Below are 57,671 nucleotides of genomic sequence, written 5' to 3' on the forward strand. Positions count from 1 at the left end.
AGCGCGGTCTCCAGGCCCTCGCCGGTCTGGTCGACGTAGAAGTCGGCGCGGAACTTGCGCTGCACGGGCGTCTCGTTCTCGCCGTCGATGTAGTAGTTCTGCAGGCGCGTCATCGGGAGCGAGCCGGCGAACGTCCACTCCTCGAAGTGCTCGGTCAGTGCCTCCTCGGTCTCGTCCTGCGCTTCGGCGGTGAACTCGTCCCGCACGAAGTCCCACTGCTCGGAGTACTCCCAGCCTTCGGCCGGGATCTCGGGCTCCTGCGCGGCGGCCGCGCCCGCGGGGAGGACGGCCGCGGCGGCCGCGGCCGCGACGACGGCGGAGCGCTTGAATGAGGACATGATGGTCACCTCTCGGTAGATCCAGTCGCTTGCACCCAGTTATATGCCCCGACTTGCCCGAAGGGCTCCGGCTCACCACGATCTGTGGATTTCCTTCCCTTTTCGACGGTGCAGGCAACCGGGGCGGTCCTCATCGCGTCCTAGTCGAGGGCCGCCAGTCGGCGGGCCACCGGCCGAGGCGGTCGACCATGGACATCAGGGCGGGCAGCATCATGACGCGCACGATGACCGCGTCGAGCAGGACGCCGAGGGCCAGGGCGAATCCGAGCTGCTTCATCTCGATGCGGTCGATGAAGACGAAGGCCACGAACACCGACATCATGATCACGGCCGCGCTGGTGACCACGCTCGCCGACGACAGGATGCCCTGCTGGACGGCCTCCCGGGGCGCGAGGCCGCGTTTCGCCGCCTCCCTGATGCGGCTCATCACGAACAGCTGGTAGTCGAGGGACAGGCCGAACAGGATCGCGAAGACCAGCAGCGGGGTGCGCGAGCCGATGAACCCCGGCGAGTCGAAGTCGAGGAGGCCCTCGGCCCAGGTGCCCTGGAACACCAGCACCATGGCGCCCCATGCGGCCAGCGTCGACAGGAGGTTCAGGACCATGCTCAGCGCCGCGAACACCAGGGACCGGAACGCGATGAGCATGATGACCAGGGTCGCCAGCAGCACGAAGCCGACGACGAGGAACAGGCGTGAGGACTGGTGGGCGGAGTAGTCCGCGGCGTAGGCGGGCTCGCCGGAGACGGCGTAGTCGGCCCCTTCGATCTCGCCGATGGTCGCCGGCACCAGGTCGTCGCGAAGCAGGTCCAGCGACCGCTCGGCGCGGGGGTCGCTCGTGGGATAGGGCACCGGCAGGTCCAGTGCGATGGCGGAACCGTCCTGCGACACGCGGATACGCGGCTGGTCGGTCGCGACGAACAGGGCGCTCTCCTGAGCGGCCGCCTCCAGGCGTGCCACAGCGGCGGCCAGCGCCTCGGCGTCGGCCGCGTCCACCGTCGCGATCACCGAGTGGCTGACCCCGGCTTCGGGGAAGGCGGCGACGAGGTCGTCGTAGGCCCCGATGGTCTGGAGCGACTTGGGGAACGTCTCCTTGCCTTCGACGCTCGTCGTCATGGCCAGCGCGGGCACGGCCAGGCCGCCCATGACGACCAGGCCGACGACGGCGGTGACGGCCGGGCGGCGCAGCGAGGGCCGCAGGAGGACCGTCCACAGTCGGCTCTGCCCGGGGTTCGCTCGGCGTCGCAGGAGCTTCCCGCCGTCGATGCGGCGGCCGGTCTTCACCAGGAGGGCGGGGAGGACGGTCAGCGAGCTGGCCATGGCGATCGCGACCACGATGATGCAGGCCGTGGCGATCGAGGAGAAGATGACGTCGCCGACGAGGTAGAGGCCCGCGAGCGAGACGATCACCGCGATCCCGGAGGTCACGATGGTGCGTCCGGCGGTCGCGGCGGCCAGTTCGACGGCGGCGGCGAGGCGGTCGTCCCCTCCGGAGCGGAGGCGTTCTTCGCGGACCCGTTTGAGGTAGAACAGCGAGTAGTCGACGCCGACGGCCATGCCGATCATCGCGAGCACGCTGGCGACGGCGCCGCCGGCGTCGGGGAAGAAGTGGGAGCTGAGCGCGTAGACGCCGAGGGCGGCGACGATGGAGCTGATCGCCAGCAGCAGGGGCACGCCCGCCAGGAGGAGCGAGCCGAACACGACGAAGAGGATCGCCAGGGTGATGGGGAGGGTGAACCGCTCCACGCCGGCCAGTTCGGCGCCCAGCTGGTCGTTGAGCTCGACGGACATCGACTTGCCGCCGGTCTCGGCGATGTGGAGGCCGGGGTGCGCCTCCTGCACCGCCGCGGTGGTCCGCAGGAGCGGTTCGACGTGGTCGACGGCCTCGTGGGAGGGCATGGACATCGTCATGGAGACCATCACGGCGTCGCCGTGGTCGGCGGTCACCGGTGCGCTGACCGCGGCGACTTCGGGGAGGGCGCTCATGCGCTCGGTCAGGTCGGCGGCGGCGGCTTCGGCGGCGGCGGGGTCGAGAGCGCCCGTCGGCGAGGTGATGAGGACGTGCTCGACGGCGGGGGCCGCGATGCCGTTGTCGACGGCCATGGCCTCGGCTTCGCCGGCCTCGCCGATCCAGAAGTCGGAGAAGGCGACCTGCTCGGTGCCGGCCGCAGTGCCGGCGCCGAAGCACACGGCCACGAACAGCGTCCAGCCGATGATGGCCTTCCAGGGGTGGGCCGCGCTCCAGGCGGCGATCCGGACGGTGAACGGTCGTCGGCTCGCGCCGGCGCGGGCGGGCGCGGGCGGGGCGGTCTGCGAAGTCATCGGGGCTCGCTTCCTCGTCGGGGAGTATGCACGAGTCGACGCTAAGCAGATAATCCACGCAAGTCGCTATGGGAGTCCTTACCGCCCTTGGTAGGGCGTACCGGAACAGCGCAGGTCAACGGTCCCGGGCGAGGGGCGGCGCGCCGGGCCGCGGGAGGGCGCCCGGTCGGCGATGCGCATCGCCGACCGGGCTCGTCGAGCAGCGGGCTAGAGGGTCCAGTGCTGGTTGGTGCCGCCGTAGCAGTCGTACTGCTGGAGGCGGGCGCTGTTCGCGGTGCTGCTGCCGGTCACGTCGAGGCACTTGCCGGAATGGCGCGCGACGAGCTCGACGTGGCCGCCGCCGGCCTCGCGCACCTGCCATTGCTGGTTGGTGCCGCTGCCGCAGGTCCACTGGATCGCCTTGGCGTTGTTGGCCGTCGAGGCGCCGTTGACGTCGAGGCACTTGCCGGAGGCCTGGGAGACGATCTGGACGTAGCCGCTGCCGACCGGGCGCAGTTCCCACTGCTGGTTGACGCGGCCGTGGCAGTCGTACTGGATGATCTCGGCCCCGTTGGCGGTCGAGCCGCTCACGACGTCGACGCATTTGCCGGAGACGCGGCTGACGATGTCGGTGACCTCGCTGCCGCCGCCGACGTCGTCGCCCCAGCCGTGCCGGATCCGGTCGGCGCCGGAGGGGTTGCGGATGGTCAGGTCGAGATTCGTGCCGCTGCCGCCGACCGCGAACATCGAGTACCAGTCGTAGCCCGAGTTGCCGGTGATCTTGCCGCCCAGCGCGGGCCAGTAGGTCGAGCCCATGTTCAGCTGGCGGGCGGTGTCGGTGACGGCGCGGATGTGGCGGACGAAGTTGTCGGTGCTGGCGGCGTCGGCGTAGTTGAGGCCGTTGTCCATGGGTGCGCCGAACTCGGTGAGCACCGCGCGGGAGGCGCACGAGCCGAGGCCGTCGCGGAAGCTCTGCACCCAGCCGGCGTAGTCCTTCGTGCCGTAGAAGAACGCGTAGTGGTGGTAGGACAGGAGCGTGCCGTCGAGACGGGAGTCGGCGCAGACGGGCTTGACGTCCTGGCTGTAGCCGGTGCCGCCGATGAGGATGCGGCCCTTGGGGACCGAGGGTCGGGAGCTGATCCACGAGGCGGCGACGTTCGTCCATTCGGAGGCGCTGTAGCCGTGGGGCTCGTTCATCGGCTCGAAGTAGACCAGGCTGTTGGACCCGTACTGGGAGGTCACGGTGTTCCACATGGCGTTGAACGCGGACATGTTCGTGATCCGGCCGCCGGAGGCGGCGCCGTCCTCCCAGTAGGCGAGGATGACCTTGAAGCCGCGGGCGGTGGCGGCGTCGATGGCGCCGCGGTAGGCGTTCCACCAGGTGGTGCCGACGGTGTGGGTGTTCACGGGCAGCCGGACGGTGTTGGCGCCCATGGTCGAGGCCATGTCGGCGTAGATCGCGTCGGCCTTGGCCCTGACGGTGTCGTAGCCGTCGGACTGGCTGAGCTTGTCGAGGACGAGCGGGCCTTCGACGAAGTTGTCGCCGAGGACGGCCCAGTTGAAGCCGCGGAACTGGCTCGTGTCCGCGGCGGCGGGCGAGGCGGTGGCGAGGACGACCGCGGGCACCATGGCCAGGGCGGTCAGCACGCCGAGCAGCAGGCGGCGGAGAGAACGCCGCCGCGTCGGAGGAGCAAGGGCAGGAGGTCGCATGAGGGTCGCCGATCCCGTGCGTCTGCGCACGTGTGAGAGGACTGCCGGGAGAATGTAACCGCTAACATCCTCTGGCAGTATGGCATTCGACCCAAAGCAGGTCAAGTATTGAAATACTTCGATCTTCTTTGGTCAGTGGCGTTCGGGGAGCGGATCGGCGAACCGCCACGAGCGGGCGACGAGGTCGTCCACCGCCTCCTCGGCTCGCCGCAGGCGGGCGTGGTGCGGGCCCCGGAGCGTGACGTAGTCGCGGCCGGTCCGGCGCAGCTCCTCCTCGAAGCGCCCGGTCATCCACGGGCGCAGGTGGGCCTCACTCCGCAGGCCGTCGTCGTCGAACGCGACGCCCTCGTGGTCGGTCAGCAGGTACAGGTCGTGGCCGATCGCGTCGGCGAGCGGGTCGAGTTCCGGGTTGCGCCCGCCCATGTACCGCTCGTGCCAGATCGTGGTCGCGAAGGCGTCGGTGTCGCAGCACAGGACCGGACCGCCCACGCCGGCCGCCGCCGCTTCGCGTTCGTTCTGGCGCTTCGCGATCACCGGGAAGTCCTCGGTCGTGAAACGCACGTCGTTCCAGGTCGCGGTCGAGTGCTCGGCCTGGACGGCCCGCAGCCGCTCCTCGCTGAAGGTCCTGCCGTACTCCCCCACGCACTGCGTCAGCGCCCACGCGCCGCCGCGTTCGCGGAGCCTCGCGGCCAGCGCCTCGGCGATGGTGGTCGTGCCGGTGGACTCCGCGCCCAGCGCGACGACGCGGAGGACGAGCCCGGCGCGGACCGGGCCTTCGAGGTGGTGCCAGTTGCCGACGGGGTCGGCGCGGACGGCGGTGCCGGAGACGGGGAACCGCTCGCGGGCCTGGTCCACTGCGATGTGGACGGCGCCGAAGCGCCGGGCGAGCTCCTCGCCGTAGCGTTCGGAGGTGAAGACCGCGTCGACCCGCTCGGGGACGGCGGCTTTGAAGATCGCCATGTGGGCGCTCCAGACCGCTTCGTCCTCGAGGTCCATGTGGACGTCGTCGACGGCGCCGACGACCCGCGCGTTCGGGTGGGCCTCCCGGAGCCAGGCGACGCGCTCGCCCAGGGGGATGGATTCCACGGTGGCGCAGCAGACGAGGACGGTGAGGCGGTCGCATCCGGCCTCGGCGGTGCGGATGAGGTGGTGGTGCCCGGCGTGCGGCGGGTAGAACTTGCCGAGGACCAGGCCGTGCTCGGGTCGGTTCACGCCGCGACCTCGGCGGGTCGCCGTCGGGCCTCCAGGTCCCTCTGCCAGTTGCGGAGGCCGATGACGCACAGCACCATGAATCCGATGTAGAGGATTGCGGTGAGGTAGAGGCCCTTGTAGGCGTACAGCGGAACGAAGACGACGTCGGCGGCGATCCACAGCCACCACGACTCGACGCGCTTGCGGCACTGGCCGTAGGTGGCGAGCAGGGACAGCACGGTGGTGAGGGCGTCCCAGAAGGGGACCGTGGAGTCGGTCGCGACGACCAGCAGCGTCGTGATGGCGGCGAGCCCGAGGAGGCCCGCGCCGGCGAGGCCGATCCATTCGGTGCGGCCGGTGCGGCTCACCGGGAGGGCGTCGGCGGTCGGGCCGCCGCCGCGGACCCAGTTCCGCCAGCCGTAGACGCCGAGGGCGATGAAGACGACTTGGAGCCCGGCGTCGGCGTAGAGTCCGCTGTCGGTGAAGATCACGATGAACAGCAGGCAGTTGGCGATGCCGATGCCCCAGTTCGCGATGTGCTGGCGGGCGACGAGCCAGACGCACACCGCGCCGGTGACGAAGGCGAGGCCTTCGGCGAGGGTGGTCGGGACGCCGAAGGCGGTGAACAGGGGCAGGTACAGGACGTCCATGAGGGCGTTCACGGGGGCGGTCCTCTCAGGGGCTGGGGCTCGATGCTCATCGGCCGGGGGCGGCTTCGGCCATGCCGCATCGAACCACGCGGGCCCGGTGCCGCGCGCATCGGTGTCCGGCGCCGCTCAGGGTACGGGACCGCGAGGCATCGGGCTTGACACGGCGGGTGGGCCGACGGGTAAAGTGAAGCGCGCTTTACCGATAAATGAGCGCGGCACGGAACCGTCGAGCACCGACCGGTGCCGCCCACCGCCAGGAAGGCCCCTTATGAGCGAGCACGTCTCCGCCGTCATCAACGTCGACATCGAAGGCCCCCGGATCAACCGCCACGTGTACGGCCACTTCGCCGAGCACCTCGGCCGCTGCATCTACGGCGGCTTCTACGTCGGCGAGGACTCCGACATCCCCAACGAGGGCGGCATCCGCCTCGACGTCGTGGAGGCCCTGCGCGCCCTCGACATCCCCAACCTGCGCTGGCCCGGCGGCTGCTTCGCCGACGAGTACCACTGGATGGACGGCATCGGCCCCAAGGAGGACCGCGCCGTCATGATCAACACCCACTGGGGCGGCGTCGAGGAGAACAACCACTTCGGCACCCACGAGTTCATGGCGCTGTGCGAGCTGCTCGGCGCCGAGCCGTACATCTCCGGCAACGTCGGCTCCGGCACCGTCCGCGAGATGAGCGAGTGGGTCGAGTACCTCACCCGCGACGGCGACTCCCCCATGGTGCGCCTGCGCAAGCGGCACGGCCGCGAGGAGCCGTGGAAGGTCAAGTTCTGGGGCCTGGGCAACGAGACCTGGGGCTGCGGCGGCAACATGAGCGCCGAGCAGTACGCCATGGACGCCCGCAAGTACGCGACCTACTGCCGCGACTACGGCGACAACAAGCTCTACCGGATCGCCGCCGGGGCCGCCGACTTCAACTTCGAGTGGACCAAGACCCTCATGGAGCAGCTGGGCCACATCGGCTGCCAGCGCGTCGAGCGCAAGCTGTACCAGGCGATCTCCGTGCACTACTACACGATCGCGGGGACCTGGGAGGACAAGGGCGACGCGACGCGGTTCACCGAGGACGAGTACTACACGACGATGCTCAGGGCGGCCCGCACCGACGAGCTGCTCACCGGCCACGCGAACGTCATGGACCTGTACGACCCGACCAAGGAGATCGGGATCGTGCTCGACGAGTGGGGCACCTGGTGGAACGTCGAGCCCGGCACCAACCCCGGTTTCCTGTACCAGCAGAACACGATGCGGGACGCGCTCGTGGCGAGCCTCCACTTCGACATCTTCCACCGGCACGCCGACCGGCTGGTCATGGCGAACATCGCGCAGACGGTGAACGTGCTGCAGGCGATGATCCTGACCGACCCCGATTCGGGCGCGCTGGTGCTCACGCCGACCTACCACGTGTTCCAGATGAACAAGGGCCACCAGGACGCGGCCTCCCTGCGGGTGGACGCCCCGGCCGGGCTGCCGAGCCGCGAGGTGGACGGCAAGGAGCTGTCGACGGTGTCGGTGTCGGCCAGCCGCAAGGACGGCCGCCTGCTCGTCTCGCTGTCCAACCTGGACGCCGAGGCGGGGCAGGACGTGGAGATCGACCTGCGCGGCGGCGGGCTCGCCGAGGTCGAGGCACTGGTCCTCACCGCCGACACGCTGCAGAGCCACAACTCCCCCGAGGCGGCGGACGCGGTGGCGCCGCGCGCGCACGACGGCGTGAAGCTCGACGGCTCGAAGCTCAAGGTGCACCTGCCGGCGCACTCCTTCGTCACCGTCTCGGGCGCGATCGCGTGAGCGGCCGACGGGTCGGATGATGGGAAGATAGGCACCCTGACTTGACGAGAGGCGGTAACCGACGTGGTGACGATGAGCGACGTGGCGCGGTTGGCGGGGGTGTCGAAGATGACGGTATCCAATGTGGTCAACAACCGGCCCGGCGTGAGCGATCCGGTGCGCCGGCGCGTGCTCGAAGCCATCCAGGAGTGCGGTTACCGCCTCAACGTCAACGCCCGCACGCTCAAGGCCGGGCGCACGGGGGTCATCGGCCTCGCGGTGCCCGGCGTGGACCAGTCCTACTACGGGATGCTCGGGTCCCTCCTCATCGAGGCGGCCAAGGAGCGCGGCTTCCACGTCGCGATCGAGCAGACCGGGGCGGCGGCCGAGGGCGAGGAGGCCGCCATCGCGCAGTCGCACAAGCTGCAGCTGGACGGGCTCATCCTGAGCGCGGTCGTGCTCGACCCGCGGGAGCAGGGCGGCACGGCGTGGGGGGACTTCCCGATCGTGATGCTCGGAGAGCGCGACTTCGGGGCGAGCATCGACCACGTGGGCATGGCGAACGAGGCGGGCACGAAGGCCGCCACCGAGCACCTGATCGCACGGGGGTGCCGGCGCATCGCGAACGTCACCGGCTGGAGCCTCGAAGGCGTCCACGTCGTGTCCCGACGTCACCGGGGCTACGTCGAGGGCCTGGCCGCCCACGGGATCGAGGTGGACCCGGCGCTGGTGTCGCTGTCGGGCATGCACATGGAGCGGGGCCGGAAGGCCGTCCACGACCTGCACGCGGCGGGCACGGCCTTCGACGGCGTCGTGGCGGTCACGGACACCGTGGCCATCGGGGTCATGCGGGGCCTGGCGGACCTGGGCCTGCGCTGTCCCGAGGACGTGCGCGTGGTGGGCTTCGACGACATCCCCGAGGCCGCCTACCTCGCGCCGTCGCTGACCACCGTGGCCCCCGATCACCGGTGGATGGCCGAGAAGGCGGTCGAGCTCATCGCCGCCCGCCTCGACGACCCGACGCGGCCCCCGGAGGAGCACATCGCCCCGTTCACGCTCATCCCCCGCGAATCCACCCGCTAGGGCCCGCCCGGCTCGCCGCGACCGGCGAGGCCGAGGTCCAGGCCGCCGGGACGACGCCGCCCCGGCCTCGAAAGGCCGGGGCGGCTTTCGCGGTGCCGTCAGGAGAGCGAGCCGGTGACGTTGCCTCCGGACTCGGTGACGTAGTAGGTGACGGTCTTGCCGCTCCAGAAGTGGAACGTCAGGGTCACCTTCTGGCCGTCGTTCACGTCGTCCCAGAACGCCTGCGGCAGGCTGATCGTGCCGGCGGTGTAATCGGGGCTGAACGCGCGGGCGAACTCCTTGTAGGTGGTCCAGTTGTGCGGCCCGGCGGCGCTGCCGTCGGCGTACTCGGCCTCCATGGTCGCCAGCTGGTCGCCGTTGAACTGGGTCGGGATCGCGAACGCGCCCGTCGAGCCCGTGGCGGCCGACATCGTCGGCTGGTCGTAGGAGATGACGCTGATCCGCCACGGCGCGCCCTGCGAGAACACCGCGTGCAGGTTCGCCTTGACGCCGTACGAGCGGTCGCCGAGGAGGCTGGTGAGCCTGCTCGCCTTGATCGTGAGCGTGTCGCCCGAGATCGTGTAGTCGGTGCCCCGGACGAGGTTCGTGGACCCCAGGCGCAGGTGCTGGAACGTGGTGCCGTTCGGGTTGAGCTGCAGCGACACGTCGGCGACGGTCCCCGACTTCGCGACGAACACCTGGTCGGTGGAGGCCGTGCCCGAGCGCGAGCTCCAGCTCGCCTTCATCATGTTGTAGAGCTCGGGGTCCCGCCACTCGAAGGTGGTCCGGTTGAAGTGCTGGCCGTTGTCCCACACCTGGAGCGTGAGGCCCTTCTGGCGGGCGTAGTAGCCCACGTACTCGAAGAACTTCAGCTTCTCGCCCTGCTCGACGGTGCCGGTGTGGGCGTCGAAGCCCAGCAGGCCCCATTCGCCGACGATGACGGGGATGTCGTTCGCGACGAACTCGTTGTAGACGCGGTCGAAGTATCCCTCGATGTCGGCCTGGACCTCGGCGTTGAACTTCGTGAAGCCCGCGACGTTCACGCTGAAGGGCCAGAAGCCGTAGTAGTGGACGGTCGCGGCCAGGTTCGGGTCGTTCAAGGAGTCGATCGTCGCGCTCAGCGCGTCGAGGCGGCCCTGGTCGGCGTTCGTGTGGAGGGTCGGCAGGACGAGCACGCGGGTCGCGTTGTTCCCGCCCGAGCCGCGCACGATCTCGTGGAAGGAGACGTTGAGGTCGTCCAGGAGGGCGTAGGCGGTCGCGTCGTCGACGTTGTTGAACTGCGGCTCGTTCACGCTCTCGAACAGCAGCTCCGGCGGCGCGTCGCGGAAGCGGGTCGCCAGCTCGTTCCAGATCGCCTCGTAGCGGGCCTCGACCACGGTGCGGTTGGTGTTCATGTCCGCCATCCAGATCCACGAGTCGTGGTGGATGTTGACGAGCACGTAGAGGTCCGCCTCCAGCGCCCAGCCGACGACCTCTTCGACGCGGTCGAGGTAGGCGTCCTCGACGGCGTAAGGGGCGGACTTGGCCTGGTGGTCGTCGAAGGTGACGGGGATGCGGATGCTGTTGTAGCCCTGGGCGGCCACGTTCTCGATGAGCTCCTGGGTGATGCGCGGGTTGCCCCAGGCGGTCTCGTCGGGGCCGACGGAGTCGAGCGAGTTGCCGAGGTTCCAGCCCGGCTCCATCGCGGCGACGGTCTCCATCGCGGTGCCCTCGCCGACTGGCGGCGGGGAGGTCGTCGGCGAGGTGGTGGGCTCGCCGACGCCGCCGGTGCACTCGACGCCGTTGAGGTGGAACAGGGCGGGCACGCCGTTGGCTCCCGACCAGGAGCCGTTGAAGCCGAAGGAGACCGAGCCGTCGGTGGCGATGGACCGGTTGTAGCCGAGGCTCTTGGCGGTGACCTGGTCGCCGGCGTTGGTGAAGGACGCGTTCCAGATCTGGGTGATGCGCTGGCCGTCGGGGAAGGTCCAGGCCAGGTCCCAGCCGTTGATCGGATCGCCGAGGTTGGTGATCTTCACGTCGCCCGTGAAGCCGCCGTTCCATTGGCTGGCGATCTTGTAGTCCACCTTGCATCCCTCGGCCGCATACGCGACTGAGGGGGCGAGCATGGCGAGACCGGCCGCTATGGCGGCGACCGCGGTGATCGCCACGGCGATCCACCTGCGGGTACGTCGTTTGACGCCTTGCATGGCACTCCTTCATGTCCACTTCGACTGTCGGGGGGAGGCGTGCCCGGTACCGGGGGCCATCGAGCATCCTCGATACCAGACTAAGTTGGGGGACCAAACTTTGTCAATCGCTCCCAAGAAACTCTTCACCGAAGGCCCGTCACGGACCGAGATCGTCCGATTTGCGCTCTTGACAGCTGAAAGCCCTTTCCATACGCTCATGGCAACCGGTTGATTTATACATGTAAATGTATGACTCAGCCGGCCTGGATCTCCTCAACGACCCAGGCAACAACGCAGTTGCGAAGGGAAGCAACATGTCTCGTCGAAGAAACGTGCGCACCGCGCTCGTCGCCGGGTTCGCCGGCATCATCGCCACCGCCGCCACGGTCGTCGCGATGCACTCGGCCTCAGCGGCACCCGTCCGCTATGAGGCCGAAACCTCGCCCGCCGCCTGCTCCGGCACCGTCGACTCCGACCACTCCGGCTACTCCGGCAGCGGGTTCTGCAACAGCCCCAACCAGACCGGTGCGACGGTCCAGTTCACGGTGAACGCCCCCAGCGCCGGCACCGCCACCGTTGGCATCCGGTACGCCAACGGCACGACGGCCTCACGCCCCGCCGACATCGTCGTCAACGGCGCGGTGGCCCAGTCCGCCAGCGCCTTCGGCGGCACCGGGGCGTGGAACAACTGGACCACCAAGACCCTGACCGTGCCGGTGAACGCCGGCGGCAACACCATCCGCCTCGCCGCCACCGGCGCCGACGGACTCGCCAACATCGACTACCTCGATTTCGAGGCCGGCGGCGGCACCGATCCGACCACGACCCCGCCGCCCGCGGGCGGCGCGATCTACGTCGCCCCCGGCGGCGGCGACAGCGCGGCCGGCACCGAGGCGAACCCGACCACCCTCGCCTCCGCCCTGTCCCGCGTCAACGCGGGCGGGACCATCTACATGCGCGGCGGCACCTACAACTACTCCTCCACCGTGGTGATCGACCAGGACAGCGGCAGCTCCAGCGCCCGCACGACCCTGGCCGCCTACCCGGGAGAGCGGCCGGTGCTGAACTTCTCGGCGCAGTCCGAGGCCTCCTCGAACCGGGGTCTGGCGCTCTACGCGAACTACTGGCACATCAAGGGCCTGACCGTGGAGCGCGCCGGTGACAACGGCATCTTCGTCAGCGGCAGCAACAACATCCTCGAGCGCACGATCACGCGCTTCAACCGCGACACCGGTCTGCAGCTCTCGCGGCAGGCCTCGTCGAGCCCGACCTCGTCGTGGCCCGCGAACAACCTCATCCTGAGCGCGGAGTCGCACGACAACGCCGACTCCGACGGCGAGGACGCGGACGGCTTCGCGGCGAAGCTCACCGTCGGGCCCGGAAACGTCTTCCGGTACTCGGTGGCGCACAACAACATCGACGACGGCTGGGACCTCTACACCTACTCCGACCACGACCCGATCGGCGCGGTCACCATCGAGTACTCGCTGGCGTACGAGAACGGCACGCTCTCCAACGGCGGCCAGGCGGGCAACGGCGACCGGAACGGCTACAAGCTCGGCGGCGAGGACGTCCCGATCAACCACAACGTCCACCACAACATCGCGTTCGACAACGGCAAGCACGGGTTCACCTACAACCGCAACCCGGGCGCGATGACCGTCTCGAACAACCTGAGCATCGACAACGCGGAGCGGAACTTCACCTTCGACGCCGGTTCGCACACCTTCCGCAACAACACCTCGTGCCGGTTCTCCAGCGGCACGAACGACCGGATCGTCGGGAACTCCGACAGCTCGAACCAGTGGTGGATGGGCTCGAACGGCTCCCGCTGCTCCAACTACTCGGGCGGCCTGGGCTGGTCCTTCGACTCGACCGGCAAGCTCGTGGTCACCCTCGGCGGCCGGGTGGTGAACCTGTAGCCGAAGCCTGACGCCGCACGCTGAAGCGGCCCGTGCGATGCGGACGGGCCGCTTCAGCGCGGTCGCGGTGCGCGCGGCGGGGCGGGCCCGCTGTACCGCCGAAGGCACGCGAGGGCCGCGACGACACCGGCACGTGCGCGCGCCTGACCGTCCGAAACCGACTCGCCGCACTGGCGGGGGCCTGGCATGATCGCCGGATGCTCTTGACGATCTCGACCACGGCGAGGCCCGCGACCGACCTGGGATGGCTGCTGCGCAAGCACCCCGAGAACGTGCAGCGCTTCGACCAGTCCTTCGGATCGGCCTGGGTGTTCTACCCGGAGGCGACCGAGGAGCGGTGCACGGCGGCGCTCATGCTCGAGGTCGACCCGGTGCGCCTGGCGCGGGCGTTCGGGCGCGGCTCGGGCGACGCCTCCCTCAAGCAGTACGTCAACGACCGGCCCTATGCGGCCTCGTCGCTGCTGGCCGTCGCGCTCGGCAAGGTGTTCTCGACCGTGCGGACCGGCCAGAGCGAGTCCCGGCCCGAACTCGCCGCGGCCCCGATGCCGCTGGAGATCGCGCTGCCCGCGGTGCCGTGCAAGGGCGGCGCGGGCCTGGTCGAGGAGCTGTTCGCGCCGTTGGGCTGGGAGGTCGAGGCCGAGGCGGTGCCGCTGCCGGGGTTCGACGCCGACTCGCGGCACGTGCGCGTGCGGCTGCGCGGCGAACTGCGCCTCGCGGACGCGCTCAGCCAGCTGTACGTGCTGCTGCCGGTGCTCGACGACGCCAAGCACTACTGGGTCGACATCGGCGAGGTCGACAAGCTCGTGCGAGCGGGCGGCGACTGGCTCGCCGCCCATCCCAGGCGGGATCTCATCACCCGGCGGTATCTCGCGCACCGCAAGTCGCTCGAGCGCGCCGCGCTCACGCGGCTCGCCGAGGCCGAAGGGTCCGAGGCGGCCATCGAGACGCCGATCGAGGAGGACGCCCCGCTGATGGCGGCCGGTCAGGGGGCCGCGCCCGCCGGTGCGGCGCCGGCGACCGACGAGGCGGCCCCGCACGCCGACGCCGTTGCGGACGCCGAGCCTCATCGCACGGCGCCCTTGCACCGCAAGCGGATCGCCACGGTGCTGGAGGCGCTTCGCGAGGCCGGCGCGACCTCGGTCGTCGACCTGGGCTGCGGTTCGGGCAAACTCCTCGCCCAGCTGTTCAAGGACCGGCGGTTCACCCGCGTCACCGGCGTCGACGTCGCCGCCCGCGCGCTCGACCTGGCCGAGCGCGCCCTGCGGCTCGACCGGATGCCCGAGCGCACGTCGCAGCGGCTCGAACTGCTGCAGGGCTCGGTCGTCTACCGCGACAAGCGGTTCGCCGGGTACGACGCGGCGGTGCTCATGGAGGTCGTCGAGCACCTCGACCCGGGTCGGCTCCCGGCGATGGAGCGGGTGGTGTTCGGCGAGGCCCGGCCCCGCACGGTCGTCGTCACGACGCCGAACGCCGAGTACAACGCCCGCTACGGCCTGGAGGGCCGCCAGATGCGCCACGCCGACCACCGGTTCGAATGGGACCGGGCGCGATTCGCCGCATGGGCGACCGCGACCGCCGAACGGCACGGCTACCGGGTGCGGATCGCAGGGGTCGGCGACGCCGACGCCGAAGCCGGGACCCCGACCCAGATGGGAGTGTTCGACCGTGACTGAGCCATCGAACGACTCGACGTCACAGAACGACCCGACGCCGTCGAACGACCCCACGCCCCACGATGACGCCGCGTCCGGGCACGACGGGACTCCGCTGAACCCGGCGCTCGGGGACGACCGGGCCCCTTCGAACGGGGCCGCGCCGCAGCACGATCCCGTGCCCCTCGGCGACACGGCCCCTGTCGGCGACCCCGCGGACGAGCGCGAACCGCTCGATGACGCGGCCGGCGGGCCCGCCGCGCAGGTGACGTGCAGCGTCCCCGAGCTCTCGCTGATCGTCCTCGTCGGCGTGTCCGGATCCGGCAAGTCCACGTTCGCGAAGCGGCACTTCAAGCCCACGCAGGTGATCTCCTCCGACTTCTGCCGGGGCCTCGTCGCCGACGACGAGACCGACCAGACCGCCACGACCGAGGCGTTCGAGCTGCTGCACCACATCGTCGGCGTCCGGCTGCGCCGCGGTCTGCTCACCGTCGTGGACGCCACGAACGTCCAGCCGAAGGCCCGGGCCTCGCTCGTCAAGGTCGCCAAGGAGCACCACGTCCTCGCCGACGCGATCGTGCTCGACGTGCCGCCGACCGTCGCCGCCGAGCGCAACCGCGCCCGGCCCGACCGCGACTTCGGCGAGGCCGTGATCCGCCGCCACCACCGTGACCTCAAGCGGAGCCTCAAGTCGCTCAGCAAGGAGGGCTTCCGGCGCGTCCACCGCCTCAGCGGGGTCGAGCAGATCGAGACCGCCCGGATCGCCTACGAGAAGGCCTGGAACGACAAGACCGAGGAGACCGGTCCGTTCGACCTCATCGGCGACGTGCACGGCTGCCGCGCCGAACTGGAGTCGCTGCTGACCGAGCTCGGCTGGACGCTCGAACGCGACGACGCCGGCCGCCCGGTCGGCGCGTCGCACCCGGAGGGCCGCAAGGCCGTCTTCGTCGGCGACCTCGTGGACCGCGGCCCCGACACGCCCGGCGTGCTGCGCCTGGTGACGGGGATGGTCCGGGCCGGGAACGCGCTCTGCGTGTGCGGCAACCACGAGCAGAAGCTCGTGCGGGCCCTGAACGGCAGGAAGGTCAAGGTCGCGCACGGCCTGGCCGAGTCGCTCGAACAGCTCGGGAACGAGGACGAGGCGTTCCGGGAGGACGCGAAGTCCTTCATGGATGGACTGGTGAGCCACTACCGGTTGGACGGCGGCGACCTCGTGGTCGCGCACGCCGGCCTCAAAGAGGAGTACCACGGCCGGGCCTCGGGCAAGGTGCGGTCCTTCGCGCTCTACGGCGACACCACCGGCGAGTCCGACGAGTACGGCCTGCCGGTGCGGCTGCCGTGGGCCGAGGACTACCGCGGGCGGGCCATGGTGGTGTACGGCCACACGCCGACCGCCGAACCCGAGTGGGTCAACAACACCATCTGCCTCGACACCGGCTGCTGCTTCGGCGGCAGGCTCACGGCGCTGCGCTACCCCGAACGGGAGCTCGTCGCCGTCGACGCCCTGCAGGAGTGGTACGAGCCGGTCCGGCCGCTGCACACCACGGTCCGCGACGCGACCATGCTCGACTTCGAGGACGTCGCGGGCGACCGCTACCTCACGACCGACCTCGTCGGGACGGTGAAGGTGCGCGCCGAGAACGCCGCCGCCGCCCTGGAGGTCATGAGCCGCTTCGCCGAAGACCCGCGGCGCGTGCTGTACCTGCCGCCGACGATGGCCCCGGTGGACGCGTCCTCACTGGACGGTTACCTGGAGCATCCGGCGCAGGCGTTCGACCAGTACCGCAAGCACGCCGAGCGGGTGGTGTGCCAGGAGAAGCACATGGGCTCCCGGGCCGTGGCGCTCGTGTGCCGCGACCCGGAGGTCGCCCGCAGGCGCTTCGGACTCGGCACCGGGCCCGCGGGCGCGGTCCTCACGCGCACCGGCCGGGCGTTCTTCGAGGAGGAGGCCCTCACCGAGGAGCTGCTGGCCCGGATCGCGCTCGCCGCGGAGGGAGCAGGGCTGTGGGACCGGCTCGCGACCGACTGGATGCTGCTCGACTGCGAGCTGCTGCCGTGGTCGGCCAAGGCCCGTGAGCTGGTCGAAGACCAGTTCGCGTCCGTCGCCGCGGCCGGCTTGTCCGCGCTCCCGGCCGCCGCGTCGGCGCTGGAGGCCGCGGCCGCACGCGGGCTCGACGTCGCCGACCTCGCCGCGCGCACGACCTCGCGCCTGGCCAATGTCGAGGCGTTCGCCGAGGCGTACCAGCGGTACTGCTGGCCCACTTCGGGTCTCGAAGGGGTGCGGCTGGCGCCGTTCCAGATCCTCGCGACCGAGGGCGCGAACCGGGCCGACCACCGGCACGACTGGCACCTCGACGCGATCGACGCGCTGGTCGGCGCCGACGCGACCGGGACGCTCACGGCCACGCGCCGCAGGTTCGTCACGCTCGGCACGGACGAGGAGGCCGAGGCCGCCGACTGGTGGCGCGGACTGTGCGCGGCGGGCGGCGAGGGCATGGTCGTCAAGCCGGTCCTGGAGGGCCGCACGAAGCTGCAGCCGGGCCTCAAGGTCCGAGGCCGGGAGTACCTGCGGATCGTCTACGGCGCGGACTACACCGACCCGCAGCACCTGGAGCGGCTGCGGCAGCGCCGTCCGACCCACAAGCGGTCGCAGGCGCTGCGTGAATACGCGCTCGGCGTGGAGGCGCTGGACCTGGTCGCGAAGGGGGCGCCGCTGTGGCGGATCCACCAGTACGTGTTCGCGATCCTGGCCCTGGAGTCCGAACCGGTCGACCCGCGCCTGTGAGCGAGCGGCGGATCCGGCCCCTCCCGGGGCCGGACCCGCCGTCGTCCCGCCACGGGTCAGCCGTTGTCGGTGCGGCCCACGTAGACGTTCCGCGCCTTGCGCCGCGTGCTGCCGGCCCTCCGCGGTGGGTTCGCCATGCTGGCCGCCTTCACGCCGTGCGTGGACGATGTGACCGCAAGGGAAGGTTTGCGATCACATCGAACAATCTCAATATATAGTGCACATCGGGCGCGCGGTTGTCAACGGCCGCGCTCCGTCGGTCAGCCGCGCAGGGCGACGACGATGATCACGACGGCCACCAGCGTGTCGAGCACGAAGCAGAACTCGGCCAGCGAGCGCGAGACGACGATGTCCTTGCGGTGGTGGTAGACGTCCCAGGCGGCGTGCCCGAGCAGGCCGGCCGCCACGAGGTAGGAACCGAGGTCCTCGCCGACGTAGAGGACGAGGGCGGCGATCCCGCCGAAGGCGACCATGCCGAGCGTCTGGAGCGGCAGGCCTTCGGCCGGGCGGGCCGCGCCGCGCAGGAGGCCGTACACGGCGAGCAGGGCGGCGAGCCCGATGACGGCCCAGGTGCCGAAGTCGCTCTCCCAAGGGGTGAAGTCGGCGGCGGCGATGACCAGGAAGGCGACTCCGAACATCGGCCAGGCCGCGCCGCGGCGCTGGACCGCGGCCGCACCGAGGTAGACGAGTCCGGAGGCGGCGACGACGGCGCCGAGCCCGACGCCGGAGGTCAGGCCCCAAACGGTGAACACGGCGAAAACGATGCCGATGGCGGTGGGCCAGCGCCGCAGGGCGGCGCGCACCGGGTTGTCAGCACGGGGTTCGGTGGCGGTGACGGTCATGATCGGGCTCCTTGCAGTCATGGCATACCTGGAGGGGGTATCTGATGCGCCAACGATCCTCGTCGCGCGGGCCCCGGTCAAGCGAGCGGACCGGTCGTGTCCGAAATCTTGGCTTCCTGGTCTTCCGGACCTATGCTGGGGCCATGAACCGCCATCGCGTGCTCGTCGTCGGCTACGACGACGCCGAACTGCTCGACATCGCCTGCGTCACCAGCACGCTCCACGCGGTGCACGAGATCAATCCGGACCTCGGGTACGACCTCACGCTCGCCACGCCCGGCGGGCGGCCGATCGCCTGCTCATCGGGGTTGGTCCTCAACGGCCAGGCCGCCCTCGAAAGGGCCAAGGGCCCCATCGGCACCCTGATCGTCTCCGGCGGACTGGGCCATCTGGACGCCTCGCGCGACGAGCGGCTCGTCGGCCACGTTCGCCGCCTGGCCCGTGAGAGCGAGCGCGTCGCCTCGCTGTGCACCGGCGCGAGCGTCCTCGCCGCGGCCGGGCTCCTCGACGGGAAGCGCGCGACGACGCACTGGCACTTCGCCGAGCGGATGGCGCAGGAGTATCCCGCGGTCACCGTGGACGCCCGGCCGATCTACGTGCGGGACGGCGACGTCTACACCGCCGCGGGCGTCACGAGCGCGCTCGATCTCTCGCTCTCGTTCATCGAGGCCGACTTCGGCGCCGACATGGCGCGCTGGGTGTCCCGGGCGATGGTCACGTACCTGCACCGGCCGGGGAACCAGGCGCAGATGAGCATGTTCACCGCCGCGCCCGCGGCGGACCACGGACTGGTCCGCAAGGTCACCGACCACGTGACGGAGCGACTGGACGCGGACTTGTCGACCGAGGCGCTGGCCCGGCTCGCCCGGGTGAGTCCGCGGCATCTGACCCGGTTGTTCCAGATGCATCTGCGCCAGACGCCGGGCCGGTTCGTGCGGCAGGCGCGGCTCACGGCGGCGGCGCAGCTCCTGACGACCACCGATCTCCCGGTGGCCCGCGTGGCATCCCGATGCGGCTTCGCCTCGGCGGAGGCGCTGCGCCAGGCCTTCGTCCGCGAGTACGGGACGACCCCGTCGCAGTACCGCTCGGTCGCCTCCAGCAGCGTCTAGACGGCGTTGCGGCTCTTACGGAACCGGCCGCATGCCGTCGAAGAGGACGCCCAGGGCACGTCGGCGGAACGCCTCGCTCCAATCGGCGGCGATCGCTTCTTGACACAGGGCGCCGAGCAGCGCGATCAGTTCCTCTGGGAGGAGGTCCTCGCGGACGGCGCCGGTGCCCTTGGCGCGGTCGAGCAGCACTTCGACGGCCGGTCGCAATCGCATCAGGGCGTCGCCGACGCTCACCCGGACGCCGGTCTCGGCGAGCCGCTCGAACACTTCGCGGTTGGCGGCGCCGATGGACATGACGAGCGCGCTGAACTCGAACAGGCCGGTGACTGCCTGCGGGTCGTCGACCATGGCGTCGGCCTCGGCGATGAGGCGGTCGAGCAGGTTCATGACCACGGATTCGAGCAGGTCCGGCTTGGTCGGAAAGTGGCGGAAGACGGTGCCGATGGCGACGCCGGCGCGCGCGGCGACGGCCTCGGTCGATGCCGACGCGCCCTGCTCGGCGAAGACGGCTTCGGCTGCTTCCAGGATGCGCGCGCGGTTGCGGCGGGCATCGGCACGCACGGGTCGGTCGGGCGCTGCTTCTCGGGCCACGGGCGAATACTCCTTGCCAAAATGAGTCTGACTCATTATATTTTAAGTCGAGTCTTACTCATCTTACTTCGGGAGATTCCCCATGACGTCCACGACCGCGAGTCCGATCGAGATCTACCGCCTCATGCAGGAGGCGCTGCTGCGCGAGGAGGCGACGCTGCTCCCAGCCGAACTCCTGGCCGAGGACGTGGTCGTCGAGACCCCGTTCTCCCCGCCGGGAATGCGGCGTCACGAAGGCCGGGAGGCCTGGCTGGAGTTCTACCGTTCGAGGCCCCTGCCGTTCCGCTTCTCGGAGTTCCGGGAGCTGAGCATCCGTGAGACCGACGACCCCGAAGTCCTCGTCGTGGAGTACGAACTGGTCGGCACGGTCACCACCACCGGTGTGACCGCCTCGGCGACCTTCATCGCCGTGCTGCGGGTCCGCGACGGCCTGATCGAGCACTGGCGCGAATACCAGGACGTCCTGGCCATCAGCCGGGCCCTGAGCCTGCAGCCCGAAGACCTCGGCAGCACCGCAACGGCCGACGAGGCCGCGCCCGAGCCGTCCGCGCCATAGACCCCAGGATGTGCTGACCGGTTCGCGGAGGACGAGGCGGGCCGCAATCCGGTAGCGACAATGCGGAGGCTGCTTGGAGCGAGGCCGGCAAGCGCGGCCCAGTTCGGGAACGGGTGGGCTGCAACCTGGCAGGACGGTGAGGCCCGTACCCGATCCGAGACTCGGGGCCGGAATCTGGCCCGGTATTGGCTAGGGCTTGGCCCTGCGGCGGGGGGCTTGATCCGACAGCGGCACGGTCCCGCACTTGAGCGCGCATGCGGCAGCACGGGAGGCGGTTTCGGCTAGAGGTGCCGAGGGCGTGTGGCCGTGGCCGGGTCCGGGGCCGGTCGGGCTTCGATCCGGCAGCGACGGTGAGGTAGCGGCATGGCCTGGGCGTGCGTGGCTGGGGCCGAGCCGGTTTGGGTCGGGGTGCGACAGGGCCGCGGTGGTGAGGCGGTTGCTGGATCCGTGCCCGGTGGTCGGAGGGCCGCTTGGTTGCGGTGGGGCGGCTGCCGGTCGGCGGTGGTCAGGTCGGACCCGTCGGGCCCGTGCCGAGGAGGCTCGGCCGGTGCCGGTGCCGGTGCCGGTGCCGGTGCCGGTGCCGGTGCCGGTGGCGGCTGCGGTGTCGGTCGTGGCCGCCACTCGCCCGGCTTCGCGGGGGCGCCCGCGAGGGCAGGGGCGGGGCAGGGTCGAGTCGGTCGTCGCCATCGGTCTTGGCACCTCCTTCCCCTGTTCCGTGCCAGATGCGGCTACATCAGCCTGCAACCGGCGGTCCGGTCTTCGATCCCCAGCGGCAACCCGGGATCTCCGCCTTCGATCCCCAACGGCAGCCGGTCGCCGGCCTCCAGCAGCCTGCAACGGCGGCCTCAGCCTTCGGCCTCCGGCTTGCACCCGGTCGTCGGTCATCGGCTTCCCGGCGGCAACCTGCGGCCTCGACTGTCGGTCTCGGGCCTTAGCCGGTGTTCGGTCGGCACCGTGTGGTCCTGGCCTGTCCTCTCCCGCCTGCGGCCGGTGCTCGATGTGGGGCAGGTCCTTTCGCCTGCACCCGTGGTCGTGCCTGTGGTGGGCGGGCGTCGATGTCGATGCCCGCATCCCCCGCCGGGCAGGCCCGGTCGGGTGGTTCCGGCCTGGCGTAGGCCCACCGGGTGCGTCTCCTCGCTCATGCCCTTCCGGGGCGCTTCTACGGAGACGGTGGCACCGGGGCGGAAACGACGCGAGTAGGGCCACCGCGTGGAGGCGTGGTCATCTCGGCATCGGCGCTGCGAAGGAGTATCCGGCCAGAGGCTTATGTCGTAGTCTGCTTACCACCGGACTCTGCTCCGCTTACACGAATTCCGTATCCCTGTACGTACCTCAATTATCCCAGGTGCATAACCGGGTGACATCACCCACAGGATGCGAAGCGTTTCACGTTCCGCCCCCGGAGCCACAGGCCCGCAACCGAAACCAGCCGCAGCCCGCCCGGGCCCGACAGCCACACCACGGCCCTAACCCTCCCGCACCCTTTTGTCGCCGCCCGCTTGAACCTCGACCGCACTCCACCCGACAGCCGCCCGATCACCCGGCCCTCAACCGGCCTCGTTGTCGCCACCCGTTTGAACGACGACCACCGGCCCGCCCGAGGGCTCAGAACCGACCTCGACCCTCAGCGGCCTTGTTGTCGCCCCCCCCGCTTGAACCTCAACCGCCGAGCCGCCAAGCACAGGGAGGCGGACCGAGCATGAGGGGCGCCTCCCCCACCGGGAGGCGCCCCTCATGCGACTTCAGTATGAGCGCTATCCGCCTCCTGCTGCAAGCGGGAGACCGGCGAAGTCGGCGGCGGCCAGGCCGACGACCGGGGATGCCTCGCCGAGCTTGCTGTCACGGACCTGGAAGTCCTCGCCGGTGGCGCGGCGCCGAGCCGCACTGGAAGCCCTGGCTCGAAGACTCGGCGTTCCGGGTCTTCTACAGCGGCCGCACTGTCCACTCGGCCCTGGCCTCGGTGAGGTTCTGCGATGGCCAAGACCGCCTCCCCCGCCGAGGACCCGCGGAGCCGCTCCACCGCCCGCTCGGACGGCGCCTCCACTCGGGCAGCCCGTGGCCTGGCATCGCGCCCGGAACGGCGGCGACTGGTGAATCCTCGACCGGGCCAGCGCGCTCATCGCGGACTCCGACACCCGACAAGTCCGGCTGAACCCGCTCCGCATCCGGCGACGCGGACCTCCCCGCCGCTCCCCCACCGGTTCGCGGAGCCTCGAACGGGCGCAGCGGCGTCCGGTGCGCTCCCCAGGAGGCGCCTGCCGCGACATCGCCACCCGGTCGTCGGGCCGGCCGATCCTCACCCAGGATCGGCCGGCCCACCCCCTTGACCAGAGGACTCGCTCCGCTGCACCCCGTGGCGGAGCTTCCCTCGCACTGCAGGGTTTCCAGGAGTCCGGGAAATACACCATCGCAGCGAACCGTCTGAGGCGGCCCGAAATCGAGGCGAGAGCGAATCCTGCCTACGATCGTGGCAACACCCGATCGCCCTTAGAGGAGAACCACCTTGCGGCGCACCTCAATCACCCTCGACATCGCCAATCTGCTCACCGCGCTCCCCGCCCGGGGCCGCCACCACCCGGACAAGGCGTTCGACAAGATCGTGGACAAGGTCCGGTCCAACGTCGACGGTGTCAGGCTCCGCGAGTCGGACGAGGCCCTGCTCGAGTCGATCCGACTGCTCATGCGGTTCACCGCCGCCACCGAAGGCCTCTCCGGCGTCGGCTGGCTGTCGATCCTCGACCTGATCACCGCCCGCGTCGACAACCTCTTCCGAGTGCGGAAGCTCCACGATCTCCACCCCGAGATCGGCCGCGAGGTCATCAAGGCCCCGATCTTCGTCGTCGGCATGCCCCGGACCGCGACCACCCTGACCCACAAGGTGCTCGCCCAATCACCGGGCAACCGCGGGCCGCTCCTGTGGGAGATGTACAACGTCGACCTGCCGCAGGACCCCGCCACCGAGCGGCGCCGGCGCAACGCCACCCAGCGCCGCCTCGACCAGACGCTCGCGCTCAGCCCCTCCTGGAAGCAGATCCACCCCGTCTCGGCCGACCTGCCCGAGGAGATCTACTTCCTGCTCGTCCACACCGCCCTGCACTGCAGCGTACTGCCGATGCCGAAGTACGTCGAGTTCCTCAAGACCTACGACTCCACCCCCGACTACCGGTTCATCAAGGAGTGCCTGCAGGTCCTCCAGTACGGGCGCGAGCCGAAGCGCTGGGCGCTCAAGCACCCCGGCACGCTGTTCCACCTGGAGGCCGTGCACCGGGTCTTCCCCGACGCCCAGGTCGTGTGGACCCATCGCGATCCGAACACGGTCATGGGCTCGATGTGCTCGATGGCCGAATCGCTGATCCGCCTGCACGTCAAGCGCAGCGCGGTCGATCTCCACGCGATCGGGGCGCTCTGGCTCAAGATCCTCTCCGAAGGGGTCGCCTCGGCGCGCGACCAGCGGGCTCGGCTGCCGCGGGGCACGGTCATCGACGTCGGCTACCACCTGATGATGTCCGACCCGTACACGTTCGTCCCGCAACTGTTCGAGCAGCTGCACCTGCCCTGGAGCGACGTGGACGAACGCAACCTCAAGATCGCGCTCGACCGGCCGACCGACCACCGTGGACACGAGTACACCATCAGCGACTACGGGCTCACGCCCGACGCCGTCGGCGACGCCTTCGGCGACTACGAACGGTTCGTCGCCACCCTGAAATAGCCCGGGCCGGCCGCGTCTCATCGCACTGCGGTGCAGTGGCCGGTCCGGGCGCGGACCTCGGCGGCGTCGACATGGCCGAGGTCCGCGAGAGGACGGGGGCAGACGCCGGCCAGCACCGAGGTGAGCGTCGTCGACGGCCTGCGCGGGGGCAGCAGTCGCGTGGCGGTGCGGAGGTAGTGATCCGACACCCGGTGCGCGGCGGCGCGGCGGTCCGCGTCGGCATCGATGCGGCGGGCGAGGTCGGCGGCGTAGGCGCGCAGCAGGTCGTGCTGGCGGTACCGGCCGGGTCGCCGCTCGGCGAGCAGGTGCGCGGACGTCAGCTCGGACAGCAGCATCTGCGCTCGTTCGAGCGACACGCCCGCGAGGCTCGCCGCCGCGGCCGCGGAGATGTCGGGGCCGGGGTGGAGGCCGAGGAGTCGGAACAGCCGGGCCGCTTCGGGGTCGAGCCGGGTGTACGACCAGGAGTACGCCGCGCGGACGTCCATGTGCTGCTCGAGGTCGTCGAAGGCGTCGAGATCGCCGTTCGATTCGCGGAGCTCGTCGGCCAGCGCCCGGAGCGGGAAGTGCGGGTGCGTGGCGGCGCGGGCGGCCACGACCGCCAGGGCCAGGGGCAGCCGGGCGCACGAGGCGATGATGGCCGCCGCTGCTTCGGGTTCGGCGGCCACCCTGTCGGGGCCCAGGCGGTGTTCCAGGAACTGCCGGGCCTCGTCGACCGTGAGCAGGTCGAGGTTCACCGGGTGGGCGCCGTCGAGAGCGATCAGCCCCGACATCCGGTTCCGGCTGGTGACCACCACCAGGCAGTCTCGGCCGCCGGGAAGCAGCGGGCGCACCTGCTCGGCGTCGCGGGCGTTGTCGAGGACCACCAGCACCCGCTTGTCCGCCAGCAACGTGCGGTACAGGCCGGTTTGGGCCTCGAGGCCCGAGGGCGTCCGTTCGGGCGTCACGTTCAAGGCGTCCAGGAACCCCCGCACGGCCTCGCCGGGTTCCATCGGCCGGCTGCCGGGGTCGAAGCCGCGCAGGTTCACGTACAACTGACCGTCGGTGTACCGTTCGGCGATCTGGTGGGCCCAATGCACCGCCAGGGTGGTCTTGCCGATCCCGGCCGTGCCGGTGATCGCGATGATCACCACCGCGCCCGGTCGGTCCAGGCCGGTTTCGCCGCTGTCGTGCACGAGCTTGTCGAGCTCGGCGAGGTGGCCGCTGCGGCCGGTGAAACCGCTGAGCGCCGCGGGCAGCTGTCGAGGGACGCGGGCTTCGGCGGGCCTGCCGTCGGTCACTGGCGGCGCGGTCAGGGCCGGATCGCCCGCCAGGATCTGCTGCTGGAGATCCTGTGCGGACTGTCCGGGTCGGAGGCCCAGTTCCTCGTCGAGGAGGCGGTGCAGCCGCTGGTAGGCCTCGAGCGCCTCGGCCTGCCGGCCGCACCGGTACAAGGCGAGGATCAGGAGCTCCCAGAACCGCTCACGCAGCGGATGCGCCTCGACTAGGGCCTCCAGTTCGACGACGGCGACGGCATGGCGCCCGACGCTCAGCTCGGCGGTCAGGCACTGCTCGGTGGCCTCCAGGCGCTGATCCTCCAGTGCGCGGGCCCGGTCGCGGACGGCGAGCAGGTCGATGTCGGCGAACGCGGCGCCGCGCCACAGTCCCAGACCGGCCCGGAACGCGGCCGCCGCATCGGCGAGGCGCCCGTCGTCCCATGCCCGGCGTCCTTCGGCGACCGACTGCTCGAACCGGTCGGCGTCGAGCGCGGACGCCGGGACTTCGAGCAGGTAGCCGCCCGGTCGGCCGTGCAGGACCGCGGTGGCGCCGGTTCTGGCGAGGAGTTTCCGGAGCCGGTACACGTAGGCCTGCAGGGTCGACTTCGCCGCGCGCGGGGGGCGGCCTTCCCACAGCTCGTCGATCAGCCGGTCGCGCCCGACCGTCCGGTTCGGACTCAGGAGCAGCAGCGCCAGCAGCTCCCGCTGCTTGGCCGCGCCCATCGCCACCGCTCGCCCCTCATCGGCGAGTTCCACCGGTCCCAGTACCCGAAATTCCACTACCGCCCCCAGACGTTCACAGTTCGCCCCGTAAGCCGCAATACCGCTCATCATCACACAACTGCGCGAATTTCGCTGTCCACGGGGAGGCGCCAGCGCGACGCCAGCACCGCGCCAGCGCGCGGTGACAGCCTTGATCGCGAACCTCACCAAAAGGAGGAAAGATGAAATCGCAACTGCTCAAGGGTCTTGGGGCTCTTGGCCTCATGACGGGGATGACCCTCGCCGTCGCCGTCCCGGCGCAGGCCGCCGAGTTCTCGCCGAGGGCCGCGGCCTGCATCACCTCGTTCACTGTCCACACCTCCGAGGACTGGGGCGCGGACGGGGACGAGCCGTACCTGGTGACCAACACGGGGACCTGGTACGCCCCGGGGTCGATGGACGACGGTTCGACGGCGGCCGTCAACCGGACCGTCGACACGGGCACCGTCGTGCAGGCATGGGATGACGACTCGCCCGACGGCGACGACTTCATCGGCAGCGCCACGGTGGGTTCGGGCGGCACCCTGAACTTCCAGGGCGATGACGCGCACTACACCGCCAACTACCGGCTCGGCGCCTGCTAGTCCGGTCGTCGGCCGCTGTGCGCGCCGAGAGCCGGGCCCACCAGGGGCCCGGCTCTCGGCGTGCCGGGAACGGGCCGCGAGTCAGCGCACGGACTTGATGGGCCACACCAGGATGCCGCCGAGGAGGGTCACGATCGCGCTCAGGACGTACAGGCCCGAGTAGCCGCCGAGACCGGCGACGATGGGGGCCGCCAGCGCGGGGCCGAGGACCTGCGGGGCGGTGGCGGCGATGTTGATGATGCCGAGGTCTTTGGCGCGGTCGGTCGCGGCGGGCAGCACCTGGGTGATGAGCGCCTGGTCGACCGAGAGGTACACGCCGAAGCCCGCGCCCATGACCGACGCCGCGACGATCGCGGCGGGCCAGGTGTGCCAGAAGACGAGGATCAGGGCGGCCGCGGTCATCACGGACGCGGAGGCGACGACGAGGGGTTTGCGGCGGTTGATCCGGTCCGAGAGCACGCCGCCGGCGACCGAGGTGGCGACGACGCCGGTGGTGTAGAGCAGGGTGAGGATCAGGACGCCTTCGTCGGCGGTGCGCCCGGGGAAGAGCCGCTCGTAGCCCACGGCGTCTTGGAGGAAGAACAGCAGGTAGAGGGTGCCGGTGGCGTTGCCGAGCATGACGAGGAACCGGGTGAACCAGGCCCAGGCGAAGTCCGGGTGCTCACGCGGGGAGACCCAGAAGGAGCCGAGCAGCGCCCGCGGCGAGAGGGGCGGGCGGGCTCGGTGCGGCAGCGGCGGGTCCGGTGTGGACAGGACGAAGGGGAGGGCCATCGCGGCGGCGGCGATGCCGATGACGGCGTATCCGGCTGCGAGGTCGGTGACGAGCGTGGTCACGATGACCGCGCCGATGACGAGCCCGAGGGCTTGGGGGAAGCCGATCCAGCCGGACACGACGGCGCGCTGGCGGATCGGCACGTGGTCGGGGATGCCCGCGTTGAGGCTCGCGTAGCCGGCGTTGAGCGCCGCTTGGGCGAGGCACCAGCACAGGAGGACGCCGAGGACGGTCGTCTGGAGGCCGAGCAGGCAGAGCGCGGCGGCGCCGACCGTGACGCCGCCGAGGGTCCACGGGTGGCGTCTGCCGAAGCGGCCGGTGGTGCGGTCGGAGAGGGCTCCGGCGAGGGGGTTGGCGATGACGGCGACGAGCGCGCCGCAGCCGGTGACGAGGCCGAACGCGGCGACCTTGCCGCGGTCGTCGATGTCGGCGAGCTGGATCGGCAGCAGGACCTGGATCGGGGTGAAGAAGGCCATGTAGAGGCCGAGCATCCCGGTGGAGATGCCGCCGATCCAGACCTTGCCGACGTTGCGGCGGGGTTCGGTGAGCGCGGTGGGCGGTGGGGCCGCGGGGGGTGAGGCTTCGGGGGCGGTGGTCATGCGGGCCTGCTTCGCGCTTCGGTCGGTGGCTCCGCGCCGGGAGTCGGGATGCCGGTCGGTCACGCCGCGTCGCTCGGGTCGGCGGCTTCGCGCGGCCGAAGCGACGGCTGCCCGAGCGAGGTCGGACAGAGGGGGCGTGTCGACCGCAGACGCCTCCGAACGTGACGTGAGTAACGTTCGAGACGGTATCAGTTCGCGGACTCGCCTGGAACCCCTTGCCGGTCGGGATTTCGGTGGCGGGCGGCGCGGACGGCGCGCGGCGAGGCGCCCAGTTCGCGGCGGCAGGCCTTGTTGAAGGCCTGGAGGTCGGGGAGGCCGACTGCGGCGGCGATCGCGGGGATCGACAGGGTCGATTCCCGCAGCAGGTGCCGGGCCCGCTCCAGGCGGCGGCGTCGGATGTGGGCGACCACGGTGGTCCCGGTGGCGGCGCGGAACAGGCGCGTCAAGTGGTTGTGGGACAGGCCGACCGCCGCGGCGACCTCGGGGACGGCGAGGGCCCGGGGCAGGTTCGCCTCGATGTGGGCGAGTGCGGCCGAGACGGCCGGGTGGCGTCCGGCTCCGCCCGGCTCGGGCGGCAGCTCGGTGAGTCGCCACAGGACGGTCCAGACCTCGGCGGCGGCCCGGGCCGGGGTGGCGGGGGCGGCGGCCACGGCGCGCCGCAGCGCCTCGGCCAGCGCGGGCCCGGCCGGGCCGGGGTCGCGCATGACCGGCACGGCCCGGGCGGTTCCCTCCCCGCGGAGCTTGAAGTGGGCGTAGCGGTGTTCGGAGGGGCCCCGGTAGCGGAACCGGGCCTCGGTGTCGGGCGGGATGAGGCTGACGCGGCCGGGCCGGATCGCGTGCGAGGTGCCGCCGACGATGAGTTCGGCCTCGTAGTCGTACAGGTGCAGCTGCCACAGGTCGGGCAGGCGGAAGACGTCCTCGGCGGCGGTGAGGCCGTGGACGCCGACTCCGGCGTGCACGGCCGCGGGCGGGAGGTCGAGATGGAGGCGCACGCGTCGCACGGTGAGAATCGACCACCAGTCAGTGATTCATGCCAATTACAGGAGAGGGATCGGATTCTATCTTCGGTGCATGGCAACCACTGAACACCTCCTGACATCGGTCGAGATGGCGCGGTTCGTCGCCCACGGGTACCACCGGATGGACGCGGTCGTGCCGGCCGCGATCAACGAGCGGGCCGTTCCGGCCTTCGAGGCGGGTCGGCTGCCGGACGTCTCCTTCGGGACGCCGCTGCGGCGGGCCTTCGCGGAGGGCTCGATCTCGCGGGCGATCCTGGCGATCCCGGCGGTGGCCGGGGCGCTCCGCAGCCTCGTCGGCCCGGACCCCACGGTGGACCACCACCACGTCCACGTGCGCGAGCCGCACGAAGGCCGCGCGCAGCCGCTCCACGGCGACGCCGTCATCGACACCCGCGTCGACGCGTTCGACGTGCAGCTCATGTACTACCCGCAGGAGGTCACCGCGGCGATGGGCGGCACGCTGAGCGTGCCGGGTTCGCATCTGCGCCGCACCAACGAGTCCGACACCGGCCGCTACCAGAACTTGCGCGGCCAGACCCGCCTGACGTGCCCGGCGGGGACCGTGGTGCTCCTCCACCACGGCATCTGGCACGGCGGGCGGCGCAACGACAGCGACATCCGCCGCTACATGTACAAGATCCGCTTCAACCCCACCGTGCCGCAGGTGCGGACCTGGGACGTCGCGGATCTGGACGACCCGGCCGTCGCCAGGGAGCTCTCGGTGTACCACCCCTGGTGCGAGCACGCCACCGCCCGCCTGGAGATCTACAACCGCATCACGATGTGGCGGGCACTCACCGGCGACGCCTCGTTCGACATCGACTACTGGGCGACGCGCGTCGCCAACCGCCCCGGGAGGGTCGCATGAAGCAGCAAGTCCTCGTCCTCTACTTGAACACCTCCGCGCTCGACGCCGAAGTGCTGGGCTGGGCCAACTACGACGGCACCGGCAGGACCAGTCCCGCCACCGGCGACGGCGACGAGCCGCCGTACGAGACGGGCGTGGACGCGCTCAAGGACGGCTGGCGGCTCTTCCAGGCGTCGCAGCTGATGCCGCCCTACCCCGGGCACGAGTACGAGACGTCGTTCCTCAAGCACGAGTTCTGGTTCGAGAAGCTCGAATAGCCGCGAGCGGGCCGGCCCGGAGGCCGGCCCCCTTCGGGTCACTCCTTCTCGAGGAGCGTTTTCAGCGTGCCGAGGTTGGCCGCCACGGCCGCCTTGACCCGGGTGACCGCGAGCGGCGCGATGGGCCGAGCCGGACCGGCGGCCTTGAGGTCCATGGCGTTGGTGACGATCGTGCCCCCCTGCGCCGGGTCCAGGACGTAGGCCACGTCGCCGTGGAAGGGGCCGAGGTCGCCGCGGATCGCGAATCGGCGGTCCGGCTCGTACTCGGTCACCTCCACCGTCTCCTCGCTGTGCTCGGGGACGGTCCGGGTCTGGAGGTAGCTGGAACCGACGCCGACCGGACCTTCCGAGGTCTTCTTGGTCTCGCTGATCGCGTAATTCCACTGGGGAATGTTCTCCGGGTCGGCCAGGTAGGCGAAGACCTCGGCAGTGGGGCGGTCGATCCTGATCGTGTTGGTGAACTGCATCCGAGCGCATCTCCTCACCGAACGGTGCGCAGCGGGCGCTGGGTCACGGTCGGGTCGTTGGCGGGCGGACGACCGGCCGGGCGTCCGCTGGTGGCGGCGCCGTGCCCGCCCGCGGTCTCGGCCGGACGGGGCAGGGCCCCCGACGAGTTTACGCGCTGGAGGCCGCTCGCCGTCAGGGCCAGCGTTCACGATGTCGCCGGAGCCCGTCGAGGACGAGGTCGAGGCCGATGTCGAACTCCTCAGCGTACGCGTACCCGGGCTTCAGGGCGTGGTCGGTGATCATCTCGGTGAGGTGCGGGAACTCGTCGCGGGGCAGGTGATCCATGATCGACTCGGCCACGGCTTCGAGTTCGGCGGGCGAGCCGAACGGCAGGGCGAGCTCTTGGATCACGAAACCGTAGATGTAGCTGTCGATCAGCGAGAACGCGTGCGCCGCACCGGCGATCGAGAAGCCGCCCGCCCGCAGGCACCCGATCACGGCGTCGTGGTGGCGCATGGTGGCCGGGCCCGGGCCGGTGCGCGAGTCCATCAGGCCGATCGCCCACCGGTGGCGGATCAGCGCCTCGCGCGTGGAGACCGCCCGCCGCCGCATCGCGGTCGCCCAGTCGAGGTCGCCCGAGGGCAGCTCGATCTCGGCGAAGACGAGGTCGACCATGCCGTCGAGCAGCTCGTCCTTGTTGCGGAAATGGTGGTAGAGGGCCATGGCCCTGACCCCGAGCCGTTCGGCGAGGCGGCGCGTGGACGGGATGCCGCCGCCGGCCTCGTCCGCCATGGCGACCGCGGCGTGCAGGACCTTCTCCCTGCTCAGGTTGCGGTGGACGGTCGGCTCATCGCTCACGGGTTCCTCCTGTTCGGCGGCGGCTCCTCACCCGAACTTTACACCGTACAGTTTTCCTGTACAGTGTAAAGGCAGCAACACCCTTCGACTGAGGAGCCGACATGGAATCGAACCACTCAGAGACCGCCGGCCTGCCGGGCGCCGGGAAGCGGATGTGCATCGTCGGCGCCTCCGGGAAGCTCGGGCGCTACATGGTGCAGCACGCGCTGGACCGGGGCTACGAGGTCGTCGGCGTCTGCCGAGAGCAGAGCGTGCCGAAACTCGCCGACTTCGGCGACCGGATCACGGTGATCGGCGGGGCGACCGACGACCGCGCCGTCATCGCGCGGGCCGTGGAGGGCTGCGACGCCGTGCTCACCGTGCTCGTGCCCTGGGGCGTGCACGGCTACGCCTCCGGCACCGCCCAGGCGGTGCTCGACCAGGCCCGGCCGGACGCCCGCCTGGTGTTCTCCTGCGGCTGGCACATCAGCCGCGACGGGCGGGACGTGTACACCTGGCGGTTCAAGGCGCTGGTGGCCGTGCTGACGAAGGCGGCGAGACTCGTGCGCGTCGTGGACGTCGACGACCAGGTCGAGGCGTGCCGGAGGATCTTCGCGAGCGACGCCCGCTGGACCGTCGTGCGCGGGAGCGACCTCGAAGAGGGCCCCAGCGAGGGCCTGCCGGTGTGGAGCCGGCACATCGGCGACCCGGTCCTGGCGAGCAACCGCACCCGCCGCGTCGACTTCGCCCTGTTCATGGTCGAGGCCGTCACGGACGACGCGCTCGTCCAGGAGGCGCCGGCCATCGTCGGCCGCCTCACGCCGTCGGCCCTCGCCCACGCCAGGCGGTGAGCCTCGCCTCCGGGGGCTGCGCAGTGTTCATGATCGCGTTCGGAGCCGCTCGCGATTAGGGCCGCGACCTGCGGATACTCCCTCCGGCCTGTCCCGGTCCGGGGCAGCGGAGGGAGGAAACGCATTGAACAAGGTCGACCGCATCGTCGCCGCGGGATTCGTCATCGCCTGGAGCGGCGGCTTCATCGGGATCGAACTCGGCACCCAGCACGCCTCCCCGCTGGCCCTGCTCACATGGCGGTTCCTGGTGCTGGCCGTCCCTGCGGTCGCCTGGCTGGCCTGCCGACGCGGCCGCTTCCGGCGGCGCGACATCGGGGTCCACGTCATCATCGGCCTCGGCGCGCAGGTCGGCTATCTCAGCGGCATCAGCTTCGCCGCCCAGCTGGGCGTCGCCCCCGGTGTCGTCTCCCTCATCGCCGCCCTGCAGCCGATCGTCATGGCGATCGCCGCGTGGCACTTCCTCGGTGAGGGCCTCCGGGCCGCCCAGGTCGTCGGCCTGCTCATCGGACTCGTCGGCGTCGGCTTCGTGGTCGCCGCCGACCTGGGCGGCGGCGCCCCGCTGTGGGCGTTCGCGCTGCCGCTGGGCGCGATGCTCGGCATCGTCGCCACGACGGTGCTCGAACGCCGCGTCCGACCCGACAGCCTCGGGCCCACCGACGCCCTGGCCGTGCAGTTCCTCGTCGGCGCGGTGGTGTTCACGGCGCTGACCGCGATCGGCGGGCAGCTCGCGCCGCCCGCCGCGGGCGGCTTCTGGGCGGGAGTGGCGCTGACGGTGGTGCTCGCCGGCCTCGGCGGTTACGGCCTGTACTGGGCGGTGGTGCGGCGCAGCGGCCCGAACACCGCGTCGAGCCTGCTCTACCTCACGCCGCCGACCACGCTGCTGTGGGCGTGGCTCATGTTCGGCGAGACCCTCGATGGGGCCGCCTGGATCGGGCTGGGGCTCACGGCCGCGGGCGTCACGCTGGCACTGCGACGCGGCCGCTCCCGAGAGGCGGTGCATGCCTGACGGGAACGGCCGCGGCGGTCGGATCGGCGCAGTCGCGCGATCAGTGCGCTCGCATCAGTGCGAGGTGCGGTGGCGTCGCTGCGCGATGCCCTCGGCGACGCCGATGAGCAGGACCGAGGCGATCACCGCCACGACGAACCCGAGCACGTTCAGCTCCATGATGTCGCCGGTGCCCAGCAGGTTCGCGATGGTCCCGCCGATGACGGAGCCGACGAGCCCGAGGAGCAGCGTGGCGAGGATGCCGAGCTGCTGCTTCCCGGGCTTGATGAGGCGGGCGAGCGCACCGATGATGAGCCCTGCGACGATGAATCCGATCATGAGCTACTCCTTGTTCGCGTTGGCGGTCTGGTGGCGGTCGGTCACCGCTTGGCGCCCCGCCCGAAGATGGCGCCCAGACCGATCATGCCAACGCCGAGGACCAAATGCAGCCAATTGTCCGCATTGTTGACCGGCACGAAGTTCGCAGCGGAGTCCAGGTCGATCAGCAGCCCGTAGAGCCACAGGACCAGATAGATGGCACCGCCGACGAACAGGAACATCAGCGAGCCGCGCACGGAACGCGCCAGGAGGAACCCGGCGATACCGAACAGCAGGTGGACGATGTTGTGAAGCACCGAGACCTCGAAGATCCCGAAGAGCTCGGCCGAGGAATGGTGACCGGCGAAGGTCATCGAGTCGAAGTCGCTGGTGATTCCCGGGACGAACCCGAGGAGGCCCACCAGGAGGAACACCAGGGCGACGAACATGGTCACGACCTGGACGGGCGCTCGTCCGCCTGTCGCGGAAGTGCCGTGCGCAGAAGATCGCATTTCAGACATCTCAGCTCCCTTTCCTTTCGGTGGCGCTGCCGTAGTTCGGCGCTGCCGCCCACGGTGTACCCGTCTTGTCCCGGTTCAACACTCGACAGGTGTTTCCGGTAGAGGGCGCCGAACAGGACGGCGGCGACGATCAGCTCCGCGGCGTCCCCGCCGTAGTACATCAGTTGCGCGGCCGCACGGGCGGACGACGCGTCATGGCCCGCGGGGAGGGCGTGCGCGTAGAGGTACTTGGCCAGGAACGCGTGAGCGGCCACCGCGACGGCCAGCGCCGCCACGCGGACCGCCGGGCCGGGGCGGTGCGGCGCCGGGTCGGGCCCGATGATCGACCAGGTGAAGAGGTATCCGGAGGCCAGGTAGTGGACGAGCAGGAGGCCGTGGAGCAGGGGGTGTCGAACGGCGGCCTCGTGCAGCGGCGTCAGCATCACCGCGTAGAGCCCGCCGACGCTGAGGAGGACGGCGGTGAACGGATGGCCGAGGCACCGGACGGCCCGCCGCCGCAGCAGCCGGGTCGCCTTGCGCGCCGCGGGCACGGAGAGCGTCCGCAGCAGCAGGGTCACGGGAGCGCCGAGGACGAGGCCGATCGGCGCGAACATGCCCAGCAGCAGATGCCGCGCCATGTGAGCGACCGGTTCGGGCCCCGCGGCGAGCGGCGACAGCGCGAGGGCCGCGGTCGCGCAGCCGCTCAACCACAGGACGGTCCGCCGCCGAGACCAGTCGGTCGTGCGCGTCGCGGCCCAGCAGTAGGGAACGGCAAGAAGGAGCACGACCGCGGCGGCGGTCCAGGGCAGGGGGTCGGCGCCGTGGGCGCCGTGCGCGGTCATCGGCGGGGCTCGCCGGAGGCGCGAGCGCTGAGGGTCAGCGCCGCTCCGGTGAGGATCAGCGTCGCGGCGGCGAGGTTCCACGCCAGGTCGTAGGGCCAGAGCTCGACGTCGTAGCGAATCTGGTGGAGGCGCAGGAGCTTGTGGACGACGAGGCCGTCGAACAGTTGGAAGGCGCCCGCCCCGAGGAGGAACCCGCCCCAGGCGGCCGTCGGGTGGAGCGTGCCGCGCCGCCGCAGGGCGGCGAACCAGAAGAAGCCGCCGGTCAGGGCGAGCAGTTCGCCGGCGTGCAGGAGCCCGTCGGACAGGAGCGCGACGTCGGTCGCGGCGGGGTCGTAGAAGTGGTGCCAGGCCAGGATCTGGTGGAAGACGATCTCGTCGACCGCCGCCATCATCCCGACGCCGATGACGGCGGCCGCCAGCGCGGACCGGCCGCGGTCGCGCAGGTCGCGTTCATCCACAGTGCACCTCTGCGTGTCCTCGAAGGGGAGGCGGGCGGGACGGTCGCGAAGGGAGGCGTCGCGACCGTCCGCGCGGTTCAGCCGTTGCGCGACAGCGCGCCGCGCATCGCATCCTTCACCCGGTCGAACACGGCCAGGACCGGTCCGGCGGCGAGGTTCTCGGGCGCCGTCTCGACTCCCGGGTGCGGGTGCGTGGGCGCCGCCTTCTCGGCGATGCGGACCTGCTTGGCGAGCGTCCGGAGCCGGTCCGGCCCGTGCTGCGCTCGCAGGTAGCGGAACTCGTACTGCTCCTCGTACTGCGCGTGCGCGAGCACCGCGGCCCGCAGCTTCGCGAACGCGGCCGCGAAGTCCTCGGAGTCGCGGTCCATCGATTCCAGGCGGGCCAGCGCCTCCTTGGCCTGGTGCTCCTCGTGGAGGCGGTCCTCGACCACGCCTTCGCCGCCGTCGATCGAGCGGCGCGCGAGCGGGTGCACCACCTCCTCTTCGGCGGTCTCGTGGACGGCGAGCAGGCGCACCAGCCGCGCGAACGCCTCGTCGCGGGCGTCACCGGACGCGCGCTGCACCTCGGCGAAGAGGTCCCTGATGAGCATGTGCTGGCCCGCGAGCAGGTCGATGAGGTCCTCGACGTGCTCGGGGCGGTTCTCCACGGTCATGGCACGGCCCCCCTCACTGCCGGTCCGAGCGCGGTTCGCGCAGTTCGGGCACCGGATGCTCGCCTTCGGTCGAGAGGCGGTAGTCGGTGCCGAACCGCTCGCGGTGCTCGTCGACCACGCGCTCGCTGGGCGGGGCCTCGCCGCCGTGGATCTCCTCCTGCATGCGCTCGAAGCGCTCGTGGGCCTCGCGCACGTAGCCCGCGCCGAGCGTGGTGAGGTCGATCTGGGTGTCGAGGAGCTCCCGAACGTAGGCCTTGTTGGGCTCGAAGGTGACCGGTTGCGGCAGTTCGGGGGCGAGCACCTCCTCGGGTTCGCGTCCGTCGTGCTGGCGCATCAGGTCGCAGGCCAGGCGGAGATGCTCGAGCTCCATGTCGAGGTGGAGCTCCCAGATCGCCTTGATCCTGGGATCGGACTCGGTCTGCATGAACGAGTAGTACAGGTAGCACTCGTTGTACTCGTGGTTGACCAGGCGCTCCCACCAGGTCTCGCCGGGGTCCACGAGGGATTCGTAGTGCGTGACGTGCTCTTCCTCGATCAGTCCGATCTCCTGGTAGAGCTGCCGGGCGATCGGCTCCATGTACTGGGGGCCGACGTTCATGTAGAAGTTCATGGTCTGCTGCTCGGCGGCCATGATGGTCAGGGCGTGCAGCTTGGAGATCGGTGCGGCGGCCTCGCGGTCGTAGGGCTCGCGCACGTTGTCGTGCGGGTGCCGGTGGTGGTACTTGGTGGGCCGGCCCGGGATGACCTCGGTGAGGCCGTCGACGATCTTCTCGGCCTTGCGGTGCTGGACCATCTCGTACAGGTTGGAGTACCGGTAGAGGTGGTCGAAGTCCTCGAGGACCCCGAACTGGTAGGCCTGCTTGAGGTACGGGTCGGGCTCCATCCGAGCCACCCAGGCGGTGAGGTCGACGGCGACCTGCTCGTAGGCGATGGTGGTCTCCAGGGCCGAAGCGCTGCCGGGGAGGAGCCAGTTCACCGCCTTCTGCTGCTGGTGCTCGATGTAGCGCACCTCGGCGAGCTGCCGCTTCACGTCCATGGACGGGCAGTTGCGCGCGAACTGGTGGCTGAAGAGCAGCGCCTCGACCTCGATGCCGTTCATCGCGATGATCCGGCATCTCGTGTACGGGTCGGCGTGGTCGGGGTCGATCGGCTCCACGTCGAGTTCGCGCCAGTTGCGAAGCTGCTTGTCGAGTGGGATGCCTCGGTGGTCCAGTGGGTTGAAGCTCATGGAGTTCCCCTTGTCGTGGTTCGCTCGTGCGGTCGCCCGCGGCCGGTGACATCGGTGCGCGGCCGTCCCCGAGGACCGCGACCCCGCATCCGCGGTCCGCGAACCGCCTCTCTCGCACAGCGGCCGATTTAAGCCGTTTCGCGCGGACGAGGCGCCCACCGCCCCTTATGTGCCCCTGTCACCGCGGGGTGAAACCCGATCCCGGGGAGAGATCCCGACCGACGCTCATCGCGACGGGTGGAACACGGCGCGGACGCAGCCGTCCTCCTTGTTCTTGAAGAGCTCATAGCCTTTGGGGCCTTTGCGCAGCGGCATCACGTGCGTGGCCCAGTGGCGGGTCTCCAGTTCGCCTGCGGCCATCCGCTCCAGGAGCATCGGGATGTAGCGCTGGCCGTGCTGCTGCGCGGCGCGCACGGTCAGGCCCTTGTTCATGACCGCGCCGAGCGGGAACTTGTCGACCAGGCCGACGAACACGCCGAGGATGAAGACGCTGCCGCCCTTGCGGCAGGCGAGGACGGCCTCGCGCACGGCCTGGGACCGGCCGGTCTCCAGGCGCAGGAACTGCTTGGCCTTGTCGTAGGCGTACTGCGGCCCGGTGCCGTGGGCCTCCATGCCGACCGCTTCGATGCAGACGTCCGGGCCCCTGCCCCCGGTGCGCTCGCGCAGCTCCGCGCCGACGTCCGTGTCCGTGTAGTCGAGGGTCTCGACGCCGAGGTGCCGCTCGGCCATGTCGAGGCGGTCGCGCAGGCGGTCGATGACGATGACGCGCTCGGCTCCCAGCCGCCCCGCGCTCCAGGCCGCCATCTGCCCGACCGCGCCGGCTCCCCACACCGCGACGGTGTCGCCGCCGGTCACGCCGCCCAGGTCCGCGCCCATCCATCCGGTGGGCGCCGCGTCGGAGGCGAACACGGCCGCGTCGTCGTCGAGGCCGTCGGGCACGGGGAACGCGCCGTAGTCGGCGAAGGGCACGCGCACGTATTCGGCGTGGCTCCCCTGGAAGCCGCCCATCGCGTGCGAGTAGCCGTAGACACCGCCGGTCTCATAGCCCCACAGGGCCGCGCCCATCCCGGCGTTCGGGTTCCCGTTGTCGCACAGCGACCACTGGCCCTCCTCGCAGTACCGGCAGCGGCCGCAGGCGATGAACGAGGCGACGACGACCCGGTCGCCGACCCGGAGGCGCTCGACGCCCGGCCCGATCTCGACGACCTCGCCGATGAACTCGTGGCCGAGGACGTCCCCGGCCTGCATCGCGGGAACGTATCCGCCGATCAGGTGCAGGTCCGAGCCGCAGGTGGCGCTGGCGCTGACCTTGACGATCGCGTCCTGGTCGTTGAGGATCCGGGGGTCGGGCACGCGTTCGACCGAGAGTTCGTCCACGCCTTGCCAGCACAGCGCCTTCACAGCCGCCCCTCTCCGCCGGAGCGGCGCGCGAGGGCCCCGATCAGCTTCCCGCCGGGGGTGTGCGGGCGGGTCGGCTCGGTCCGGAGCACCTCGCCGGTCTCCACGAGCGACTTCGCGTCTCGCAGGGCCCGGCGCACCGATTGACGGGGGTCCTCCCCCGCGATCCGCGACGCGGGGCCCGTGCGGCCCGCGGTCGCCTCGTCGGGCGGGAGGGCGGCGAGTTCGGTCCCGCGGCCGCCGAGCGCGGGGGTGATCCGCACCCGCAGGCCGGGGAGGTCGAGGGCGCGCCGCACCCGCTCGTCGCCGGCCACGTCGTCGGGCGGGGCGTTCACCGTCACGGTCAGCCAGCGCGAGTCGCCGAGCGGGGTGCGGCGGATGACGCGCCGGTTCCGGATCGCGCGCATCGCTTCCCGCAGGACCACCGGACCCGCGGTCAGCGCGATGCTCTTGACGATCGGTTTCATGCCGTCTTCCTTCCGCGCCCGCCGCTCGCCGGGGCTCCGCGCGTCGCGCGCCGGTTCCGGACGGCGCGCGCCGCTCGGCGCAGCGCCCACATGCCTACGGCTACGGCGATGTTCTTGAACAGCCAACTCATACCGGGGTCCTCTCCGCTCCGCCGCTCAGTCGGTTTCGGTCTTGGCCTGCGCCAAGCGCGCCAGGCGGCGAAGCGATTCGCGGTTGCGGGGCGCGATCAGTCGTGATTGGGCGGACGAGGGCAGTGCCGAGAGCGGTCCCCGTATGACCATCTCGTACATCTTGACGGTCGTGGTCCGGTCGTCGCCGGTGAGCTCGAAGCGGACGCGGGCCTTGCCGACCGGCCACATCCGGGCCTCCAGGACGAGCAGGCTCGGCGGGTCGACGCGGAGCACTTCGGTGGAGTCCTCGATGACCAGGGGCCAAGGGCCGATGCTGTGGTGGATGCGGGTGCCCTTGGCGGGCCAGCCCTCGTCGACCTCGCGGATGTGCGAGGCGCCGACGACCCAGCCGGCGTAACTCCAGCCGTCGGCGAGCACGTCGAACACCGCCTGGGGCGGGACGGGGACGCTGAGCGAGACTCCCGGGTCCGATCCGGCCATCGCGGCACCTCCTCGTCGCTGACACCGCGCCTTCGGCGGCACAGCGCAAGTACCCTGCGGGCGGTCGCCCAAACCCGCCGCCGACGGCATCGGGGCCGGCGGCGGCCGCGCTGCCAGGCGTCTCGGCGGGATTGAGCCCTCCATGCTGGACGGATCGGGCGGGGACCGCGCGGCCGGGGCGCGGGAGCGGCGGGGTCCTCGGCGAGCGGCGGGCTCGGCGCAGGCGGCTCCGGGCCCACGGGCGCCGGACCGGGCGCGGGCGGAGGCCGGTCCGGCGCGAGCGCTGGTCGCAGCGCAGGCGTGCACCGCGCGGCACGCGTGCCGGAGCGGCGGTTCGCGTTCGATCGCTCGTCCGGGCCCGGGTGCGGTCCCCCGATGCGGCTTCGCGTTCAGTCCTCGCCGTAGAGCCGCTGATGCAGCCCTCCGATGGCGGCGCGGTAGAGGCCGCCTGCGCAGCCGTTGCGGGTCAAGGCGGCCCGGGCGGCGTTCGCTCCGGCCGCGCCGTGGACGGCGCCGCCGGGATGGGCCGAGGCGCCGGCGAGGTAGAGCCGGTCCAAGGGCGTGTCGGCCCTGGCGAGACCCGGCACGGGACGGAACACGAGCTGCTGGTGAACGGCCGCCACGCCGCCGTTGATCGCGCCTTCGTCGAGGTTGCGGTCGAGCCCTTCGAGATCGCGCGGTCCGCTCACGACGCGTGCGGTGATGTGGTCCTTGAATCCGGGGGCGTACCGCTGGACGGCGCGTTCGATCCGATCGGTGAGGCGGCGCGTCCGGTCGTCGTTCCAGTCCAGGCCCCGCGGCAGGCGCGTGTAGGCCCACAGCGATTCGGTGCCGCTCGGCGAGCGGGTGGGGTCGGTGGTGGTCATCTGGCCCATGAGCACGAACGGCCGCTTCGGCTCCCGGCCGACGGCGAACCGGGCGCTCAGCATGGAGAGCTCGTCGAGGCCGCCGCCGAGGTGGACGGTGCCCGCTTCGGCGACCGTCTCGTCGGCCCACGGGACGGGCGCGTCCAAGGCCCAGTCCACTTTGACCGTGGCCTGGTCCCATTCGAAGCGGGCGAGGTCGGAGGCGAACCGGCGCGGGAGGTGTTCGACGCCGATGAGGTCGCCGTACAGGTGCGGGGCCGTGACGTCGGCGAGCACGGCGCGGCGGGCCTTGACCGGCGTGCCCTCGCCGTCGCGGACGCCGACGGCGACGCCGCGGGCGTGGAGGACCTTCGCGACGGGCCTGCCGCATTGGACGCGGCCGCCGAGGGATTCGAGGCGCGAGAGGAGCGCGGCGGTGAGCTGCCCGGCGCCGCCTTCGGGGACGGGGAAGCCGAGGTCTTGGCCGACCATCGACAGCAGCCAGCCGAACAGGGCGCTGCCGGCCTGGTCGGGGCCGAGGCCGCTGTGCATGGCGTTGCCCGCGACGAGCGCTCGCGCGCCCTCTCCGGCGAAGCGCTCGTCGCCGAAGCGGCGGGCGGGCAGGGCGAGGGTCCTGGCGAAGCGGAGCGCGTCGGCCGGGCCGAGCGCGCGCAGGAGCCCTGCTCCGGCGCGCACGGGCGGGAAGGGGCGCAGCATCGCTTCGAGGAGGGGCTCGCGCACCCGTCGCCACAGGTCGAACTCCGCGATCCAGGCGTCCCCGTCGCCGGAGGCGAACGCCTCGAGCGAGCGGGCGGTGCGGCCGATGTCGCGGGAGAGCAGTGCCGTGCGGCCGTCGGGGAGGGGGTGGGCGAGCACTTGAGGCGCGCGCCGCCAGCGCAGGCCGTGCTGTTCGAGGCCGAGGTCGCGGATGACCGGGGAGGCCGCCCCGAGCGGGTAGAAGGCGCTGCAGCGGTCGCTGAGGAACCCGGGGGCGATCTCGGTGGTGCGCACGGCACCGCCGGGTTCGGGGGCGGCTTCGAGGACGAGCACCTCCCAACCCGCTTGGGCCAGAACGTTCGCGGCGACGAGCCCGTTGGGGCCCGCGCCGATGACGACCGCGTCGACCGTTTCGGTTTCACTCGCCATGCAGGCGACACCTCCTTCCAGCGCCCCGGATACCCGAGCGGGCCGGGAAGATGCGTCGCGGTCCGATCCGTTCGGGATCCGGGCCTGGTCTCCGGCGCGAACGTGGGCGTCGACCGGGCGAGTCGGCTGGTTGCGGCGGCTGCGACCGAGGCTGTGAGGCGGGACGCGATGCGCACCGGGTCGATGCCGGCGACGACGAGTGCCGCGCCGCAGCGGATCGCGGACGCGGCCCGGCGGTCGCGGCCCGGGCGGTGTCGGCGATGGGGACCGCCCAGTGGCGCAAGGGGATCGGCGCGAGGTTCGCCCCCGAGGCGGGCGCCTGCGGCGCTCACGACGACGCACGAGCAGCGGTCGGTCGGGTCCCGCCTCCTGGCCGGGCGGCGGGGTTCGGGCAGCGCTGGGACGCGTCGCTTCGGCGGGATGCGGCGGCGCCGACGGGCTCGATCGCCTGGGGGCCCGTGCGCTTCATGTCGCGAGACGTATCGAACACCCGTTTGCGGTTGCGCTCTGCCCGCAGTTCGGTATGTTGATCTTGATCTTGATACACATGTTCGACATAACACGGGGGTTCTGGTGGCGACATCCGTCGCGGCCGCGTTGGCCGCTGAACTCGGCCTGCGCACAGCCGCAGAACTGCGGCCCGCAACCGAAGCGGGCGACGCACCGCCGCTCACTCGAACGCGCTCGGCCGCCGACACTCCTCCCGTCGCACTCGCCGGGGCCGCTGCGCGCCCGGACGCCCTCCCCGCGACGATCCGACCGCCGAGGACCATCCTGCCCGTCACCCCTGACATTGCCGCCCTGCTGCCCTTCGGCGGACTCGCAACAGTGACCGCAATCACCGGATCCCGTCGCGGGGCCACCTCCCTGCTGTGGCGGCTGCTGGCCGGTCCCACCAGGGCCGGCGCCTGGTGCGCGCTGGTCGGCATGCCCGGCCGCTATCCCCTCGCGGCCACCGCCGCCGGGGCCGATCTCCACCGGCTCGCGTTCGTCGACGCCGCCGGCCCCCGCATCGCCGACGCCGCCGGGGCGCTCGCCGAGGGCGTCGCCGCCCTGGTCGTCCCCAGCGACGGCCTCAGCCCTGCCCAGGCGCGGCGCCTCACCGCCCGCGCCCGCAAGGGCGGGACCGCGATCGTGTGGTGGGAGACCCGCCCCGTGGCCGGCCCCGACGCCCGGCTCGAGGTGGCCCGCGTGCGGTGGCGGGGTCTGCGCGTCAACACCGATCGGCGCTGGGGCGCCGGGCGGCTCCACGCCTGCGAACTCGACGTCGCCGCCCACTGGCGTTCCGGCGGCGGCCACCGCGCCCGGGTCTGGCCGTACGGCGGCGAGCCCCAGGGAAACGTCGTCGAGCTGCGCCCCAAAGGCGGGCGGCGATGAGCACGACGGCGCCCGCAGCCCCGAGCGAGCCCGCCGAACCGCGACCGCAGCGGCGGCGGGCGGGTCGCGACCACGGGCCGCTCGCCTCGAACGCCCCGGCCGCCGTGCGCCCCGGGCTGCGGCAGACCGTTCACGGGGCCCGCCCCGGGGCGTCCGCGCGCCGAAGCCGATCCGCCGCGGCCCTGCGGCAGGCACGCCGCGGCCCACTCGCATCCGGCGATCAGGCCGCCGTCCCACCCGGGCGGCGGACCACCCGCGGGCGCGGGCCCTTCCCGCCCGCATGCCGCCGCTCGTCCGCCGCCGAGGTGAGGGCATGGGCCTCCTGCGGGGTTCGCGATCGCGCCCGCTCGCCCCACCGCCTTCCTCGGTGGTGACCGGCCGTGAGCGTGCAGGCCACCGGGACCCCGAGTCGGACGCTCGTGGCGCGGCTCCCCGATTGGGATCGTGAGGACGCCGCCGCCTTCGCGCCCGTGCTCGACGCCGTCGACCTCCTCACCCCGTACGTCGAGGTGCTCGAACCCGGCGCGTTCGCCGTGCCCCTCCGCCGCGGCGCGGGCGGCGAGGCGGCCTTCTGCGAGACCCTCATCGACACCGTGGCCGGACTCGTGGACCAGGACTGCGTCACCGGGGTGGCGGACGGCCTCTTCGCCGCCGTGCTCGCCGCCCGCGAAGGCCGCATCGTCCCGCCCGGCGGCGACGCCGCCTTCCTCGCCGCCCGCGACATCACCGACCTGCGCGCCACGGGCCTGGTCGAACCCGAGACCTGCGAGACCCTGCGCCACCTGGGCATCACGACGCTGGGGGCGTTCGCCGCGCTCCCCGGGGCGGCCGTGGCCGAGCGGTTCGGCCCCCAGGCCCGCCGCGCCCAACTGCTCGCCGCCGGGCGGCCCGCCCGCCCCCTGGCCCCCCGCCCGGCCGACCCCGACCTCACCGTCGCCACCGTCCCCGAGACCCCCTACGCCACCGTCGACCAGGCCGTCTTCGCCGCGAGACCCCTGGCCGAGCGGCTCCTGGCCCTCCTCGACGGCCGCAACCTCACCTGCACCCGCCTCACCGTCACCGCCCGCGCCGCCACCGGCCTGACCCGCCGACGCACCTGGCAGGTCGACCCCGCCGCGACCGCCGCCGACCTGGCCCGCCGCGTCCGCTGGCAGCTCGAAGGCTGGCTCCTCTCCAGCCGCGGCGACGCTTGCGGCGCCGCCGATGAGCACCGGACCGGCGCCGTCACCGCCCTGGAGCTCACCCCCGGCGGCCTGCTCGACCTCATCGAGGCCGGACGCGGCCTGTGGGACGTCAAGGACCCGGCCACCGCCCGCGCCGAAGCCGCCCTCCGCCGCATGCAGAGCCTGCTCGGCCCCGAAGCCGTCCGCATCGCCGCCGCCACCGACGGCCGCGGCCTGACCGAACGCGCCGGCAGCGCCGCCTGGGAAGCCGAAGCGCCGCCCGCGCCGCCCCGCGGACCGTGGCCCGGGGCGCTGCCCGACCCGCCTCCGGCGCTGGCCGGCACCGGCGAACCGGTCGACGTGCTCGACGCCGCCGGGACCCCCGTGGCGGCCCTCGCCCGCGGCGGTCTGTCCGCCACCCCGGCGACGGTGGCCTTGGGCGGCAAGCGGATCCCGATCGTCGCCTGGGCCGGGCCCTGGCCGGTGTCCGAACGCTGGTGGAGCCCCGCGGCCCGCCGCTACACCCGCCTCCAGGTCGAGCTCGCCGACGGCAGCGCCGCACTCCTGGTCTGCGAGCGCAGCCGATGGACCGTGGGCGGCTGGTATGACTGACTACGCCGAACTGCACTGCCACTCCCACTACTCCTTCGCCGACGGCGCCGACGCCCCGGCCGCGCTCACCGCCGAGGCCGCCCGCCTCGGCCTCACCGGGCTCGCGATCACCGACCACGACGGCCTCTACGGCGTCCCTCAGTTCGCTTCGGCCGCCGCCGAAGACGGCCTCCCCGCGGTCTTCGGCGCCGAACTGAACCTCGACATGCCCCGAGCCCGCCGGGGCCAGGCCGACCCGGCCGGGCGGCACCTGATCGTCCTCGCCCGCGACCCGGACGGCTACCGCCGGCTCTCGCGCGCGATCACCCGGGCCAAACTCGCCGGCGGGCGGGCCGCCGAGAAGGACCTGCCCCGCTACGACATCGACCGGCTCGCGGCGCTCGCCGACGGCCGCTGGCAGATCCTCACCGGCTGCCGCAAAGGCGTCCTCAACACCGCCTTGGACGCCGGCGGCCCCGAAGCCGCCGAGCGCGAACTGCGCGAACTGGCCGAACGGTTCGGGCCCGAGCGCGTCGCGGTCGAACTCACCTGCCACGACCTGCCCGGGGACACCGAGCGGATCGAGGCCCTCGCGGACCTGGCCCGCCGCTGCGGCATCGCCACGGTGGCCACGAACAACGTCCACTACGCGGCCCCGCGCCGGGCCAGGGCCGCCGCCGCGCTGGCCGCGATCCGGGCCCGCACCACCCTCGACCGCGCCGACCCGTACCTGCCCGCGAACGCCGGGGCGCACCTGCGCAGCGGCGCCGAGATGGCGCTGCGCTTCGCCGACTTCCCCGAGGCGGTCGCGGCCTCCGCGCGGATCGCCGCCGAGTGCGCCTTCGACCTCAAGCTCCTGCGGCCGCGGCTGCCCCGCTACCCCGTCGCAGCCGGCCACGACGACTTCTCGGCCCTGGCCGAGCTGGTCAAGGCCGGAGCCGAGGAACGCTACGGCCCCCTCCACGACGAACGCGTCCCCGGCGCGTGGGCCCAGCTCGACCGGGAGCTGCGCGTCGTCAAGGCCCTCGGCTTCGAGGGCTACTTCCTCATCGTCGCCGACATCGTGCGGTTCTGCCGCGAGCAGGACATCTACTGCCAGGGGAGGGGGTCGGCGGCCAACAGCGCCGTCTGCTACGCCCTGGGCATCACCAGTGTGGACGCCGTGACGCACGGGATGCTGTTCGAGCGGTTCCTCTCCCCCGACCGCGACGGCCCGCCCGACATCGACCTCGACATCGAGTCGGGCCGCCGCGAGGAGGTCATCCAGTACGTCTACGGCAAATACGGCAGGGACCGGGCCGCCCTGGTCGCCAACGTGGTGACCTACCGGCCGCGCTCGGCCGTCCGCGACGCGGCCAAGGCCCTCGGGTACGGCCACGACCAGGCCATCGCGTGGTCCAAACGCCTCCACCGCTGGGGCGGCGGCCTCGACCCCGAGGAGACCGGGCACGTCCCCGCCGAGGTCCGGGCGCTCGCCGCCGAACTCATCGACATGCCCCAGCACCTGGGCATCCACCCCGGCGGCATGGTGCTCACCGAGCAGCCCGTCAGCGAGATCGTACCGGTCGAGCCGGCCCGCATGAAGGACCGCACCGTCCTGCAATGGGACAAAGAGGACTGCGCCGACGCCGGGCTCGTGAAGTTCGACCTGCTGGGCCTAGGGATGCTGGAGGCCCTGCACCGCATGGCCGACCTCGTGGCCGACTTCCACGGCGAGCGGTTCGACCTGTGGCGGCTCTCGCCCGACGACGAGGACGTCTTCGCGATGCTCCGGCGCGCCGACACCGTGGGCGTCTTCCAGGTCGAGAGCCGCGCCCAGATGGCGACCCTCCCCCGGCTGCAGCCGAAGGACTTCTACGACCTGGTCATCGAGGTCGCGCTCATCCGGCCCGGCCCGATCCAGGGCGGCTCCGTCCACCCCTACCTGCGCCGCCGGCACGGCGAGCCGTGGGAGCACCTGGTCCCGGAGCGGCTCAAGCGGACCCTGGAGCGGACGCTCGGCGTGCCGCTCTTCCAAGAGCAGCTCATGCAGGTCGCCGTCGACGCCGCCGGGTTCGACGGCGCCGAGGCCGACCGGCTGCGCCGGGCCATGGGCGCCAAGCGGTCCGCCGAGCGCATGGAGGCGCTGCGGGTGCGCCTCTACGCCGGGATGGCCGAGCGCGGCATCGTCGGCGCGCAGGCCGACCAGATCTACGAGCAGCTGAAGTCCTTCGCCGACTTCGGGTTCCCCGAGTCGCACTCCATGTCGTTCGCCCACCTCGTGTACGCCTCGGCGTGGCTCAAATGCCACTACCCGGCCGCGTTCTACGCCGGGCTGCTCGCGAGCCAGCCCATGGGCTTCTACTCCCCCGCCTCGCTCATCGCCGACGCCCAGCGCCACGGCCTCGTCGTCGCGATCCCGGACGTCAACGCCGCCGAGGAGGTCGCCTCGCTCATGGCCTCCGAACGGCGATGCGAGCCGCCGGTGCGGGCGGTCGCGGACCTCCGGCTCGGCCTCGGCGACGTCAAGGGCCTGGGAGCCCCCGCCGCCGCGCGGATCGTCGCCGCGCGCGAGGCCGACGGCCCGTTCCGGAGCCTGGCCGACCTCGCGCGCAGGGCCGGGCTGGACCGGGAGCAGCTCGAGAAGCTCGCCGTCGCCGGGGCCCTCGAAAGCCTCGAACCCGACCGCCGCAAAGCACTGTGGACGGCCGGGACCGTGGACGAGCGGCCCGGGACGATCCCCGGCACCGGCCCGGCCGCGCCGCCCCCGACCCTCCCGGGCATGAGCGCCGCCGAACTCGCCCGCGCCGACTACACCGGCCTGGGGCTCTCGGTCGAGACCCACCCGATGGCGCTGGTCCGCACCTCGCTCGACGCCGCGGGCGTGGTCCCCAACCACCTGCTCCCGGAGGTGCGGGACGGCGCGCGCGTCGAGATCGCCGGGATCGTCACCCACCGCCAGCGCCCCTCGACCGCCAAGGGCGCCACCTTCCTGAGCCTGGAGGACGAGACCGGCATCGCCAACGTCGTGTGCTCCCAAGGGCTCTGGAAGCGCTGGCGGGACGTCGCGTCGGTGGCGAAGGCCCTGCGCGTCAGGGGCACGGTGGAGAAGCCGCACGACGCCCCCGGCGAGACCATGCCGATGATCGTGGCCGACAAGCTCGTCCTGCTCGACCTGAACAGCCCGACCGCGCCCTCGCGCGACTTCCGGTGAGCAGCCGGAAGGCCCGGCCCCGTTCTCGGGGCCGGGCCTTCGTCGTACGGCTAGTGGGCGGGGACGGCGCCGGGCGCCGGGTTCTCCGGCTTCCTGACCAGGAAGGCGGCGACGACGGCTACGAGGGCCATGCCGGTGCCCCACAGGAAGGCGCTGTGGACGCCGTCCGCCTGGGCGACCAGGTCGGACGCGCCGGCCTTGGCGCTGGCCGCGGCGCCGGTGGTCATGAGCGTGATGAACACCGCGGTGCCCACCGCGCCGGCGACCTGCTGGAGCGTGCTCATGATGGCGCTGCCGTGCGAGTACAGCTCCATGCGCAGCGAACCGAGCGAGGAGGTCATGAGCGGAGTCATGAGGCTGCTCAGGCCGAGGCTCAGCAGCACGTGGATGACCACGACGAACCCGGTCGCGCTGTTCTGGTCGAGCAGGGTCATGAGCCCGAGCGCGCTCGCGAGGACGATCGAGCCGGGGATGACCAGCGGCCGGGGGCCGAAGCGGTCGTAGAGGCGGCCGATGAACGGGCCGGACAGGCCCATCGCGAGGCCGCCGGGCAGGACCACCAGGCCGGTCTCCAGGGTGGTCAGGCCCAGGACGTTCTGGAGGTAGATCGGCAGCAGGATGAGCGAGCCGAAGAGGGTCGCCATCGAGATCAGCAGCATGATGATGCCGACGGTGAACGAGCGGCTCAGGAACGGCCGCAGGTCCATCAGGGCCGCGTCGTCGCGCTGGAGCCGGAGCTGGCGGAAGACGAACAGGGCCAGGGAGGCGGCCCCGGCCGCGATCGCCGCGTACGGCGGGACCGGGGTGTGGTTCCCCGCGGCCGATTCGCCGAGGCTGCTGAGGCCGTAGATGAGGCCGCCGAAGGCCACCGCGGACAGGAGCGCCGAGAGCAGGTCGAGCCTGACCTTGCGCGGCTCGGTGAGGTTCTTGATGAGGACCGCGCCGAGGACGAGGGCGAGCACGGCGATCGGGAGCACGGCGAGGAACATCCAGCGCCAGGAGGCCTGGGACAGGATGAACCCGGAGAAGGTCGGGCCGATCGCGGGGGCCACGGCGATCACGACGGTGATGAAGCCCATGGTGCGTCCGCGGCGGTCGGCCGGGACGAACGTCATCACCGTGGTCATGAGCAGCGGCAGCATGACGGCGGTGCCGCTGGCCTGGATCACCCGGGCCACGACGAGGACGGGGAAGACCGTGGCCGCGGCGGCGAGCAGCGTACCGGCGGTGAACAGCCCGATCGCGGCGATGAACACCGCGCGGGTGGTGAAGCGCTGGAGGATGAGCCCGGTCATGGGGATCACGACGGCCATGGTGAGCATGAAGCCGGTGGTCAGCCACTGCACGGTGGCGGCGGTGATCTGGAACTGGTCCATGAGGCGCGGCAGGGCCACGCCCATGACGGTCTCGTTGAGGATCATGACGAACGTGGCCACGAGGAGCACGCCGAGCACGAGTTTGATCTGACGCGCACTTGGTTCGGGAGGCGCTGCGGCGGCCTCGGGAGTCTCAGCCGGTCGCTGGTCAACGGTCATGGGGGATGGTTCCTTCGGTGGTGTTCCTGGCCGGTGCGGGTGGGCCCGATTCGACGCCCGCCGGGGTGTCGGCGGGTGAGGGGGCGCGGCGCGCCGGATGTGTCAGTGACTGTCAATCATTGCAGTTGCTACCATCCGGGTTATGGCCGGTGCTGGGAGTCTGCGAGAAGTATCACGTCGTGCCGTGCAGTCGAGGATCGCACGGGCCGCCGAGGAGCTGTTCATCGCAAAGGGGTTCGAGGAGACGACGGTCGACGAGATCGCCGCGGCGGTCGGCATGTCGCAGCGCAGTTTCTTCCGGTACTTCGCCTCCAAGGACGAAGTGGTGCTCGACAACCTGGAGCGCCTGGGCGAGGAGCTGGCCGAGACGCTGGAGGCCCGGCCGGCCGAGGAGCCCGAGTGGGACTCGCTGCGGCGGTCGTTCGACCCGGTCGTGGAGCGCCTCCTCGACCCGGCGATGCGCGAGCACGACAAGGCGCTCCATCGCATCGTCGACACCAGTCCCCGCCTGTTCGCGGCCTATCTGGGCCGGCTCGACCGGCTCCAGCGCTCGCTCGCCGAGCACCTGGTGGCCCGCGCCGCCGGCTCGGGGCGCGAGCCGGACGAGCTGGTGCTGCGCGCCATGGTGGGCTGCGCGTTCGCATGCCTGCACGCGGCCATGCTCCAGTCGGCGGCCGAGCCGGAGGACTTCGGCCGGAGCCTGGACCGGGCCATGGCGGCCCTGCGTCCCGCCCAGGTCTGAGCCCACGGCCCCGCCTCCGGCGGTGGCGCCGGTGGACGACGGCCGACCCCTCGCCGCGGGCGAGCGCCGGCGGTCGACGGGGACCGCGGGGACGAACGCGAGCGCCGCCCGCTCGGGACCGGTGGGCCCGCGGCCATCGCCCCCGAGCGGACCGGACAGTGGTGGTGACCGCCGGCACAACCGCTCCCCCTGGCGGGGTCCGCCGTTTCGGACGAGACGGTACGGCTGCGCCGCAACGGGTTCAATGCGGGCGGTCGCGATGTCGAAATGGTTTGTCGAACGCTCGTCGCCGGAGGCAAGCTGGTGCGTGGCCCGCCTCGGCAGCGGACCGTCCCGCCGAACGCGATTGGACCACCGTGACCCGTCCTGCCCTGCGCGCCGCCGCGCCCGCCCGCACCGACCCCGTGCTCCTCCGCTGGCGCAACGCCGTGTTCGCCGTCTTCGCCCTCTCCGGGTTCCTGTTCGCCAACTGGGCCGCGCGGGTCCCGAACATCCGCGACATCCTCGGGGCCACCACGCAGGAGATGGGCGTGCTCATCCTGGGCCTCGCGGTCGGCGCGATGCTCGGGCTCGTCGCCTCCAGCCACGTCATCGCCCACCTGGGCGCGACCGCCGCGATCCGCTGGTTCCTGGCCACGACCGCGGTCGGCCTCATCGCCGCGGGCCTCATCGCCGGAATCGCCCCGAACTACTGGGCGCTGTTCGCCGCGCTCATGGTGCTCGGCGCGGGCAACGCGATCCTGGACGTGGCCATGAACCTCTCCGGCGCGGCCAACGAACGGCGCATCGGCAAGACCCTGATGCCGATGTTCCACGCCGGGTTCAGCCTCGGGACCATGCTCGGCGCGGGCCTGAGCGCGCTCACCGAGCAGCTCGGCGTCTCCGCGGGGCTCCACCTGACCAGTGTGGGCGTCGTGGTCTTGGCCGTCGACCTGTACGTCGCCAAGCACCTCCAGCCGGCCGAGGAGCCGCGTGAGGCCGTCCCGGGCGAGCCCGCCGGATGGCGCACCCGCATGGCCGCGTGGACGGACGTGCGGATCCTGCTCATCGGCCTGATCATCCTCGGCATGGGGTTCACCGAGGGCACCGCGAACGACTGGCTCGGCCTGGCCATGGTCGACGGCTACGGCCTCAGCAACCCCGGCGGGGCGGCGGTGTTCGCCGTGTTCGTCACCGCGATGACCGCCGGGCGCGTCTTCGGCGGCGCGTTCCTCGACCGGTTCGGGCGCGTCCCGGTCCTGGCCGGGTCGGCCTTCCTGGCGTTCGCGGGTCTCCTGCTGGTGATCATCGGCCCGACCGCGCCGTTCGCGATCGCGGGCACCGTGCTGTGGGGGCTGGGGGCGTCGCTCGGCTTCCCGGTGGGCATGTCGGCCGCCGCCGACGACCCGGTGAAGGCCACCGCGAACGTCGCCGCGGTGGCCACCATCGGGTACTGCGCGTTCCTCATCGGGCCGCCGCTGATCGGCCTGCTGGGCGACGAGGTGGGGCTGCGCAACGCGTTCTACGTCGTGCTCGCCCTGGTGGCCGTGGCGCTGCTGTGCTCCCCTGCGGCGCGCCGTCCGAAGCAGGCCGTGACGGAGCCTTAAGGTGGGGGCGGCCCGGCGCGGGCGGTGGGGTCCGCGCCGGGCCGCGTCGGGGGTCAGGTGGTGACGCGGAACGTCGCGTCGGCCCGTTCCTGGCCGGTGGACACGGGGTCCAGGCGCAGCTGGTACCCGTAGTGGCGGAGGTGCCGGCTCGGGAAGTTGTACGAGGTGAACGAGCTCCACGACGAGTCGGCCAGACCTGCGACGCGGTTGAAGGTGGCATCGGCGGCGAACTGCGAGGAGGTCTCGCGGGGCGCGAGGACGAAGTCGTAGTTCACGTGGCGCAGGAAGTGGCCCGGGAAGTTCACCGATTCGAAGGAGACGGCGCTCGACGAGGCCAGGCCGGGGACGAGCCGGAACTGCGAGTCCACCGCGGGGCTCACGTTCGGGTCGATGCGCACGTCGAAGTTCGAGTGGCGCACGTAGCGGTCCTGGAAGTTGTAGGACTGCAGCCGGTTGAACACCGGGCTGCGGTACCGGTTCAGGACCCGGGTCTCCTCGGCGGCGGTCAGGTTGAGGACGAAGCCGTGGCGTTTGCGGTTGGCGCCGACGTTGTAGCCGGAGACGGTGCGGTAACTGGACACGCTCGCGGGGTCGGCGGTGAGGACGGGCATGTAGCCGCGGCCCGTGGCGTACTGGTCGAGCCACAGCGCCCATTCGCCGCGGTCGTTGAACTTCGCCCACATGGGGCCTTCGACGCCGGTGCCGACGAGGTTCGCGAGGTCGCCGAGCCGGGTCCAGGAGCCGGTGAGCGAGTCGGCCCCCTCGATGACGATCTGGTGCTCCTTGGAGGCCCGGTAGTAGCGGTAGCCGCCGGCCCCGCCCGCGACCTCGATGATCTGGGTGTCGATGAGGCCCTGGGCGCCGGGCCGGTCGATGTAGACCTGCGGGGTGGTGATGGAGCGGAAGTCGCCGGTGCGGGCGTACCAGATGCGGTGCTTCTTGACGCCGCCCAGGGTCGAGTTGGTGGCCCAGTAGAGCAGGTAGTCGCCGGCCGCGGCGTCCCAGATGGCCTCGGGCGCCCAGGCGTCGCCCGCGTCGCCGATGGACCCGGCGACGTTGAGCAGCCAGGGGACGGACCAGTTGACGAGGTCGGTGGACTCCCAGACGACGAGGGAGCGGCTGCCGTTGTCGGCGGCGTCGCTCCAGGACGTGCCCGATCCGATGTGGAGGTCGGTGGCGACGATCCAGTAGCGGTTCCCGGCGGGGCTGCGGACGATGATCGGGTCGCGGACGCCCTTGGTGCCCAGGGGCGTGCGCAGGACGATCTGGCCGCGGTTGAGGTCGGTCCAGTTCAGGCCGTCGTCGGAGTGGGCCAGGTAGATCTGCTCGCCGCCGGATCCTTCGCCGACGAAGTGGGCCATGAGGTAGCCGGTGTAGGCGGTCTGGGCGGACGCGGGCGACGCCGGGAGCAGCGCGGCGGCGGGCAGCGCCACCGCCCCGGCGAGGAGCCCGCGGCGGCTGAGCCGCGAGGGCGCCCGGCGGGAAGAGGGGTTCGACATGGGCACTCCGAGGGATGAGGCTGCGAAAACGATTGATGTGAAGGGTAACAATACACATCGAGGGAGTCAATATCTTCGATATTTATCGGCAACGGCCGGTAAGCGGCGCCCCAGGAGCGCGGCGGGCACGTCCGCGCCGCCGTGCGGGTCGGCCGTCGCGGTCGGGTCGCGACGGTCAGGCGGTCACCTGCCCGGTGGACCAGGCCCAGGCGGCGATCTCGACGCGATTGCGGACCCCGAGGCGGCGCTGCACGTTCGCCAGATGGTTCTTCACGGTGCCCGCGCTGATGAACAGCTCCGCGGCGATCTCGAGGTTCGTGCGGCCGCGGGCGACCAGGCGCACGACGTCGAGTTCGCGTTCGCTCAAGGGCTCGCCGCTCGCCGTGGGGGGCCGCGGCGGGATCATGCGGCGCAGCAGCTTCACGGTGATCTGCGGACTGATGAGGGTCTCACCGGAGACGGCGGCCCGGATCGCCTCGATCACGAGGGTCGGGCCCGAGCGCTTGAGGAGGTAGCCGCACGCGCCGTCGCGCAGGGCGGTGTAGACGTACTCGTCGAGGTCGAAGGTGGTCACCACGACCACGTTGATCGGATCGGGCACGTCCGGTCCGGCGAGGCGGCGGGTGAGTTCGAGGCCGTCCATGACGGGCATCCGGATGTCGGCGAGCACCACGTCGGGGCGCAGGAGCTCGGCCTGCGCGAGCGCGCCGCGCCCGTCGGCGGCCTCGGCGACCACGCGCATGTCGGGCTGGGAGTCGATCACCATGCGGAAGGCCTCGCGGATGCCCTCCTGGTCGTCGGCGATGAGCACGCGGATCGTCATGGCGCGGTGTCCTCGTCTTGGAGGGGGAGGCGGAGTTCGAGACGCCAGCCGGGTCCGTGGGGGCCGGCTTCGAGGCGGCCGCCGAGGCTTTCGGCGCGTTCGGCCATCCCGGCGAGGCCCAGGCCCGAGGAGGCGCGCGAGGCGGGCTTGGGGCTGCCGCGGCCGTCGTCCTCGACGGCGAGCCGGAGGTCGCCGTCCTCTTCGGACAGCGTGATCGCGACCTCGGCGGCGGGGGCGTGGCGGCGGACGTTCGTGAGCGCCTCGGTCACCGCGCGGTGGACGACCGCCCCGGCCTCGCGCGGCACGGGCGCGGTGAGCCGCCGGTCGAGCACGGCCCGCGGCCGGCCGGACCGGTTGAACCGCTCGACCAGCGCTTCGAGGTCGTCGACCCCGGCCACGGGGGCCCGGGCCGCCTCGCCCGGGTCGTGCAGGAGCGCGAGGGTCCGGTCCATCGAACCGAGGGCGCGGACGCCGGCGGTCTCGATGCGCTCCAGCAGCTTCGCGAGGTCGGGCCGGTCGGCGGCGAAGACCAGGCGGCCCGCCTGGGCCTGCGCGACGATCTCGCTGATGTCGTGGGCGACGAAGTCGTGCAGGTCCCCCGCGAGGTCCAGGCGCTGTTCGCGCCGGGCCTCGGCGACGGCGCGGCGGCGTCCGGCCGCCAGCCATCGCAGGTAGAGCGCGACCGCCGCCGCGCCCGCGGCGGGGATCAGCCAGATCGGCGCGCCCATCAGCAGCACCGTGCGATCGTCTTCGAGATCGAAGCGGTACAGGATCAGGGGCGTCGCGACGGCCGGCGCCGCCGCGGCGGCCATCACGGCGACGCGAGGCGCCCACAGGACCGACAAGTACACCGAGGCCGTCAACGCGATCGCCTCGATGACCGTCCACATCGAAGTGTCCACGTCCTCCGGGACGCCTCCCGCGACGACGACGCGAGCCAGGGCCGTTCCCGCCATGGAGGCGACTCCCGCGGCCAGCGCCGCGGCCGGGACGAAGCGGCGAGCACGGGGCCCGGCCGCCAGCAGCGCCATGACCGCGAGGCCGCACGTGAGCCCGCCGACCAGGTGGACCGCCGGTTCCGGTGGCCGCCACACGGCGCCGGACAGCAGCCCGAGCACGCCGACGACGGCCAGCGGAACGCGCACTCGGAGCATGGACGCAAGCCTAAGGGCGCGGCGGCCGACCACCGATAGGCCATTCGGCACATCGACGCCGCCCGGCGCGGCCGGAAGGGCCCGTTCGGCATATACGCACCGGAGGCGGGCCGTTCCAGGATTGGCCCATGACCGACGAACTCGCGATCGACATCGCAACCGCATCGCCGCGACGGCGGCACTGGCACGACTGGATCGGCTACGCCGCCGCCGCATGGTCCCTCGCCTACGGCGCGCTCGGCCTGTACTGGGCGCTCGGCGGCGCGGGCTTCCCGTTCGGCGTCGGCGACGAAGAGCTCATGAGCGAACCCGAATACGCGTTCAAGGCCTCGTTCCTGGGACTCGCGACCCCCGAGACCGCCGGACCGATCATCGCCGCCCTCGGCGCCCTCGGGGCGGCGGCGGGCGTGCTCATGGCCCGCGGCTACCGGGCCGGGGCGGCCCCGTGGCTGCTGCCGGCCTTCGCGTGGACGACGGCGGTCGGACTCACCGTGGTCGTCCAGGACTACCGCCCGCTCGTCGTCATCGCCTACACGCCGATCCTGCTCGTCTCCAAGACGTTCTTCGGATGGCCCGAAGGCGCCGGATGGGCGGACCTGTACCAGCCCGAACGGGTCAACCTCCTGGTGCTGCTGCTCGCCGGGGCCGCCTGGGCGCTGACGGCGGTCGCCTACCGCCGCAGGATCGGCGACGCCTGCGGGCGCTGCGGCCGCACCGACGATGCACGGCCGTCCAGGCTCCAGCGCTGGGCCCGGCCCGCCGCGTGGACCGCCTTCGCCGTCCCGCTCGTCTACTGCGTCACCCGCTGGGCCTGGGCGCTCGGCTTCAGCCTCGGCATCGACCCCGAGTTCTTCCGCCAGGGCCAGGAGAACGGCCTGTGGCTGGCCGGGGCCGCGCTGGCGACCATGGGCGGGATCGGCGCGGTGCTCACGCTCGGGTTGATCCAGCGGTGGGGCGAGGTGTTCCCGCGGTGGATGATCGGCCTGCGCGGCAAGCGGGTCCCGCCGATGCTCGCGGTCGTGCCCGCGACGCTGGCGGCGGTCCTGGTGACCTCGGCCGGCGGCATGTACCTGCGCGTGGTCGCCGCCGACGGCGTCACGGCGAGCACGTGGCCCCTCTCGCTGCCGGAGACCCTGTGGGGGGTGTGGGGCGCGGCCCTGTTCATCGCGGCGATGGCCTACCACCAGCGGCGGCGCGAGACCTGCGGCGACTGCGGCGGGGGCGCCGCGCCCGCGGCATGACCGCGAGGCGGGCCCGAAGCGCCGCCGGCGCTTCGGGCCCGGTGCGCTCAGTCGGCGAGTCCGAGGTCCCGGCGCGGATCGCCGACCATCGTCGCGGGGTCCACGATCCGGTCGAAGTCCTCGGCGCTCACGCCCAGTGCGAGCGCGGCCTCGCGGAGGGTGGTGCGCTCCTCGTCGGCCTTGTGGGCGATGGCCGTGGCCTTGTCGTAGCCGATGTGCGGGCTCAGCGCCGTCACGAGCATGAGGGAACGGCCCACGTGCTCCTCGATCTTGTCGCGGTCCAGTTCGGTGCCGTCGACGCTGAAGACCTGCAGCTTCTCGGCGGCGTCGCCGAGGATCCGGGCCGAGTGCAGCACGTTCGCGATCACCACCGGGCGCATCGTGTTCAGCTCGAAGTGCCCCTGCGCGCCCGCGGCCGCGACGATCGAGTCCTCGCCGATCACCTGGAGGCACACCATGAGCGTCGCCTCCTGCTGCGTCGGGTTGACCTTGCCGGGCATGATCGACGACCCCGGCTCGTTGGCGGGCAGGCGCAGTTCGGCGAGCCCGGCGCGCGGCCCCGACGCGAGCCAGCGCATGTCGTTGGCGACCTTCATGAGCGCCACCGCCACCCCGCGCAGGCCCGCGCTGACGGCGACCATGCCGTCCAGAGAGGCCTGTGCCGCGAACTTGTTCGGGGCGGTGACCAGCGGGAGCCCGGTGAGC

Annotated in this window: 47 protein-coding genes (2 of these 47 only partly in view); 19 read left to right on the forward strand and 28 right to left on the reverse strand. The window is 71.9% G+C overall.

The features are described from left to right. From K3N28_RS09615 to pnuC, 5 genes are all read right to left on the reverse strand, one after another. Window positions 1-338, reverse strand: the 5' portion of a protein-coding gene (locus K3N28_RS09615) for a hypothetical protein (RefSeq protein WP_228092278.1). Its footprint begins 325 nt before the window's first position; only the first 338 of its 663 coding nucleotides appear in the window; it begins with the start codon at window positions 336-338; the stop codon falls past the left edge of the window. A 130-nt stretch (window positions 339-468) separates the two neighbouring features. Next, window positions 469-2,658, reverse strand: a complete 2,190-nt coding sequence (locus K3N28_RS09620; RefSeq protein WP_228092279.1) for an MMPL family transporter — start codon at window positions 2,656-2,658, stop codon at window positions 469-471. Between the two features lie 207 nt (window positions 2,659-2,865). Continuing rightward, complete coding sequence (locus K3N28_RS09625) at window positions 2,866-4,284, reverse strand: RICIN domain-containing protein (RefSeq protein ID WP_228092280.1); 1,419 nt, start codon at window positions 4,282-4,284, stop codon at window positions 2,866-2,868. 195 nt (window positions 4,285-4,479) lie between these two features. Beyond that, window positions 4,480-5,559, reverse strand: coding sequence for an AAA family ATPase (locus K3N28_RS09630; protein WP_228092281.1), 1,080 nt, complete (start codon window positions 5,557-5,559; stop codon window positions 4,480-4,482). Then, window positions 5,556-6,188 (reverse strand): nicotinamide riboside transporter PnuC, encoded by a 633-nt coding sequence (gene pnuC / locus K3N28_RS09635; protein ID WP_374209737.1) that lies wholly within the window; start codon window positions 6,186-6,188, stop codon window positions 5,556-5,558. The genes K3N28_RS09630 and pnuC overlap by 4 nt, the downstream gene beginning before the upstream one ends. A 268-nt stretch (window positions 6,189-6,456) precedes the next feature. Here pnuC and K3N28_RS09640 point away from each other — a divergent pair, with 268 nt between their 5' ends. Together K3N28_RS09640 and K3N28_RS09645 are read left to right on the forward strand one after the other, a co-directional pair. Continuing rightward, on the forward strand, window positions 6,457-7,983 hold the full coding sequence (locus tag K3N28_RS09640; RefSeq protein WP_228092283.1) for an alpha-N-arabinofuranosidase: 1,527 nt from the start codon (window positions 6,457-6,459) through the stop codon (window positions 7,981-7,983). 72 nt (window positions 7,984-8,055) lie between these two features. After that, window positions 8,056-9,045 carry a LacI family DNA-binding transcriptional regulator gene (locus K3N28_RS09645; RefSeq protein ID WP_228092284.1) on the forward strand — a complete coding sequence of 330 codons (990 nt, stop codon included), beginning with the start codon at window positions 8,056-8,058 and terminating at the stop codon, window positions 9,043-9,045. A gap of 98 nt (window positions 9,046-9,143) precedes the next feature. Here the strand turns inward: K3N28_RS09645 and K3N28_RS09650 are convergent, their stop codons facing one another. Continuing rightward, window positions 9,144-11,210, reverse strand: a complete 2,067-nt coding sequence (locus K3N28_RS09650) for a cellulase family glycosylhydrolase (RefSeq protein WP_228092285.1) — start codon at window positions 11,208-11,210, stop codon at window positions 9,144-9,146. 296 nt (window positions 11,211-11,506) lie between these two features. Between K3N28_RS09650 and K3N28_RS09655 the strand changes: the two genes are divergently transcribed. The 3 genes from K3N28_RS09655 to K3N28_RS09665 all read left to right on the forward strand — a co-directional run bounded on the left by K3N28_RS09655 (window position 11,507) and on the right by K3N28_RS09665 (window position 17,551). Beyond that, window positions 11,507-13,114 carry a carbohydrate-binding protein gene (locus K3N28_RS09655; protein WP_228092286.1) on the forward strand — a complete coding sequence of 536 codons (1,608 nt, stop codon included), beginning with the start codon at window positions 11,507-11,509 and terminating at the stop codon, window positions 13,112-13,114. A 197-nt stretch (window positions 13,115-13,311) separates the two neighbouring features. Further along, window positions 13,312-14,787: a 3' terminal RNA ribose 2'-O-methyltransferase Hen1 gene (locus tag K3N28_RS09660; protein ID WP_228092287.1), complete on the forward strand. Its 1,476-nt coding sequence runs from the start codon at window positions 13,312-13,314 to the stop codon at window positions 14,785-14,787. Window positions 14,788-15,031: 244 nt separating this feature from the next. Then, window positions 15,032-17,551 (forward strand): polynucleotide kinase-phosphatase, encoded by a 2,520-nt coding sequence (locus K3N28_RS09665; RefSeq protein ID WP_374209738.1) that lies wholly within the window; start codon window positions 15,032-15,034, stop codon window positions 17,549-17,551. Window positions 17,552-17,811: 260 nt separating this feature from the next. On the opposite strand, the gene K3N28_RS09670 is transcribed toward K3N28_RS09665, so the two are convergent. Continuing rightward, window positions 17,812-18,393 (reverse strand): hypothetical protein, encoded by a 582-nt coding sequence (locus tag K3N28_RS09670; RefSeq protein ID WP_228092289.1) that lies wholly within the window; start codon window positions 18,391-18,393, stop codon window positions 17,812-17,814. A 143-nt stretch (window positions 18,394-18,536) separates the two neighbouring features. On the opposite strand from K3N28_RS09670, the gene K3N28_RS09675 reads away from it, so the two are divergent. Then, window positions 18,537-19,502 carry a GlxA family transcriptional regulator gene (locus K3N28_RS09675; RefSeq protein ID WP_228092290.1) on the forward strand — a complete coding sequence of 322 codons (966 nt, stop codon included), beginning with the start codon at window positions 18,537-18,539 and terminating at the stop codon, window positions 19,500-19,502. A gap of 15 nt (window positions 19,503-19,517) precedes the next feature. Here K3N28_RS09675 and K3N28_RS09680 read toward each other — a convergent pair whose 3' ends face one another. Then, window positions 19,518-20,093: a TetR/AcrR family transcriptional regulator gene (locus K3N28_RS09680; RefSeq protein WP_228092291.1), complete on the reverse strand. Its 576-nt coding sequence runs from the start codon at window positions 20,091-20,093 to the stop codon at window positions 19,518-19,520. Window positions 20,094-20,175: 82 nt separating this feature from the next. Here K3N28_RS09680 and K3N28_RS09685 point away from each other — a divergent pair, with 82 nt between their 5' ends. Both K3N28_RS09685 and K3N28_RS09690 read left to right on the forward strand, forming a co-directional pair. Continuing rightward, a complete protein-coding gene (locus K3N28_RS09685; RefSeq protein ID WP_228092292.1) occupies window positions 20,176-20,649 on the forward strand; it encodes a nuclear transport factor 2 family protein in 474 nt (157 codons plus the stop codon). A gap of 2,503 nt (window positions 20,650-23,152) precedes the next feature. After that, a complete protein-coding gene (locus K3N28_RS09690) occupies window positions 23,153-24,361 on the forward strand; it encodes a sulfotransferase (RefSeq protein WP_228092293.1) in 1,209 nt (402 codons plus the stop codon). 17 nt (window positions 24,362-24,378) lie between these two features. Here K3N28_RS09690 and K3N28_RS09695 read toward each other — a convergent pair whose 3' ends face one another. After that, the gene (locus K3N28_RS09695; protein ID WP_228092294.1) at window positions 24,379-26,370 is read right to left on the reverse strand and encodes an AfsR/SARP family transcriptional regulator; all 1,992 of its coding nucleotides are present in this window, start codon (window positions 26,368-26,370) and stop codon (window positions 24,379-24,381) included. 188 nt (window positions 26,371-26,558) lie between these two features. Here K3N28_RS09695 and K3N28_RS09700 point away from each other — a divergent pair, with 188 nt between their 5' ends. Further along, entirely contained in the window at window positions 26,559-26,960 is a 402-nt protein-coding gene (locus tag K3N28_RS09700; protein WP_228092295.1) for a hypothetical protein, read from the forward strand. Window positions 26,961-27,041: 81 nt separating this feature from the next. On the opposite strand, the gene K3N28_RS09705 is transcribed toward K3N28_RS09700, so the two are convergent. Both K3N28_RS09705 and K3N28_RS09710 read right to left on the reverse strand, forming a co-directional pair. Continuing rightward, a complete protein-coding gene (locus K3N28_RS09705) occupies window positions 27,042-28,331 on the reverse strand; it encodes an MFS transporter (RefSeq protein ID WP_228092296.1) in 1,290 nt (429 codons plus the stop codon). Between the two features lie 188 nt (window positions 28,332-28,519). Continuing rightward, on the reverse strand, window positions 28,520-29,332 hold the full coding sequence (locus tag K3N28_RS09710; protein ID WP_374209731.1) for a helix-turn-helix domain-containing protein: 813 nt from the start codon (window positions 29,330-29,332) through the stop codon (window positions 28,520-28,522). 70 nt (window positions 29,333-29,402) lie between these two features. On the opposite strand from K3N28_RS09710, the gene K3N28_RS09715 reads away from it, so the two are divergent. After that, entirely contained in the window at window positions 29,403-30,218 is an 816-nt protein-coding gene (locus tag K3N28_RS09715; RefSeq protein WP_228092298.1) for a phytanoyl-CoA dioxygenase family protein, read from the forward strand. Continuing rightward, a complete protein-coding gene (locus tag K3N28_RS09720) occupies window positions 30,215-30,475 on the forward strand; it encodes a hypothetical protein (RefSeq protein ID WP_228092299.1) in 261 nt (86 codons plus the stop codon). The genes K3N28_RS09715 and K3N28_RS09720 overlap by 4 nt, the downstream gene beginning before the upstream one ends. Before the next feature lie 38 nt (window positions 30,476-30,513). Here the strand turns inward: K3N28_RS09720 and K3N28_RS09725 are convergent, their stop codons facing one another. Further along, window positions 30,514-30,942: an SRPBCC family protein gene (locus K3N28_RS09725; protein ID WP_228092300.1), complete on the reverse strand. Its 429-nt coding sequence runs from the start codon at window positions 30,940-30,942 to the stop codon at window positions 30,514-30,516. A gap of 172 nt (window positions 30,943-31,114) precedes the next feature. Beyond that, the gene (locus K3N28_RS09730; RefSeq protein ID WP_228092301.1) at window positions 31,115-31,780 is read right to left on the reverse strand and encodes a TetR/AcrR family transcriptional regulator; all 666 of its coding nucleotides are present in this window, start codon (window positions 31,778-31,780) and stop codon (window positions 31,115-31,117) included. Window positions 31,781-31,881: 101 nt separating this feature from the next. Here K3N28_RS09730 and K3N28_RS09735 point away from each other — a divergent pair, with 101 nt between their 5' ends. Then, the gene (locus K3N28_RS09735; RefSeq protein WP_228092302.1) at window positions 31,882-32,610 is read left to right on the forward strand and encodes an NAD(P)-dependent oxidoreductase; all 729 of its coding nucleotides are present in this window, start codon (window positions 31,882-31,884) and stop codon (window positions 32,608-32,610) included. Window positions 32,611-32,734: 124 nt separating this feature from the next. Then, window positions 32,735-33,616 (forward strand): DMT family transporter, encoded by an 882-nt coding sequence (locus K3N28_RS09740; RefSeq protein ID WP_228092303.1) that lies wholly within the window; start codon window positions 32,735-32,737, stop codon window positions 33,614-33,616. 54 nt (window positions 33,617-33,670) lie between these two features. On the opposite strand, the gene K3N28_RS09745 is transcribed toward K3N28_RS09740, so the two are convergent. The 10 genes from K3N28_RS09745 to K3N28_RS09790 all read right to left on the reverse strand — a co-directional run bounded on the left by K3N28_RS09745 (window position 33,671) and on the right by K3N28_RS09790 (window position 42,062). Next, a complete protein-coding gene (locus K3N28_RS09745; protein ID WP_228092304.1) occupies window positions 33,671-33,934 on the reverse strand; it encodes a GlsB/YeaQ/YmgE family stress response membrane protein in 264 nt (87 codons plus the stop codon). Window positions 33,935-33,975: 41 nt separating this feature from the next. Then, a complete protein-coding gene (locus K3N28_RS09750; RefSeq protein WP_255640269.1) occupies window positions 33,976-34,362 on the reverse strand; it encodes a DUF4383 domain-containing protein in 387 nt (128 codons plus the stop codon). Between the two features lie 2 nt (window positions 34,363-34,364). Further along, window positions 34,365-35,255: a cytochrome c oxidase assembly protein gene (locus K3N28_RS09755; protein WP_228092306.1), complete on the reverse strand. Its 891-nt coding sequence runs from the start codon at window positions 35,253-35,255 to the stop codon at window positions 34,365-34,367. Then, window positions 35,252-35,713, reverse strand: coding sequence for a DUF2243 domain-containing protein (locus tag K3N28_RS09760; protein WP_228092307.1), 462 nt, complete (start codon window positions 35,711-35,713; stop codon window positions 35,252-35,254). The genes K3N28_RS09755 and K3N28_RS09760 overlap by 4 nt, the downstream gene beginning before the upstream one ends. Window positions 35,714-35,790: 77 nt before the next feature. Continuing rightward, complete coding sequence (locus K3N28_RS09765) at window positions 35,791-36,366, reverse strand: hemerythrin domain-containing protein (protein ID WP_228092308.1); 576 nt, start codon at window positions 36,364-36,366, stop codon at window positions 35,791-35,793. Between the two features lie 13 nt (window positions 36,367-36,379). Then, window positions 36,380-37,594 carry a hypothetical protein gene (locus K3N28_RS09770; RefSeq protein WP_228092309.1) on the reverse strand — a complete coding sequence of 405 codons (1,215 nt, stop codon included), beginning with the start codon at window positions 37,592-37,594 and terminating at the stop codon, window positions 36,380-36,382. Window positions 37,595-37,819: 225 nt separating this feature from the next. Beyond that, complete coding sequence (locus K3N28_RS09775) at window positions 37,820-38,995, reverse strand: zinc-dependent alcohol dehydrogenase (protein ID WP_228092310.1); 1,176 nt, start codon at window positions 38,993-38,995, stop codon at window positions 37,820-37,822. Continuing rightward, on the reverse strand, window positions 38,992-39,459 hold the full coding sequence (locus K3N28_RS09780) for a hypothetical protein (RefSeq protein ID WP_228092311.1): 468 nt from the start codon (window positions 39,457-39,459) through the stop codon (window positions 38,992-38,994). The genes K3N28_RS09775 and K3N28_RS09780 overlap by 4 nt, the downstream gene beginning before the upstream one ends. A 156-nt stretch (window positions 39,460-39,615) precedes the next feature. Next, window positions 39,616-40,071 carry an SRPBCC family protein gene (locus tag K3N28_RS09785; RefSeq protein WP_228092312.1) on the reverse strand — a complete coding sequence of 152 codons (456 nt, stop codon included), beginning with the start codon at window positions 40,069-40,071 and terminating at the stop codon, window positions 39,616-39,618. A 389-nt stretch (window positions 40,072-40,460) separates the two neighbouring features. Next, on the reverse strand, window positions 40,461-42,062 hold the full coding sequence (locus K3N28_RS09790; protein WP_228092313.1) for an NAD(P)/FAD-dependent oxidoreductase: 1,602 nt from the start codon (window positions 42,060-42,062) through the stop codon (window positions 40,461-40,463). 828 nt (window positions 42,063-42,890) lie between these two features. On the opposite strand from K3N28_RS09790, the gene K3N28_RS09795 reads away from it, so the two are divergent. The 3 genes from K3N28_RS09795 (at window position 42,891) to K3N28_RS09805 (ending at window position 48,386) form a co-directional block, all read left to right on the forward strand. Continuing rightward, window positions 42,891-43,439, forward strand: coding sequence for a hypothetical protein (locus tag K3N28_RS09795; protein WP_228092314.1), 549 nt, complete (start codon window positions 42,891-42,893; stop codon window positions 43,437-43,439). A 380-nt stretch (window positions 43,440-43,819) separates the two neighbouring features. Beyond that, on the forward strand, window positions 43,820-45,214 hold the full coding sequence (locus K3N28_RS09800; RefSeq protein ID WP_228092315.1) for a hypothetical protein: 1,395 nt from the start codon (window positions 43,820-43,822) through the stop codon (window positions 45,212-45,214). Next, window positions 45,207-48,386, forward strand: coding sequence for an error-prone DNA polymerase (locus K3N28_RS09805; protein WP_228092316.1), 3,180 nt, complete (start codon window positions 45,207-45,209; stop codon window positions 48,384-48,386). Before K3N28_RS09800 ends, K3N28_RS09805 begins: the two co-directional genes overlap by 8 nt. 50 nt (window positions 48,387-48,436) lie before the next feature. Here K3N28_RS09805 and K3N28_RS09810 read toward each other — a convergent pair whose 3' ends face one another. Next, window positions 48,437-49,921, reverse strand: a complete 1,485-nt coding sequence (locus K3N28_RS09810) for an MDR family MFS transporter (protein WP_228092317.1) — start codon at window positions 49,919-49,921, stop codon at window positions 48,437-48,439. A gap of 184 nt (window positions 49,922-50,105) precedes the next feature. Here K3N28_RS09810 and K3N28_RS09815 point away from each other — a divergent pair, with 184 nt between their 5' ends. Both K3N28_RS09815 and K3N28_RS09820 read left to right on the forward strand, forming a co-directional pair. Continuing rightward, window positions 50,106-50,663, forward strand: a complete 558-nt coding sequence (locus K3N28_RS09815) for a TetR/AcrR family transcriptional regulator (protein WP_228092318.1) — start codon at window positions 50,106-50,108, stop codon at window positions 50,661-50,663. A gap of 356 nt (window positions 50,664-51,019) precedes the next feature. Continuing rightward, window positions 51,020-52,249, forward strand: a complete 1,230-nt coding sequence (locus K3N28_RS09820; RefSeq protein ID WP_228092319.1) for an MFS transporter — start codon at window positions 51,020-51,022, stop codon at window positions 52,247-52,249. A 53-nt stretch (window positions 52,250-52,302) separates the two neighbouring features. On the opposite strand, the gene K3N28_RS09825 is transcribed toward K3N28_RS09820, so the two are convergent. The 3 genes from K3N28_RS09825 to K3N28_RS09835 form a co-directional block, all read right to left on the reverse strand. Continuing rightward, entirely contained in the window at window positions 52,303-53,748 is a 1,446-nt protein-coding gene (locus K3N28_RS09825) for a glycoside hydrolase family 43 protein (protein WP_228092320.1), read from the reverse strand. Window positions 53,749-53,923: 175 nt separating this feature from the next. Beyond that, window positions 53,924-54,571 carry a response regulator transcription factor gene (locus tag K3N28_RS09830; protein ID WP_228092321.1) on the reverse strand — a complete coding sequence of 216 codons (648 nt, stop codon included), beginning with the start codon at window positions 54,569-54,571 and terminating at the stop codon, window positions 53,924-53,926. Further along, window positions 54,568-55,725 carry a sensor histidine kinase gene (locus K3N28_RS09835; RefSeq protein WP_228092322.1) on the reverse strand — a complete coding sequence of 386 codons (1,158 nt, stop codon included), beginning with the start codon at window positions 55,723-55,725 and terminating at the stop codon, window positions 54,568-54,570. The genes K3N28_RS09830 and K3N28_RS09835 overlap by 4 nt, the downstream gene beginning before the upstream one ends. A gap of 128 nt (window positions 55,726-55,853) precedes the next feature. Here K3N28_RS09835 and K3N28_RS09840 point away from each other — a divergent pair, with 128 nt between their 5' ends. Next, the gene (locus K3N28_RS09840) at window positions 55,854-56,966 is read left to right on the forward strand and encodes a hypothetical protein (RefSeq protein WP_228092323.1); all 1,113 of its coding nucleotides are present in this window, start codon (window positions 55,854-55,856) and stop codon (window positions 56,964-56,966) included. A 47-nt stretch (window positions 56,967-57,013) separates the two neighbouring features. On the opposite strand, the gene K3N28_RS09845 is transcribed toward K3N28_RS09840, so the two are convergent. Next, window positions 57,014-57,671: the end of a lyase family protein gene (locus tag K3N28_RS09845; RefSeq protein WP_228092324.1), read on the reverse strand. Its footprint extends 803 nt past the window's final position; the window shows 658 of its 1,461 coding nt (coding positions 804-1,461); its start codon lies off the right edge, out of view; the stop codon is at window positions 57,014-57,016.

The sequence above is a fragment of the Glycomyces sp. TRM65418 genome (assembly GCF_019710475.1).
Classification (GTDB): Bacteria; Actinomycetota; Actinomycetes; order Mycobacteriales; family Micromonosporaceae; genus Glycomyces.

Bases quoted from the DNA above. Each gene is read 5' to 3' on its own strand.
- K3N28_RS09785 (WP_228092312.1), bottom strand. From the start codon at position 40,071: ATGGCCGGATCGGACCCGGGAGTCTCGCTCAGCGTCCCCGTCCCGCCC.
- K3N28_RS09805 (WP_228092316.1), top strand. From the start codon at position 45,207: ATGACTGACTACGCCGAACTGCACTGCCACTCCCACTACTCCTTCGCC.
- K3N28_RS09685 (WP_228092292.1), top strand. From the start codon at position 20,176: ATGACGTCCACGACCGCGAGTCCGATCGAGATCTACCGCCTCATGCAG.
- K3N28_RS09770 (WP_228092309.1), bottom strand. From the start codon at position 37,594: ATGAGCTTCAACCCACTGGACCACCGAGGCATCCCACTCGACAAGCAG.
- K3N28_RS09810 (WP_228092317.1), bottom strand. From the start codon at position 49,921: ATGACCGTTGACCAGCGACCGGCTGAGACTCCCGAGGCCGCCGCAGCG.
- K3N28_RS09830 (WP_228092321.1), bottom strand. From the start codon at position 54,571: ATGACGATCCGCGTGCTCATCGCCGACGACCAGGAGGGCATCCGCGAG.
- K3N28_RS09780 (WP_228092311.1), bottom strand. From the start codon at position 39,459: ATGAAACCGATCGTCAAGAGCATCGCGCTGACCGCGGGTCCGGTGGTC.
- K3N28_RS09840 (WP_228092323.1), top strand. From the start codon at position 55,854: ATGACCGACGAACTCGCGATCGACATCGCAACCGCATCGCCGCGACGG.
- K3N28_RS09790 (WP_228092313.1), bottom strand. From the start codon at position 42,062: ATGGCGAGTGAAACCGAAACGGTCGACGCGGTCGTCATCGGCGCGGGC.
- K3N28_RS09835 (WP_228092322.1), bottom strand. From the start codon at position 55,725: ATGCTCCGAGTGCGCGTTCCGCTGGCCGTCGTCGGCGTGCTCGGGCTG.
- K3N28_RS09720 (WP_228092299.1), top strand. From the start codon at position 30,215: ATGAAGCAGCAAGTCCTCGTCCTCTACTTGAACACCTCCGCGCTCGAC.
- K3N28_RS09745 (WP_228092304.1), bottom strand. From the start codon at position 33,934: ATGATCGGATTCATCGTCGCAGGGCTCATCATCGGTGCGCTCGCCCGC.
- K3N28_RS09655 (WP_228092286.1), top strand. From the start codon at position 11,507: ATGTCTCGTCGAAGAAACGTGCGCACCGCGCTCGTCGCCGGGTTCGCC.
- K3N28_RS09660 (WP_228092287.1), top strand. From the start codon at position 13,312: ATGCTCTTGACGATCTCGACCACGGCGAGGCCCGCGACCGACCTGGGA.
- K3N28_RS09640 (WP_228092283.1), top strand. From the start codon at position 6,457: ATGAGCGAGCACGTCTCCGCCGTCATCAACGTCGACATCGAAGGCCCC.
- K3N28_RS09650 (WP_228092285.1), bottom strand. From the start codon at position 11,210: ATGCAAGGCGTCAAACGACGTACCCGCAGGTGGATCGCCGTGGCGATC.
- K3N28_RS09755 (WP_228092306.1), bottom strand. From the start codon at position 35,255: ATGACCGCGCACGGCGCCCACGGCGCCGACCCCCTGCCCTGGACCGCC.
- K3N28_RS09700 (WP_228092295.1), top strand. From the start codon at position 26,559: ATGAAATCGCAACTGCTCAAGGGTCTTGGGGCTCTTGGCCTCATGACG.
- K3N28_RS09750 (WP_255640269.1), bottom strand. From the start codon at position 34,362: ATGTTCGTCGCCCTGGTGTTCCTCCTGGTGGGCCTCCTCGGGTTCGTC.
- K3N28_RS09705 (WP_228092296.1), bottom strand. From the start codon at position 28,331: ATGACCACCGCCCCCGAAGCCTCACCCCCCGCGGCCCCACCGCCCACC.
- K3N28_RS09675 (WP_228092290.1), top strand. From the start codon at position 18,537: ATGAACCGCCATCGCGTGCTCGTCGTCGGCTACGACGACGCCGAACTG.
- K3N28_RS09735 (WP_228092302.1), top strand. From the start codon at position 31,882: ATGGAATCGAACCACTCAGAGACCGCCGGCCTGCCGGGCGCCGGGAAG.
- K3N28_RS09670 (WP_228092289.1), bottom strand. From the start codon at position 18,393: ATGACCGTCACCGCCACCGAACCCCGTGCTGACAACCCGGTGCGCGCC.
- K3N28_RS09645 (WP_228092284.1), top strand. From the start codon at position 8,056: ATGAGCGACGTGGCGCGGTTGGCGGGGGTGTCGAAGATGACGGTATCC.
- K3N28_RS09620 (WP_228092279.1), bottom strand. From the start codon at position 2,658: ATGACTTCGCAGACCGCCCCGCCCGCGCCCGCCCGCGCCGGCGCGAGC.
- K3N28_RS09715 (WP_228092298.1), top strand. From the start codon at position 29,403: ATGGCAACCACTGAACACCTCCTGACATCGGTCGAGATGGCGCGGTTC.
- K3N28_RS09825 (WP_228092320.1), bottom strand. From the start codon at position 53,748: ATGTCGAACCCCTCTTCCCGCCGGGCGCCCTCGCGGCTCAGCCGCCGC.
- K3N28_RS09725 (WP_228092300.1), bottom strand. From the start codon at position 30,942: ATGCAGTTCACCAACACGATCAGGATCGACCGCCCCACTGCCGAGGTC.
- K3N28_RS09765 (WP_228092308.1), bottom strand. From the start codon at position 36,366: ATGACCGTGGAGAACCGCCCCGAGCACGTCGAGGACCTCATCGACCTG.
- pnuC (WP_374209737.1), bottom strand. From the start codon at position 6,188: ATGGACGTCCTGTACCTGCCCCTGTTCACCGCCTTCGGCGTCCCGACC.